The 45494-nt window shown below is 69.8% G+C and carries 40 protein-coding genes and 1 pseudogene; 22 read left to right on the forward strand and 19 right to left on the reverse strand.

The window, feature by feature from the left end:
- Positions 1-243: pseudogene (locus tag RMN86_RS02690) on the reverse strand (S4 domain-containing protein); the annotation flags it as partial.
- Positions 244-339: 96 nt separating this feature from the next.
- On the opposite strand from RMN86_RS02690, the gene tadA reads away from it, so the two are divergent.
- The 4 genes from tadA to RMN86_RS02710 all read left to right on the forward strand — a co-directional run bounded on the left by tadA (position 340) and on the right by RMN86_RS02710 (position 3448).
- The gene (gene tadA, locus RMN86_RS02695; RefSeq protein WP_309604282.1) at positions 340-780 is read left to right on the forward strand and encodes a tRNA adenosine(34) deaminase TadA; all 441 of its coding nucleotides are present in this window, start codon (positions 340-342) and stop codon (positions 778-780) included.
- A gap of 68 nt (positions 781-848) precedes the next feature.
- Positions 849-1724 (forward strand): SDR family NAD(P)-dependent oxidoreductase, encoded by an 876-nt coding sequence (locus RMN86_RS02700; protein ID WP_309604283.1) that lies wholly within the window; start codon positions 849-851, stop codon positions 1722-1724.
- Between the two features lie 60 nt (positions 1725-1784).
- Positions 1785-2684 carry an ABC transporter ATP-binding protein gene (locus RMN86_RS02705; protein ID WP_309604284.1) on the forward strand — a complete coding sequence of 300 codons (900 nt, stop codon included), beginning with the start codon at positions 1785-1787 and terminating at the stop codon, positions 2682-2684.
- Positions 2681-3448, forward strand: coding sequence for an ABC transporter permease (locus RMN86_RS02710; protein ID WP_309604285.1), 768 nt, complete (start codon positions 2681-2683; stop codon positions 3446-3448). The genes RMN86_RS02705 and RMN86_RS02710 overlap by 4 nt, the downstream gene beginning before the upstream one ends.
- Before the next feature lie 33 nt (positions 3449-3481).
- On the opposite strand, the gene RMN86_RS02715 is transcribed toward RMN86_RS02710, so the two are convergent.
- The 5 genes from RMN86_RS02715 to argE form a co-directional block, all read right to left on the reverse strand.
- The gene (locus tag RMN86_RS02715; protein WP_309604286.1) at positions 3482-4066 is read right to left on the reverse strand and encodes a GNAT family protein; all 585 of its coding nucleotides are present in this window, start codon (positions 4064-4066) and stop codon (positions 3482-3484) included.
- Positions 4067-4208: 142 nt separating this feature from the next.
- Positions 4209-4967, reverse strand: a complete 759-nt coding sequence (locus RMN86_RS02720; RefSeq protein WP_309604287.1) for a sulfite exporter TauE/SafE family protein — start codon at positions 4965-4967, stop codon at positions 4209-4211.
- Between the two features lie 156 nt (positions 4968-5123).
- Positions 5124-5651 (reverse strand): GNAT family N-acetyltransferase, encoded by a 528-nt coding sequence (locus tag RMN86_RS02725; RefSeq protein WP_309604288.1) that lies wholly within the window; start codon positions 5649-5651, stop codon positions 5124-5126.
- 59 nt (positions 5652-5710) lie between these two features.
- On the reverse strand, positions 5711-7219 hold the full coding sequence (locus RMN86_RS02730; protein ID WP_309604289.1) for a tannase/feruloyl esterase family alpha/beta hydrolase: 1509 nt from the start codon (positions 7217-7219) through the stop codon (positions 5711-5713).
- Between the two features lie 35 nt (positions 7220-7254).
- On the reverse strand, positions 7255-8475 hold the full coding sequence (gene argE, locus RMN86_RS02735; protein WP_309604290.1) for an acetylornithine deacetylase: 1221 nt from the start codon (positions 8473-8475) through the stop codon (positions 7255-7257).
- Positions 8476-8583: 108 nt separating this feature from the next.
- Between argE and RMN86_RS02740 the strand changes: the two genes are divergently transcribed.
- Positions 8584-9054: a GNAT family N-acetyltransferase gene (locus RMN86_RS02740; protein ID WP_309604291.1), complete on the forward strand. Its 471-nt coding sequence runs from the start codon at positions 8584-8586 to the stop codon at positions 9052-9054.
- Here the strand turns inward: RMN86_RS02740 and RMN86_RS02745 are convergent.
- The 4 genes from RMN86_RS02745 to RMN86_RS02760 form a co-directional block, all read right to left on the reverse strand.
- On the reverse strand, positions 9051-9545 hold the full coding sequence (locus tag RMN86_RS02745) for an FKBP-type peptidyl-prolyl cis-trans isomerase (protein ID WP_309604292.1): 495 nt from the start codon (positions 9543-9545) through the stop codon (positions 9051-9053). The two genes, RMN86_RS02740 and RMN86_RS02745, sit on opposite strands and share 4 nt — an antisense overlap.
- Positions 9546-9559: 14 nt before the next feature.
- Positions 9560-10768 (reverse strand): threonine ammonia-lyase, encoded by a 1209-nt coding sequence (locus RMN86_RS02750; protein ID WP_309604293.1) that lies wholly within the window; start codon positions 10766-10768, stop codon positions 9560-9562.
- 68 nt (positions 10769-10836) lie between these two features.
- Complete coding sequence (locus RMN86_RS02755; RefSeq protein WP_309604294.1) at positions 10837-11898, reverse strand: sugar phosphate nucleotidyltransferase; 1062 nt, start codon at positions 11896-11898, stop codon at positions 10837-10839.
- Positions 11899-11907: 9 nt separating this feature from the next.
- Positions 11908-13734: a dipeptide ABC transporter ATP-binding protein gene (locus RMN86_RS02760; RefSeq protein WP_309604295.1), complete on the reverse strand. Its 1827-nt coding sequence runs from the start codon at positions 13732-13734 to the stop codon at positions 11908-11910.
- Positions 13735-13845: 111 nt separating this feature from the next.
- On the opposite strand from RMN86_RS02760, the gene RMN86_RS02765 reads away from it, so the two are divergent.
- The 4 genes from RMN86_RS02765 to RMN86_RS02780 all read left to right on the forward strand — a co-directional run bounded on the left by RMN86_RS02765 (position 13846) and on the right by RMN86_RS02780 (position 18523).
- Complete coding sequence (locus RMN86_RS02765) at positions 13846-14391, forward strand: HAD family hydrolase (protein WP_309604296.1); 546 nt, start codon at positions 13846-13848, stop codon at positions 14389-14391.
- A gap of 91 nt (positions 14392-14482) precedes the next feature.
- Positions 14483-15028 (forward strand): RNA polymerase sigma factor, encoded by a 546-nt coding sequence (locus RMN86_RS02770; protein ID WP_309604297.1) that lies wholly within the window; start codon positions 14483-14485, stop codon positions 15026-15028.
- Positions 15029-15125: 97 nt separating this feature from the next.
- Entirely contained in the window at positions 15126-16130 is a 1005-nt protein-coding gene (locus RMN86_RS02775) for a FecR domain-containing protein (protein WP_309604298.1), read from the forward strand.
- A 68-nt stretch (positions 16131-16198) separates the two neighbouring features.
- Positions 16199-18523, forward strand: a complete 2325-nt coding sequence (locus RMN86_RS02780; RefSeq protein WP_309604299.1) for a TonB-dependent receptor — start codon at positions 16199-16201, stop codon at positions 18521-18523.
- A gap of 261 nt (positions 18524-18784) precedes the next feature.
- Here RMN86_RS02780 and RMN86_RS02785 read toward each other — a convergent pair whose 3' ends face one another.
- Together RMN86_RS02785 and RMN86_RS02790 are read right to left on the reverse strand one after the other, a co-directional pair.
- On the reverse strand, positions 18785-20404 hold the full coding sequence (locus RMN86_RS02785) for a cisplatin damage response ATP-dependent DNA ligase (protein WP_309604300.1): 1620 nt from the start codon (positions 20402-20404) through the stop codon (positions 18785-18787).
- A 30-nt stretch (positions 20405-20434) separates the two neighbouring features.
- Positions 20435-21445: a ligase-associated DNA damage response exonuclease gene (locus RMN86_RS02790; protein WP_309604301.1), complete on the reverse strand. Its 1011-nt coding sequence runs from the start codon at positions 21443-21445 to the stop codon at positions 20435-20437.
- Positions 21446-21528: 83 nt separating this feature from the next.
- Between RMN86_RS02790 and RMN86_RS02795 the strand changes: the two genes are divergently transcribed.
- Positions 21529-21969 carry a PaaI family thioesterase gene (locus tag RMN86_RS02795; RefSeq protein ID WP_309604302.1) on the forward strand — a complete coding sequence of 147 codons (441 nt, stop codon included), beginning with the start codon at positions 21529-21531 and terminating at the stop codon, positions 21967-21969.
- Entirely contained in the window at positions 21966-22388 is a 423-nt protein-coding gene (locus RMN86_RS02800; protein WP_309604303.1) for a PaaI family thioesterase, read from the forward strand. Before RMN86_RS02795 ends, RMN86_RS02800 begins: the two co-directional genes overlap by 4 nt.
- On the opposite strand, the gene phnD is transcribed toward RMN86_RS02800, so the two are convergent.
- The gene (phnD, locus tag RMN86_RS02805; RefSeq protein WP_309604304.1) at positions 22381-23388 is read right to left on the reverse strand and encodes a phosphate/phosphite/phosphonate ABC transporter substrate-binding protein; all 1008 of its coding nucleotides are present in this window, start codon (positions 23386-23388) and stop codon (positions 22381-22383) included. The two genes, RMN86_RS02800 and phnD, sit on opposite strands and share 8 nt — an antisense overlap.
- A gap of 93 nt (positions 23389-23481) precedes the next feature.
- Between phnD and RMN86_RS02810 the strand changes: the two genes are divergently transcribed.
- From RMN86_RS02810 to RMN86_RS02830, 5 genes are all read left to right on the forward strand, one after another.
- Positions 23482-25176 (forward strand): lysine--tRNA ligase, encoded by a 1695-nt coding sequence (locus tag RMN86_RS02810; protein WP_309604305.1) that lies wholly within the window; start codon positions 23482-23484, stop codon positions 25174-25176.
- Between the two features lie 171 nt (positions 25177-25347).
- Positions 25348-26331, forward strand: a complete 984-nt coding sequence (locus RMN86_RS02815) for a hypothetical protein (protein WP_309604306.1) — start codon at positions 25348-25350, stop codon at positions 26329-26331.
- A gap of 135 nt (positions 26332-26466) precedes the next feature.
- The gene (locus RMN86_RS02820; RefSeq protein ID WP_309604307.1) at positions 26467-26946 is read left to right on the forward strand and encodes a MerR family DNA-binding transcriptional regulator; all 480 of its coding nucleotides are present in this window, start codon (positions 26467-26469) and stop codon (positions 26944-26946) included.
- A gap of 33 nt (positions 26947-26979) precedes the next feature.
- Complete coding sequence (locus tag RMN86_RS02825; RefSeq protein ID WP_309604308.1) at positions 26980-28767, forward strand: acyl-CoA dehydrogenase C-terminal domain-containing protein; 1788 nt, start codon at positions 26980-26982, stop codon at positions 28765-28767.
- A gap of 12 nt (positions 28768-28779) precedes the next feature.
- Positions 28780-29247: an OsmC family protein gene (locus tag RMN86_RS02830; protein ID WP_309604309.1), complete on the forward strand. Its 468-nt coding sequence runs from the start codon at positions 28780-28782 to the stop codon at positions 29245-29247.
- Between the two features lie 86 nt (positions 29248-29333).
- Here RMN86_RS02830 and RMN86_RS02835 read toward each other — a convergent pair whose 3' ends face one another.
- The 4 genes from RMN86_RS02835 to RMN86_RS02850 all read right to left on the reverse strand — a co-directional run bounded on the left by RMN86_RS02835 (position 29334) and on the right by RMN86_RS02850 (position 32448).
- Complete coding sequence (locus RMN86_RS02835) at positions 29334-29783, reverse strand: DNA mismatch endonuclease Vsr (protein ID WP_309604310.1); 450 nt, start codon at positions 29781-29783, stop codon at positions 29334-29336.
- Between the two features lie 175 nt (positions 29784-29958).
- Positions 29959-30948 carry a cysteine synthase A gene (gene cysK / locus RMN86_RS02840; RefSeq protein ID WP_309604311.1) on the reverse strand — a complete coding sequence of 330 codons (990 nt, stop codon included), beginning with the start codon at positions 30946-30948 and terminating at the stop codon, positions 29959-29961.
- Positions 30949-31038: 90 nt separating this feature from the next.
- Positions 31039-32184, reverse strand: coding sequence for a DNA cytosine methyltransferase (locus RMN86_RS02845; protein WP_309604312.1), 1146 nt, complete (start codon positions 32182-32184; stop codon positions 31039-31041).
- Between the two features lie 132 nt (positions 32185-32316).
- A complete protein-coding gene (locus RMN86_RS02850; RefSeq protein WP_309604313.1) occupies positions 32317-32448 on the reverse strand; it encodes a hypothetical protein in 132 nt (43 codons plus the stop codon).
- Between the two features lie 203 nt (positions 32449-32651).
- On the opposite strand from RMN86_RS02850, the gene RMN86_RS02855 reads away from it, so the two are divergent.
- The 4 genes from RMN86_RS02855 to recQ all read left to right on the forward strand — a co-directional run bounded on the left by RMN86_RS02855 (position 32652) and on the right by recQ (position 37915).
- Complete coding sequence (locus RMN86_RS02855; RefSeq protein WP_309604314.1) at positions 32652-34415, forward strand: amidohydrolase family protein; 1764 nt, start codon at positions 32652-32654, stop codon at positions 34413-34415.
- Positions 34416-34426: 11 nt separating this feature from the next.
- Positions 34427-35359, forward strand: coding sequence for a TauD/TfdA family dioxygenase (locus tag RMN86_RS02860; protein WP_309604315.1), 933 nt, complete (start codon positions 34427-34429; stop codon positions 35357-35359).
- 171 nt (positions 35360-35530) lie between these two features.
- Complete coding sequence (locus tag RMN86_RS02865) at positions 35531-36022, forward strand: BLUF domain-containing protein (protein ID WP_309604316.1); 492 nt, start codon at positions 35531-35533, stop codon at positions 36020-36022.
- A 45-nt stretch (positions 36023-36067) separates the two neighbouring features.
- Positions 36068-37915, forward strand: a complete 1848-nt coding sequence (gene recQ, locus RMN86_RS02870; protein ID WP_309604317.1) for a DNA helicase RecQ — start codon at positions 36068-36070, stop codon at positions 37913-37915.
- A 137-nt stretch (positions 37916-38052) separates the two neighbouring features.
- Here the strand turns inward: recQ and gyrB are convergent, their stop codons facing one another.
- On the reverse strand, positions 38053-40524 hold the full coding sequence (gyrB, locus tag RMN86_RS02875; RefSeq protein WP_309604318.1) for a DNA topoisomerase (ATP-hydrolyzing) subunit B: 2472 nt from the start codon (positions 40522-40524) through the stop codon (positions 38053-38055).
- Positions 40525-41682 (reverse strand): DNA replication/repair protein RecF, encoded by a 1158-nt coding sequence (recF, locus tag RMN86_RS02880; RefSeq protein WP_309604319.1) that lies wholly within the window; start codon positions 41680-41682, stop codon positions 40525-40527.
- Positions 41683-41803: 121 nt separating this feature from the next.
- Between recF and RMN86_RS02885 the strand changes: the two genes are divergently transcribed.
- A complete protein-coding gene (locus tag RMN86_RS02885; protein ID WP_309604320.1) occupies positions 41804-42610 on the forward strand; it encodes an isocitrate lyase/phosphoenolpyruvate mutase family protein in 807 nt (268 codons plus the stop codon).
- Positions 42611-42653: 43 nt separating this feature from the next.
- Positions 42654-45494: DNA polymerase I (polA, locus tag RMN86_RS02890; protein ID WP_309604321.1), on the forward strand; the 2841-nt coding region annotated here is incomplete at its 3' end.

The following is a 45494-nucleotide window of genomic DNA, read 5'->3' on the forward strand; positions in this document are numbered from 1 at the left end:
GCCCTGCGGGTCGTTATGGCTGGTCACCAGATCGATCGGCTTGTGATAGCGAAACAGCCGTGCCGGCTCGGCCTCGGTGACCACGGCGCCGTCGACCGTCAGGATGTCGCCACGCTCGACCTTGACCGCCGGCGTGGTCAGGACCTTGCCGTTCAGCGCCACGCGGCCGGCCTCGATCAGCCGCTCGACCTCGCGGCGCGAGGCGACCCCGGCGCGGGCCAGCATCTTGGCCACGCGGTCGCCTCCCGCATCAGACGAAGCCTCGGCTTGCGGCGTGCGGGCTTGACCGGAAGGGCGGCCACCGGTTCGGTGCGGATCGTGGACCATGACCTTGCAACCATGCGCATCGCGCTCGAAGCCGCGCAAGCCGCCGCCGCACGCGGCGAGACGCCGGTGGGCGCCGTTGTCGTGGACCCCGCGTCAGGCGAGGTGATCGCCATCGGCGCCAACAGCCCCATCGGATCGCACGATCCCACCGCCCACGCCGAGATCGTCGCCTTGCGGGCCGCCGCCGCCAAGCTTGGCAACTATCGGCTGACCGGCCTGACCCTGGTGGTGACGCTGGAGCCCTGCGCCATGTGCGCGGGGGCGATCAGCCATGCCCGGATCGCGCGCCTGGTTTTCGGCGCGGAAGATGTGAAGGGCGGTGCGGTGGTCAACGGCGCGCGCTTCTTCGATCAACCCACCTGTCATTCACGGCCGCGGGTCGAAGGCGGCGTCCTGGCGCGGGAGAGCTCGGCCCTGCTCAAGGCGTTCTTCCGAGAGCGCCGGTCGCGCTGAGACCTTGCCAACCGGCCAACGGCGGTTGGAAGATGCGCGCACAAACTAGAACCAAGGGGAGGCAGGTCATGGCGGGATTGCTCGACGGCAAGGTGGCGATCATCACGGGGGCCGCCAACGGCCTGGGCGAGGCCTACGCCAAGCTGTTCGCCCGGGAGGGCGCGGCCGTGGTGGTCAATGACCTGGGCGGCGCGCGCGACGGCTCCGGCGCCGACGTCTCCGCGGCGCAGAAGGTGGTCGACGCCATCGCCGCCGCCGGCGGCCGCGCGGTGGCCAACGGCGACGATGTCTCCACCGTCCAGGGCGGCGAGAACATCCTGAAAGCCGCCATCGACGCCTTCGGCACGGTGGATATCCTGGTCTGCAACGCCGGCATCCTGCGCGACAAGACCTTCGCCAACACCTCCGAGGACGACTGGGACAAGGTGGTCAAGGTGCACCTGAAGGGCGCCTATTGCTGCGCGCTCCCGGTCTGGAAGTGGATGAAGGACCACGGCGGCGGCTCGATGGTGCTGACCTCGTCGACCTCGGGCCTCTACGGCAATTTCGGCCAGACCAACTACGGGGCGGCCAAGGCCGGCATCTATGGAATGGTCCGGGTGATGTCGATCGAGGGGCGCAAGTACAACATCCGGGTCATGGGCCTGGCGCCCGGCGCCTACACCCGCATGACGTCGGACCTGCCCGGCCGCAAGGGCAAGGAGCCCGACCCGCTGAGCCTGCCGGAGAACGTCGCGCCCGGCGTGCTGTTCATGGTGTCAGACCTCGCCGCGGAGCACTCGGGCAAGATCCTCGGCGTCTCCAGCCGCGGCGTCCGCGAGATCAAGATGCTGCAGACCGGCGGCTTCCAGCCCGGTCGGCCCTACACCGCCCAGGAGGTGGCCGAGCACGCCTCGGACGTGTTCTTCCCCAATGCCGAGGAGCGGACGGCGGCGACGGCCTGATCGCCCGCATCTGAACGCCGGTCCGGCGGCGACCAGGACCAGAGCAGCGTGGGGGCGGTCATGGCGATTGACGACGGGGCGATGGCCCGTCTTAGCGGCGCCTACAAGCGCTACGGCGTGGTCACGGCGCTCGACGGGCTGGACCTCGACGTTCGGAAGGGTGAGCTGTTGGCGGTGCTGGGCCCCAACGGCGCGGGCAAATCCACCGCCATCGCGCTCCTGCTCGGACTGCAGCAGCCCGACTCAGGCGAGGCCCTGTTGTTCGGCACGTCGCCGCATGACCTGACGGCGCGGCGCGGCGTCGGGGTGATGATGCAGGAGGTGGCCCTGGCCGACGCGCTGCGCGTCCACGACCACATCGCCATGACCCAGGCCTACTATCCGGACCCGCTGAGCCTGGACGAGGCCATCGCCCTGGCCGGAGTCGAGAAGATCGCCAGCCGGCCCTATGCCAAGCTTTCCGGCGGCCAGAAGCGCCAGGCCCAGTTCGCGCTGGCGATCTGCGGCCGGCCCCGACTGCTGTTTCTCGATGAGCCCACCACCGGCCTCGACCTGACCGCGCGCGAAACCATGTGGGCGACGCTCCGCAGACTGGTTGAGGGCGGAACCTCCATCGTGCTGACCACCCACTACATCGAGGAGGCCGAGGCCCTGGCCGACCGGGTCGTGGTGATGGCCAAGGGCCGCCGCGTCGCCGAGGGCACGGTGCAGGAGATGCGCGCCCTGGTGGTGCGCAAGCGCGTGGACTGCGTCACCCCCCTCAGCCTCGCCGCCATCGAGGCCTGGCCAGGCGTCACCGCCGCGGCGCGGGATGGGCCGAGAGTAACGATCACCACCACCGACGCGGAAGGCGCGGTGCGGCGCCTGCTGGACGCCGACCCGGCGCTGTCCGACCTAGAGGTCCGCCGGGCCGGCCTCTCGGAAGCCTTCGCCGAGCTGACCCAGGAGCCCGCGCCATGACCGACGCCCTCGTGCCCGCCATGCCGTTCGGCCGCCTGGTCCGGGCCTACCTCTCGGACGCAAAGTACGAATCCCTGCGCCTGCTGAGGACGCCGGCGTTCTCCGTACCGATCCTGGCCATGCCGGTCCTGTTCTACAGCTTCTTCGGCATCATGCTGGCGGGCCGCGCCGCCGGCGGGCAGCTGGCCAACAACCTGTTCGTCGGCTGGACGGTCTATGGGGTGATGGGTCCGGGCCTGTTCGGCTTCGGCATCCTGGTGGCCGTCGAACGCAATCAGGGTCTGCTCACCTTCAAGCGCGCGCTGCCCATGCCGGCCGGATCCTACCTGGCGTCCAAGCTGATGATGGCCTTCGTCTTCGCCGTCGTGGTCATGGCCATGCTGGTGACGATCGGAGTGACCATCGGCCACGTCACCTTGCCCGCCATAACCCTGCTGCGGGTGGCGGCGGTGATGTCGCTGGGGGTCATCCCGGCCTGCGCAGTGGGGCTGTTCATCGGCGCCTGGGCTCCGGCCTCCAGCGCGGCGGCCTTCGCCAACATCGTCTACCTGGGCATGGCCTTCCTCTCAGGCCTGTTCTTTCCACTGTCGGGAGTCATGGAAAGGATCCGTCCGATCTGGCCGACCTATCACCTCTCGCAGCTGGCCCGGGCCTCGGCCGGCCTGACGTCGGAGGGTTCGCCCCTGACCCACCTGGCGATCCTGGCGGCGATGAGCGCCGTCCTGACCTGGCTGGCGGCCCGCAAGCTCGCCCGTCGCGGCTAGACCCTGTAGGGACCACGTCAGCCTGGACGGGTTCTAGTCGAACCCGGCCAGGCGGGCGTCGAGTCCGCCGCGGACGGCGGGCCATTCGCCCGCCAGGACCGAGAAAATCACCGTGTCACGAACCCGCCCGGTCCAGGTCACCCGGTCGCTGCGCAGGACGCCTTCCTGCACCGCGCCCAGTTTCAGCACGGCGGCGCGGCTGCGGGCGTTGATGGCGTCGACTCGGAACACCACGCGGCGCGCGCCGCTTTCGAAGGCATGCGCCATCATCAGCCGCTTGGCCGCCGGGTTGACGGCCCCGCCGCGGCAGTCCGGCCGGTAATAGGTGCCGCCGATCTCGACCACGCCATTCCCCAGATCGATGGCATAGAAGGTGCTGATTCCGGCGACCTCGCCTTGCGAGATCACGGCGTAGGGTTGGGTGTCGCCCGCTGCCTGATCGCGCTGCAGCTTTGCCCAGGTCGGCGCGAACTGCTCCCCGGCCCAGGAGACCGGATAGAGGCTGGCCCAAACCTCCTGATCGGCCTCGCAGGCGGCGCTGAAGTCTTCGCGGTGGCGTCCGGCCATTGGCTCGAGCCGGACAAAGCGGCTCTCCAGAATCTTCGCTTCGAGGCGCATGTCCCCACCTGCCGTCAAAAAACCGCCGCGCGGCCCTTGCGCGGGCACGATCCGCTCATACCTGAAGAAGCGCCCGTTCCTGGGCGTTTCCTCCCAAAACTTCCACCCCGGGTCCGCAAGGTCCCGGGGTTTTTTCTGGCGGCTACGCCTGGCCCGTGAGGAACAGGTGCGCCGCCTGCGCCAGGTAGACCAGGCCGATCACCGTCAGGATCAGCCGCAGATAGCGCTTGAAGTCGATGTCGCTCAGCCGGTTCAGCAGCACCCCGCCGGCCGCGGTGCCGAGCATCGCGACCGGGATCGCCAGCGCGAACACCCACCACGGCGGCAGGCCCGCGCCATGCACGGCCAGCAGGGGCGCGCCATAGACGAGGATCTTCATCAGGTGGCTGAACACCTGGGTCGCGGCCTTGGTGGCGACGATCTGGTGGCGGGTCAGCGCCGTGCGGACGAAGAAGACGTCGAGGATCGGCCCCGCCACGCCGGCCGTCAGATTGATGCCGGTGACGACGAGGCCGCACACAAAGGCCTGGCCGGGGCGCGAGGCGTCGACCTTGACCCAGGTCTGCGGCAGCCAGACCAGGCCCGGCACCAGGCCCATCAGCAGGAAGAGCCCGGCCTTGGTGGGCTGCAGGGCGACGAAGACCATCAGCCCCGCGGCCACGAACGATCCAAGCGCGAAGCGCGCGACGATGCCCCAGGCCACGTGCTGGCGATGCAGGGCCGCGCGCCAGCCGTTAGCGACGAACTGCAGGACCCCGTGGGTGAAGAAGGTCGCCGAAACCGGCAGGACAAAGGCCAGCGCGCCCTTGAGCATCAGGCCGCCGGCCATGCCGAAGACACCGGAAATCGCCGCGGTGACGAACGACATCGCCACGATGAAGATAGCTGAGCCGAGACTCATGAGGATGGTCCTCCGGGGTTGCGATCCGCCTCGCGGAGGGGACACAGGCCCCTCCGTCCGCGGATCCGCGACGCGACGTGCGCCAGAAGTGGCCGGCCGTCCGGCGGGGGCCCTCGGCCATCGCTGGCCGGGCTCTTGGTGGGGAAGACTGGACGATCATTCGCCGAGCGCCTGCTTGTAGAAGACCGTGGTCGCGGCCATCGCCCCATCGGGCATCAGGGCGAAATCGGGGATCACCCCGACCCGGGTCCAGCCGAGCTTTTCATAGAGCTGGTCGGCCGCGCCGCCGGTCACCGTGTCCAGCACCATCACGGGGCGGTCCATGGCCGCGGCCGCGGCCTCGGCGGCCGACATCAGGGCCTGCGCCGCCCCGCGCCGGCGACCGCTCCGGTGGACCAGCAGCTTGGAGATGTCGCAGCGGTGCGGCTGGTTTGGCGGCCAGGCCGGGATCACCTGGACCACGCCAAAGATCGCCTCGTCGTCCTCGGCGACCAGGATGACCCGGCCATCGTCGGCGTTGGCCTGGGTGCGCCAGAAGGCCTCGGCGTCGGCCAGCGTCAGGTCGGCCATGAAGCTCACCGAGGCGCCGCCCGCCACGCAGTCGGCCAGGACGGCGCCGAGCGCGGGCGCCGCGCCCAACGCCTCGGCGGGGGCCAGGCGGCGTATGCGGAAGGACCCGCTCATCAACGGCGTTCGACTATACCCAAGGCTCCGCTTGCGCCAGTCCCGCGGCGGGGCGGGTATCAGCCCTTCGTCCTCCTGGTCGAACAGGCGTAGCCTTCGCCCGCCTTGCGCGCCACGCCCGGATAGGGGCAGAGCACCTGGCTCGGCGGCCCGCCGACACCCTGGCCGGGCCCGGCCACGGCGGTGATATCGCGCGGCGCCTTGCCGGCGACCACCCAGCTATCCAGCAGGGCCACCCAGTCGACGCCCGAGGGCCCCACGCCGCCGGCGCAGTGCAGCATGCCAGGGACCATGTACATCCGGTAGAACTCCGAGGGGTCGCCCATCGTCTTGCGGACATCCTCATAGTAGACGATCGACGCGCGGGGCGGGATCGCGGGATCGTTCCAGCCATGGTACTGGATCAGCTTGCCGCCGTGCTTCTTGAACGCCGCCAGGTTCGGGTCGGGCGAATCCAGCGCCGCAGCCATCCGCTTCAGCGCACCCTCGAACGGGGCGCCCATGTCCATCTTCAGATAGTCGAAGCTCGGATCCTCAAACCCGAAATATTTGAAGGCGTTGGACGAGAATGACGGGCCAGCGGCCTTCTGGTTGGTTTCCGGGCTCGACCCGGTGATCCAGGCGCTCCAGCTGCCGCTCAGGGACTCAGCGCCAGGGCTGTATCCCGGAAAGACGACCTTGCCGGCCCTGTCCCTGCGACCCTCGTAGAACGCCTTGGCCGAGACCACCTGCGCGGCGGTCAGGCAGGGCGCCGTTTCGGGCCCGGGGGTCTGGCCGGGCTTGCAGGTAAGCCTGCCCGGATCGAAGTGGCAGCGCATCGGGTCGCGGATGAACCCCTCGCCACCGCATTCGGCCAGGGCGGCCTTCTGCAAGAGCTCGCGTTGCGGCGCGCCGAGGTAGCCGCCGGGCCTGGCCATGGTCTGCTGCTGGAAGGCCGAGAGCCCGAACAGCTGGCTCATGTAGTTGGCCGGGGCGCCGGCGACGATGCCGTCGAAGTCCTTTGGGTAACGCTGGGCTTCCATCAGCGCCTCGCGGCCGCCGTCGGAGCAGCCGTAGAAATACGACCTCGCCGCCCGCGAGCCCTTCTGCGCGGTGATCAAGGCCTTGGAGATGTCGGTGGTCTCCTTCAGCGCGCGCCAGCCGAAGTCGGTGACCTTTTCGGGGTGACCCAGCGCCCAGGAGGCGTTGGTTCCGACCGGGTCCTGGTGGCCGTCATCGGTTCCCGCCACCGCATAGCCGGCCTTGATCGGGCCCATGAACGAGACCTTGGGCACCGTGCCGGCGAACCCGCCGTTGCCCACCTGGACGAACTTGCCGTTCCAGGCGCCGCCCACCGGGATCCAGACCTCCAGGCGGATGTCGCTATCCCGGGTCGGCCGGCTGGTGACCGCGACCTGGCAGACATCCATGCCGGCCACGCTGGCGGCCTTGGCCGAGGTGATCTCGGCGTGCGGCAGGCGGGTCTTGATCAGGTCGGCGCAGGCGGTCTCGGCATGCGCCGCGGCCGGCGCGGTCAGGCCCACCATCGTCAGCGCCAAGACCGACAGTCCCCATTGGACGGATTTCATCAGCGAGCCCTCCCAAGCGTTGTATTTCGCGCAGTCTAGGCACGGGTGGCGGCGGACGCCACCTCATCTCCCCCAAGCGGCGCAGGCGCGGGAGAGGGCAGGGTCGCCCAGTCCACCAGGCGGCGCATGAACGCCGCGCCGCGCTCCATCTGCGAGATCTCGACATATTCGTCCGGCTGGTGAGCCTGCTCGATGGAGCCGGGGCCGCAGAGGACGGTGGAGAACCCGGCGCGCTGGAACTGCCCGGCCTCGGTGGCGAAGGCCACGGCGCGCGGAGGGCCGTTGTCGCCGGCCAGGCGTCGGGCGAAGGACTCCGCCGGGCCGTCCGGCTCCGGCGCGAAAGGCGGCACGTTCGACTGCATCTCGATGGCGACGCCGGCCTCCGGCGCGCGGGCCTTGAGCGCCACATCGAGCGCGGCGACCTGGGCGAAAAACGACGCGAGGACCCCTTGCGGATCGAGGGTGTGGGGGCAGCGCAGATCGAACAGGAACGTGCACTCCCGCGCCAGGATATTGCCGGCCGTCCCGCCGTGGACGATGCCGATGGTCAGCGTCGCGCCCTTGGGCGTGAAGGGCGAGGCGGGGTCGGCCTCCCGCTCCAGCCGCGCGGAAAGCTCGGTCAGCGCGGACATCAGGGTCACCGCCTCCATGATCGCCGAGACGCCCTGCTGGGTCTGGCTGGAGTGCGCCTCGCGACCGGTGACCTTGACCTTGTAGTAGGTGATCCCCTTGTGAGCGTTGACCGCGACCATGTCGGTGGGTTCGCCCACCACCACGAAGGCGGGCGCCGGCAGCTCGCGCCGGATCAGATCGATCAGCAGGGGGGCGCCCAGGCAGCCGATCTCCTCGTCGTAGGAGAAGGCCAGATGCACGGGCCGCCGCACCTTGGCGGCGATGAGATCGGGGACCGCCGCCAGCGCCAGGGCCAGGAACCCTTTCATGTCGCAGGTCCCGCGGCCATAGAGCCGGCCGCCGCGCTCGGTCAGGGCAAAGGGATCTGAGGTCCACGGCTGGCCATCCACAGGCACCACGTCGGTGTGGCCCGACAGCACCGCGCCGCCCTCGATCGCCGGCCCGATGGTGGCCAGCAGGTTGGACTTGGTCCCCTCGGCGTTGGGCGCCCGGCGGTGCGGCACCCCGTGGCGGTCGAGATAGGTCTCGACCCATTCGATCAGCGCCAGGTTCGAGACCCGCGAGGTGGTGTCGAACCCCACCAGGGTCGCCAGGATGTCGTGGACGGGACCAAGTTCGCTCATGGGGCGCAGCCATAGACCCTCGGGCCAGCGCCTCAAAGTCCGGGGCCTCAAGCGAATGCCCAGCCTGTGGTAAGGACCTGCCTACCCTGGCCGGCTGGAGACCGCCCAATGCCCGATGAATCGCCGATCCAGATGCGTGAAGCCCGGCGCGAGGACGTGGCGGCGATCGTCCGCCTGCTGGCCGACGATCCGCTTGGCGCGGGCCGGGAACAGGTCTCCGATCCGCCGCCATCGAGCTATTTCGAAGCCTTCGAAAAGATCGCCGCCGATCCGCGCAACCTGCTGATGGTGGCGCGGGACGCTGCGGGCGCGGTGGTCGGCGCCCTGCAGCTCACCTTCATCCCGGGCCTGTCGAACCAGGGCGCGGAGCTGGCCCTGCTCGAGGCGGTGCGGGTCGACGCCCGCCTGCGGGGACAAGGGGTCGGCGCGGGGATGGTCACCTGGGCGATGGAAGAGGCGCGTCGCCGGGGGTGCCGCAACATGGAGCTGATGAGCCACGCCAGCCGCAGCGACGCCCAGCGGTTCTACACGCGCCTGGGGTTCGCCGGGAGCCACGTCGGCATGAAACGGGCGCTCTAACCCGCCTGGATCGTTCCCGGTCCCGGCAGGACGTCGATCAGCTCGATCTTGAAGATCAGCGCCGCGCCAGGCGGGATCTCGCCGCCGCCGGCCCCTTCCGCGCCATAGCCCAGCTCGGGCGGGACATAGAGAATCCATTCGTCGCCGGGACGCATCAGCTGCAGCGCCTCCTGCCAGGCCATGACCAGGCCTTTCAGCGGCATGGAGGCCGGCTGGCCGCGTTCGTAGGACGAATCGAACACCTTGCCGTTGATCAGCTTGCCCTCGTAGTGGACCTTGACCTCGTCGTTCAGCTTCGGCTTCAGGCCGCCGGCCGGACCGGAGTGGACGATCAGGTACTGCAGGCCGTCCGGCAGGGTCTGGACACCGGCCTTCCGGGCGTTCGCCGCCAGGAACACCTTGGCCGCGGCGCTCTGGTCGGCGCCCTGGGCCTTGGGATGGCAAGCCGTCAGCGACAGCGCCAGGGCGGCAATCGTCAGGATACGGAACATATCGGCAAAACCTCTCAGACTGCTCGGGGCGGATAGCCGTGCTCGCGCAGGGCATCCATGATTTCCTGGGTGTGCTGGGCGTCGCGCGTCTCGATCATGATGTCGAACTCCGCGCCCTTGGCCGGCACATCCAGCGCCAGCCGGTTGTGCGCCACCTCGATGATATTGGCGCCCATGTCGCCGATCACGCGGGACACCGTGGCCAGCAGGCCGGGCCGGTCGTCGCCAATGATCCGTAGACTGACGAGTCTTTGGTCGCGCACGAGTTCGCGGGTCAGCACGGAGGCGAGCAGGCGCGTGTCGATGTTGCCGCCGGTGATCACCAGGCCGCAGGTCTTGCCCCGGAACTTCTCCGGAAAGGCCAGCAGCGCGGCCAGCGAGGCCGCTCCGGCCCCCTCGGTGACGGTCTTCTCGACATTGCAGTAGAGCGCCACGGCGCGTTCGAAGAACGGCTCCTCGATCAGCAGCACCTCGTCCACCAGCGGGCGGGCCACGCCATAGCTCACGTCGCCCACCTGCTTGACGGCTATGCCCTCAGCGATGGTCGCCCCACCCGAGGCCGCGCCGGCGCTGACCCCGCGCATCCGGGCGGTGAACGAGGGGTACATGGCCGGCTCGACGCCGACGATATGGATCTGCGGCTTGACGTGCTTGGCGGCCGTGGCCATGCCGGCGATCAGCCCGCCGCCGCCGATCGGGATCGGCAGGACCTCGAGTTCGGGCACGTCCTCGAGCATCTCCAGCGCCACCGTGCCCTGGCCGGCCATGACGTCGAGGTCGTTGAACGGATGGACGAAGGTGAGCTCGCGCTCGTCGCACATCTGCATGGCCCGCGTGGACGCCTCGTCGTAGTTTTCGCCCTCGATCACCACCTCGGCGCCGAAGGCGCGGGTCTGCTGGACCTTCACGAACGGCGTCCCGCGCGGCATGACGATGGTCACCGGCACGCCAAGGCGCGAGCCGTGGTAGGCGAGGCCCTGGCTGTGATTGCCGGCGGAGGCCGCGATCACCCCGCGCCTGCGGACGTTCTCGCCAAGCAGCAGCAGCTTGTTGAGCGCCCCGCGCTCCTTGTAGGCGGCGGTGAACTGCAGGTTCTCGAACTTGACCCACACCTTCGCCCCGGTGATCTCCGACAGGGTGCGCGAGTGGCGGCAGGGCGTGCGCTCAATATGACCCTGCAGCCGGTCTCGGGCGGCGAGGATGTCATCGAATGAGAGGGTCATGTTCAGCCGGCGGGGTCCGAAAAAGGGGCGCAACCTAACGGCGGGTCTGCCGTGCCGCAATGCGCCGTCTAGAGAAGGTCGTCCCGCCCGGCCGCCTGGATCGCCGCGACCGCAGCGCGGACGGCGGCGGGGTGGTCGCGACGGGTGACCAGGACCACGCCGTTCTCAACGATCACCACCAGGTCCTCGACGCCCGACATCACCACCGTCGGCCCGTCGCTGATGACCAGGCATCCGGCGGTCCCCGCTGCGATCACCGGCCCCTGCAGGGCGTCCGCGGCGGCGGTCCTGTCGGCCGCGGCCCAGATCGCGTCATAGGTCCCCACGTCGCTCCAGCCGATGTCGGCTGTGACCACCATGGCCTTGTCGGTCTTCTCGAAGACCGCAGTGTCGATGGCCTGCGCCGGCGAACGCAGGAAAGCTGCGCCGAGGCGGACGGCATCGCGCTCTCGCGGCGCCTCGGCCAGGACCGTGTCTGCTGCGGCCGCCAGGGCCGGGGCGACCCGGCGCGCCTCGTCAAGAAAAACGGCCGGCCGGAACAGGAACATCCCGGCGTTCCAGCTGTAGTCCGGGTCGGCGATGTAGGTCCGGGCGGTGGCGAGGTCGGGTTTTTCCACGAAGGCCGCGACCTTGCGGACCCTGGTGTCGCCCGGCTCCGCGCGGATGTAGCCATAGCCGGTCTCGGGACCCGTCGGGGTGACGCCGAAGATCACCAGCGCGCCCGCCAGCGCGGCCGGGGTCCCGGCGCCGATGGCGCTGTGCAGGGCCGCCACGTCGGCCACCCGATTGTCGGCGTGCAGCAGCAGGATCAGCTCGCAGCCCTCCCTAGCGGCCAGCGCGGCGGCCACCAGCGAAGCCGGCCCGGTGTTGCGGCCCTCCGGCTCCAAGATCAGCAGCCGTGGCGTGACACCTACCGCCGCCAGCTGCTCACGCACGAGCGAGGCGTGGGCGGCGTTGCAGACCACCATCGGCGGCCCGAACATCTCGCCGGTGACCCGGAGCGCGGTCTCCTGGATCAGGGTCTTGTCGCCCCCCAACGCGTGGAACTGTTTCGGCTTGGCCTTGCGCGACAGAGGCCAGAGGCGCGTGCCGGCCCCGCCGGACATCAGCACGGGCGTGATCTTGGGCACGGCTCGCCTCTACGCGGCTTCGGCGGGTGGATCGAACTCGGCCACCAGGTGCCCGGGCGCGACCTCCTGCAGGGCGGGCGGCTGGATCGGCGCCTTCGGGTCGGCCGGCAGGCGCGATGGCAGGAAGCGGAAGGCGGCCCGCGGGTCCATCGGGCTGGGCGGTTCGCCGGCCAGCCGCACGCGCTGGCGGGTGCGCTCGATGGCGGGGTCGGGGATCGGGGCGGCCGACAGCAGGGCTTTTGTATAGGGGTGTCGGGGCGCCCGGTAGATCTGGTCTCGGCTCGCGGTCTCCACCACCCGGCCCATGTAGAGCACCAAGACCCGGTGGCTGATTTCGCGGACCACCGCCAGGTCGTGGCTGATGAAGATCATCGCCAGGCCCATCTCCTTTTGCAGGGCGATCAGGAGGTCGATGATCTGGGCGCGGATCGAGACATCCAGCGCCGAGACCGCCTCGTCACAGATCACCAGCCTGGGTTTCAGGATCATCGCGCGCGCGATCCCCACCCGCTGGTTCTGGCCGCCGCTGAGCTCGTGCGGATAGCGGTTGATCAGCGCCGGATCGAGCTCGACCTTGGCCATCATGGCGGCCACCTCGACGTCGCGCTCGGCGCGGGTCAGCTCGCGGCGGAACACCAGCAGCGGCTCGGCGATGGAGGCACCGACCGTCACCCTGGGATCGAGGCTGGCCAGCGGGTCCTGGAAGACGATCTGCAGGTCGCGGCGCGCGGCCCGCATCTCCTCGCGCTGCGCATGGGTGATGTCGCGGCCAAGGAGGGTGACCGTCCCCTGCGTCGCCGGAAGCAGGTTGAGCACGGCGCGCGCCAGGGTCGACTTGCCCGAGCCACTCTCGCCCACCACGCCAAGCGTCTCGCCCTGGCGCACCTGGAAAGAGACACCGTCCACCGCGCGCAGGGTCCTGCGGGGCGCGAGCAGCCCCGCCTGGACCGGGAACCAGACCTTCACGTCGTGGCCCTCGACCACCACGGGCGCGTCCGGCCCCGCCGGGCCCAGCACAGGCCGGCCGCCCCGCCCCTCGCGATCGAGCCGGGGAATCGCGTCCAGCAGGGCGCGGGTATAGGCGGTGGCGGGACTTCGGAAGATCTGCTCGGCGGTTCCCTCCTCGACATAGGCGCCGTCCTTCATCACGCAGACCCGGTCGGCCAGCCGGGCGATAACCCCCATGTCGTGGGTGATGAGCACCATGGCGGTTCCGGTTTCACGACTGAGTTCGGCCATCAGGTCGAGGATCTCGGCCTGCACCGTCACGTCCAGCGCCGTGGTCGGCTCGTCGGCAATCAGCAGCTCGGGGCCGCCCGCCATGGCCGCGGCGATCATCACCCGCTGGCGCATGCCGCCGGAAAGCTCGTGGGGGTATTGCCGCAGTCGACTGGCCGCGTCGGGGATGCGCACCTTCTCCAGCCAGAGCCGGGCGTGGGCGGTGGCGGCGCGGTCGGACAGGCCTGCGTGCAGCCGCAGCGGCTCGGCGATCTGTTCGCCGATCCGCACATGGGGGGTGAGCGCGGTCAGCGGGTCCTGGAAGATCATGGTCATCTTCGAGCCGCGGATGCGGTTGAGCGCCCGGGGCCGCAGCCCCAGCAGCTCAGTCCCCAGGAATTTCGCCGACCCTGACGCCCGGCCATTGCGCGCGAGCAGGCCCATCACCGCCATGAAGGTCTGGCTCTTGCCCGATCCGCTCTCGCCGACCACGCCCAGGGTCTCGCCGCGGGGGATAGACAGCGAGACGCCGCGCACGGCGGACACCACGCCGTCATGGGTGTCGAAGTCGACCTTCAGACTGTCGAGGGTCAGAACGGCGGAGGTGGCGTCGGGCAAGGGAACCCCTCTTGAAGCGGCCCGCGATCTTAGACGGCGATGGCGCGATCTAGGAACCTATTCGCCGCGGGCGCCGTCGCCCCCGCCGGTCTTGCCCGCTATACAAGCCGCGTGTCCGCGAGCTCGCCAGCCAAGCGCCTTCGCCCCGCGCTGTTCCTCGACCGCGACGGGGTGCTGAACGAGGACCGCGGCTATGTGTCCCGCTGGGAGGATTTCCGCTGGATCCCCGGCGCGCGCGAGGCGGTGGCGGCGTTCAACCGCGCCGGATGGCTGGTGATCGTGGTGACCAACCAGTCCGGCGTCGGGCGCGGCTTTTATACCGAGGCGGCGATGCACGACCTGCACGCCCGGATGCGCGGCGACCTCGCCACCGTCGGCGCCCGCATCGACGCCTTCTACCACGCGCCGCACCACCCGGACGCCGCGCTTGACGCCTACCGCCACCCGGACCCGCCGGACCGCAAGCCCAACCCGGGCATGATCCTGCGCGCGCTCAGCGACTGGCCCATCGACCGCGACGCCTCGCTGCTGGTCGGCGACAAGCCGTCGGACCTGGAAGCCGCCCTGCGGGCCGGGATCCGCGGCGTGCTGTTCGACGGTGGCGACCTGATGCGGTTCCTGGAGGATCAGGCGCTGGCGCCGCCACCTGGACCGTGACGGCGGCCCCGGCTTGGCTTAGACGGGCGCTAGAGCCCCTTTTCTGGGGTTCCGCGAGATTGTCGCCAGGCCCTAGTGCAGGATGCGGGACGTGACGTCCTCTGAGCCGCCAGAGTCACGCCCGCAAGAGAGCCCGCTGGTCGAGGCCTTCCTGGAAAAGCGCCAGACCCTGCTGCTGTTCCTGGCCGCGCGCACCCGCTCGATGCCCCGGGCCGAAGATCTGGCGCAGGACCTGTTCCTGAAGATCCGCCTGATGGATCCCGCCGCCGAGGTCAGGGCGCCGGTCGCGCTGCTCTACCGGATGGCCGCGAACCTGCTGGTCGATCAGGCGCGCAGCCTGCAGCGCACGGAGCGCCGGGACGATCAGTGGCGGCGCGACACCCGCCCGACGCTGGGCGGCGAGGACATTGTCGAGGGGCCCGCCGCCGACGAGGCGATCATCGGTCGCGAGCGCGTTCGCCAGCTGGCCGAGGCGGTCGCCGCCCTGCCGCCGCAGATGGGCCGCGCGTTCCGACTGCACAAGCTTGAGGGTCTGTCCCAGGCCCAGACCGCGCAGGCCATGGGCGTGTCGCGCAAGATGATCGAGCAGCATATCCAGGCCGCGGTCCGGCGACTGACGCAGAGCCTGCGGTCATGAGGACCGCTGAATTTCTCCGCTCACCTAGGGAAGCGCCACAGCGGCGCCGTCTCCACCGTTGTCCAGCGCGTCCGGCGCAGATTGGGCGATCGAGCCTATGACCCAGTTTTCAGCGCCGTCCGAACGCGTTCCAACCCCGTCCGACCAGGCCATGGACGAGGCCGCGGGCTGGATCGCGCGCCTGCAGCGCGACGACCTGAACGAGACCGACGGCGTGGCGTTTGACGCCTGGCTCACCGCCGCGCCCGACAATCGGGCGGCCTATCGCCATACCCTTGAGCTGTGGCAGGCCTTCGGGGCCAGCTCCGGCGAGGTGCTGGCCGAGCTGGAGACCCCGGCGCGGGCGCCCGGTCGCGGGCTGGTGGGCAGGGGCGCCCCGACCCGGCGCTGGCTGGTCGGGGCGGGAGGGTTCGCCGTGGTGGCCGGCCTGGCGGCCGTGGTGCTGCCGCCGATGGTGCGGAGAGCTCCCGCGCAGATCCTGGCCAGCGGGCGCGGCCAGCGCCGACGGTTCCAGCTAGCGGACGGCTCCAGCGTCGACCTGAACGCCGAGAGTCGCCTCCGCGTGGCGTTCAGCCGGTCCGAGCGGCGGGTCTCGCTGGACGACGGCGAGGCGATCTTCGATGTGGTTTCCGACAAGGCCCGCCCGTTCACCGTAGCCGCGGGCGATCACACCGTGCGCGTGGTCGGCACCCAGTTCGATGTCCGCAACCGCGACGGCGACCTGACGGTGACGGTCGCGCGCGGGCGCGTTGAAGTGCGCCCGTCCCTGGCGTCGGACCGCGTGTTCGTGCTGACGCCCGGCCAGCGGCTGGACATCGGCGCGGGCGGGGTGGAAACCCTGCAGGCGGTCAATCCGCAGGAGGCGTTCAGCTGGCGCTCCGGCCGCCTGGTCTATCGCAACCAGCCGCTGGCCAGGGTGGTCGCCGACCTCAACCGGCAGTTCGCCGATCAGGTGGTGATTGGCGACCCCGAGCTGGGCGCGATCCCGATCACCGGCGTCATCGTGCTGGACACCCCACAGGCGGTAATGTCGCGTCTGTCCTTGATGCTGCCGGTCAGAACGGTACCTTCCGAGCGGGGGCTATTGCTGCTTCGCAAGTAGCGCCGACTCGTAGGGCGGACCTGACCATCCTCTGGCGACGGGACCATGCGGCCGCGGCCGTGCTTGTGATGCTTGCGTTCGCGTGGAACGGCTCCGCCCGGGCTGCGGCGTTGCGCGTGCGGTTCCACATCTCGCCTCAGCCCTATTCCGAGGCGCTGATCGACCTCGCCCAACAGGCCAACATCACCCTCGTCGGGGCCGCGGCCTGCGGCGGCTATTCCCGCGAGGACATCGCCGGACCGTTGTCGGTGGCCCAGGCGCTGGACCGACTGCTGGCCGACGCCCCCTGTGGCTGGAAGGAAATCGCGCCCGGGACCGTGCAGATCTCCCCCGCCGCCCGTCCGCCGACGCCCGGGCCGGTCGCCGTCGATGTCTCCGAGGTGCTGGTGACCGCCACCAAGCGGGTCCGCGATCCACGCCAGCTGGCCGTGGCGGTCACCGTTGTCCGGGGCGCCGATCTGGCGGCCACCGGCGCCAGCGGCGCGGCCGAAGGGGTCGCCCAGCTGGGCATGCTGACCACCAACCTGGGACCCGCCCGCGACAAGCTGCTGCTGCGCGGGCTGTCCGACGGCGCCTATACCGGGCGCGCCCGCTCCACGGTGGCCACCTACCTCGACGATATCCCGCTGAACAACAACGCCCCGGACCCGGACCTGCGGCTCGCCGACATCGATCGGATCGAGATCGCCCGTGGCCCGCAGGGCGCGCTCTATGGCGCCGGGTTCGTCAGCGGCATCTATCGGATCGTCTCGCGCAAGCCGGAGCTCGACCGGCTGTCGGCCGAACTCCGCGTGACCGGGGCCCTCACCGACCGCGGCGCGCCAAGCGGCGCCATCGAAGGTCATGTGAACTGGCCGATCGTGCGCGACCGGATCGGCCTGCGCCTGACGGCCTATGACGAGATCGACGGCGGTTATCTGGACGACGTGCGGCTGAACCGGCGCAACGCCAACCGCACCGAACGGCGCGGCGAGCGGTTGTCGATGCTGTTCGAGCTTGGCGACGACTGGACCGTCTACCTGGCCAGCGCCGACCAGCACCTGCGGTCCGCCGACACCCAGTACACCACCGGCGGCAATGGCCTGAATCGCTACAACCGGATCGCCGAGCCGCACACCAACGACATCTCGCTGTGGTCGGCCAAGCTGAAGCGGTCCTGGGGCTGGGGCGAGCTGACCTCCTCTAGCGGCCTGGTCCACCACGCCTATGGAAGCCTCTACGACGCCACCGCGGCGCAGCAACTGTTCACCACGTCCGCAGACACCTCGGCCTACTCCGAGCGGACGAGCACGACCATGATCGTGGAGGACCTGTTCCTGACGTCGCGCGGCGCGGGGCCGCTGCAATGGCTTGTCGGCCTCTACGGCTCGCGCACCACACAGCGCTCGCCCAGCGCCTTCGTGGCGCAGTACGTCGCCGGCCCCGACGTTCGCGTCTACAGCGACGACCGGTCCGACGCGACCGACGAGGTCGCCGCCTATGGCGAGGTATCCTACGCCCTGGTTCCCAACTGGACGCTGGCGCTCGGCGGGCGGGTCTTCACGATTCACACGCGGACCCGCTCGCACGTGGAATCCGAGCAATCCGACCCGCGAGACATTGATCGCAGCGCCACCTTCGCCAGTTTTTCGCCGAAGATCTCCCTGCAGCATGAGTTCGCGGCGGGCGACCTGATCTATGCGGTCTATTCCGAAGGCTACCGCGCGGGCGGGTTCAACTCCGGCGGGGTCGTGCCGCTGTCGACCGCGCGCGAGACCTACGCGCCGGACCTCCTGCGCAACTATGAGCTGGGCCTCAAGCTGCAGAGCCGTGACCGGCGGCTGAGCTGGGATTCGGCGGTGTTCTACGACCAGTGGAACGACATTCAGACCGATCAGTACCGACCGTCCGGCATTCCGTTCACCACCAACGCCGGTGACGCGACGATCCTGGGGGTCGAGACGCAGCTGTCGGCCCGCGCCGCCAACGGCCTGTCGGCTGAGCTCAATGGCCGCTTCACGCAGACGCGGACGCGCAACGCCAATCCGAACTTCCTGTCGCTGCTGATCAACGGCCTGCCCAACGCGCCGCCCTTCTCCGGTGGCCTGCTGGTCAGCTATGAACGCGCAGCGCCGGGCGGCTGGCGGCTGCGCCTGTCGGGCGAGACCACCTATGTGGGCCGCTCGCGCGTCACCTTCGACACCCAGTTCCCGGAAATGGGCGGCTACGTCCGCACCAAGCTGCTGGTCGAGGCGCGGCGCGGGCGGCTGGGGGTGCAGGCGTTCCTGACCAATCCGACCAACGCCTTCAGCGACACCTTCGCCTTCGGCAATCAGTTCAACCCCACCCAGGCGCGGCAGATCACGCCGCAGCGACCGACCACGCTGGGGCTGACCTTTTTCGCCGCCTACTGACGGTTGCGGGCGAACCCGGGCGCGATGTGTTCGCGCGGCCGCGAGGCGGCTGAATTGCCAATTTGTCTGCGCTGGCGACCGATGGTACTATTGCAGAGCTCCGTGCGGTCGCCCCGGGCCGCATGTCGCCAATCTCCACGGAGATTTCGACAGGCCGGCTTCCAGTCGCCGGTCCAAGACGCGGCCCCGGCGCGAGAGGTCACACCTCGGCCGGGGCCAGACGTCGCGTTCGGCATTCTCCGGTCTACAGCTCGCTCCGGTCTACAGCTCGGGAAGTCTCTCCAGCATCCGCTCCAGGCCGGTCAGGTCGTCGGCCTCGCCGGGCGGTTTGTCCCATCGAATGCGGTGGATGCGCGGGAAGCGCATGGCGACGCCGGACTTGTGCCGGCTGGAGCGTTGCAGGCCCTCGAACGCCACCTCGAACACCAGCCCGGCGTGAGGCTCGGCGCGGACCGAGCGCACCGGGCCGAAGCGACCGACGGTGTTTTCGCGGACGAACTTGTCGATCCCCTTCAATTCCTCGTCGGTGAAGCCGAAATAGGCCTTGCCGACCGGGGTGAGGATCCGCAGGCCGCCCTCGTCGCGCGTCCATACCCCGAAGGTGTAGTCGGAATAGAAGCTTGAGCGCTTGCCGTGGCCGCGCTGGGCGTACATCAGCACCGCGTCGATCAGCATCGGGTCGCGCTTCCACTTGAACCACGGCCCCTTCGGCCGCCCGGCCTGGTAGATCGAATCCCACCGCTTGAGCATCAGCCCCTCGGCGACCCGCGGATCGCCTGCGGGCGGATCGGCGCGCAGAGCCGCCAGCGCCGCCCAGCTGTCGAACGGCTGCAGGGGCGACAGGTCGATGCGCGGGCTCGCCTGTCGCGCAACGAAGGCCACCAGCCGGGCGCGGCGTTCGGCGAAGCTCAAGGCCCGGGTGTCCCGCGCGCCCTCCGCCAGCAGGTCATAGGCGCGGATCGCCGCCGGGAAGGCGGCCAACAGCCTGGCGTCCACCGCCTTGCGGTTCAGCCGCTGCTGCAGGTCGCCGAAGCTCGCCACCTTGCCGTCGCGTATCACCAGCAGTTCGCCGTCGATCACGCCCTCGTCGCTCAGAGCCTCGACGATGTCGGGAAAGGTCCGCGAGATGTCGTCGCCGGTGCGGGTATAGAGCCGGCGCACGCCGCCCTCGTTGACCAGCTGGACGCGGATGCCGTCCCACTTCCATTCGGCGGCATGGTCGGCGGGATCGAGCTTGTCGAAATCGACCGCCGCGTCGATCGCCTGGGCCAGCATGGCGGGTCGGAAGCGACCGGGGTTGTCCGCCGACGGCCGCTCGCCGCGACCCTCCAGCCAGGCGAACAGGTCCTCATACGGCGCGTGCAGCGCGTGCCACAGCTCCTCGACCTCGGCCACCGGCGCCGGCCCTACGTCGGCCGCCGCCTGCTTGGCCAACCGCGCCGATAGACCCACGCGCAACCCCCCGGTCAGCAGCTTGAGCAGCGCCCATCGGCCGGTGGGCGCAAGCGCGTCGAGCCAGCCCTCGATCAGCTCTTGGACCTCCGCGCGCGTGGCGCCGCGCAGGGCGTCGACCACTTCGCTGAGCTCCGGCTCGCGATTGGCGCCGGGCTGGCCCGGCCAGACCAGGGCCACGGTCTCGGCCAGGTCGCCCACGTAGTCGTAGGACCAGCGGAACAGCTGCGGATCCATCCGCGCCTCCACCGCCCTGCGGATGAACCCCGGCTTGGCCGCGTCGAAGGCAAGGTCCCCGGTCAGGGCCGCCAGCGCCCAGCCGCGGTCAGGATCAGGGGCCTGGCGCAGATAGTCGCGCACCAGCACCAGCTTGGCGTTGCGCGACCCGGTCAGCGACAGTCGGTCGAGGAGCTCCGCGAACGCGCGCATCAGCGACTTCCTCCCGGATGGGGGGAAAACCTATCCATCGTCCTCGTCCTCATAGCCCACCAGGGCCAGCGCCCGGGCCGGGACGCCCTGCAGCTCGCACCATCGCGCCAGGGCCTCCTCGCGGCCGTGGGTGATCCACAGCTCGCCGGGCTTGAGCTCGGACACCGTGGCGGTCAGTTCGTCCCAGTCGGCGTGGTCGGAGATCACCAGCGGCAGCTCCACGCCGCGCTGGCGGGCGCGGGCCCGGACCTGCATCCAGCCGGAGGCGAATGCGATCACCGGGTCGGGGAACCGCCGGCTCCAGCGGTCCTGGGTGGCCGACGGCGGAGCGATGACGATCTGGCCGGCGAAGTCCTGTTTCGTCGCCGAGGTGGCAGGCGCCAGGGGGCCAAGATCGATGCCGTGGCGTTCGTAGAGTCCGTTCAGCCGCTCGAGCGCGCCATGGACGTGGATCGTCTTGTCCCAGCCGGCTTCGCGCAGCAGGCGAATGATCCGTTGCGCCTTGCCCAGCGCATAGGCGCCGACCAGGTGGCAGCGCTCAGGGAACTGGGCGACCGAGCGCAGCAGGCGGGCGATTTCCGCCCGGTCGTCCGGGTGGCGGAACACCGGCAGTCCGAAGGTCGCCTCGGTGATGAACACGTCGCAGGGCACGGGCTCGAAGGCCGCACAGGTCGGGTCTCGTCTTCGCTTGTAGTCGCCGGACACCACCAGGGTCAGGCCCTTCCAGCGCACCACCGCCTGGGCCGAGCCCAGCACGTGGCCGGCGGGAACCAGGGTCACCTCGACGCCGTCGCGGGCCACCGCCTCGCCGTAGGCGCCGGCCTGGCGGGCCGAAGCGAAGTCGGACCCATAGCGCTCGGCCATGATATCGAGGGTCGCGGCCGTCGCCAGCACGGCGCCGTGGCCCGCGCGGGCGTGGTCGGCGTGGCCGTGCGTGATCACCGCGCGCGCCACGGGGCGCACCGGATCGATGTAGAAGTCCCCGGGCGGACAGTAGAGCCCCTCGGGTCTGGGGCAGAGCAGGTCCTGGGGACGGATCATGCCCCTGCATCTAGGTCAGGGGGCCGGTTAAACAACCTTGCGCGGATTGACCTTGGGGCGGGTTCCGCCCTAGCGCTGGGCGGATGAGCGGCGGATCGAACATCCTCAACGAACTGGCCGAGCGCATGGCGAACGCCACGCCGCATTCCGAGGCGCTTGGCTTCCGGTTTATTTCCGTCTCCCCCGGCCGGGGCTCCATCGCCGTGGGCTGGCGGGAAGACCTTGTGGGCGACCCCGACACCCAGGTGATCGCCGGCGGCGTGGTCACCAGCCTGCTGGACCACACCTGCGGCCTGGCCATGGCCGCGGCGGCCGCTGACCAGCCCTTCTCCACCGCCACCCTGGACCTGCGGATCGACTATATGCGCCCGGCCGCACCGCGGGTCGGCGTCACCGCCGAGGCCCACTGCTACAAGCTGACCCGCACCATCGGCTTCGTCCGCGCCGAGGCCTGGGACGTGGAAAGATCCGACCTGATCGCCACCGCCCAGGCCGCCTTCGTGCTGAATCGGCCGCGAACATGAGCTCGCCCGGCGACCAGCTGCAGGCGTTCCTGGAGCGAACACCCTATGTGCGCTTCCTGGGGCTCAGAGCCGAGCTGTCAGGCGATGTGCTGACCGCCGTCCTGGCGTTCTCGCCGCACCTGGTGGGCAACACCTTCATCCCGGCTCTGCATGGCGGGGTGATCGGGGCGTTCCTGGAAATGACCGCGCTGGCGCAGCTGTTCATCGTCCAGCCGCCGGGACCCCGGCCGAAGACCATCGACGTGACGATCGAATATCTCAAACCCGGTCGCGCCCAGACTTCCTACGCCCGCGCCCAGGTGCGCAAGATCGGCCGGCGTATCGCCAACGTCCATGTGGACGCCTGGCAGGACGACCCGAACCAGCCGTTCGCGGCGCTCCGCGGCCACTTCCTGCTCAGCACCGACGAGCTCAGCTAGCCGGCCTGGGCGCCTGCTCCTGCTTCACCTGGGCGAGCTTGGCCTGGGCGGCGGCCAGGGCGGCGGCATCGCCCCTGGCCTTGGCCTGAACGACCTCGCCTGTGGCCTCCATCTCGCGCACCGGCAGCAGGTGGGAATTGTCGGCGAGCCTGAACGGGCCGGTCTGGATCCGCGCCAGGATCGCCCGCTGACGCAGAGCCTGCGGCGTGTCGCCGACGCCGTAGTCGAAGATGAATTTCGAAATCTTGGCCTTCACCCCCGGATCGAGGTCGGTGCGCCAGATCATCGGATCCTCGGGAATGGTTGGCGAACGCCAGATCACCTCAAGGTTCGCCAGGGCGGTCTTGGCCTGGTCCGTGCCGATCGCCGCCAACCGGTCCATGGAGCGGGTATTGTCGGTGGCGGCCGGCAGCACGCCCGAGGCCACCGCATAGAGGTTGGCCTCGGCGCTGGCCGAGCGGATGGTCTTGAAGCATCTGGCCGGATCGATGCCGCGCGGCCCGAACAGATAGGTGTCGGGCGCCAGCGTGCCGGAGGTGGACTTGGCGTCGCCCATGCCGAAGTCCAGCGTCCGCCCGCATTTCAGCAGCTGCCCCAGGGTGATCCCCGAGCCCTTGCGGACGATGATCACGCCCTGATAGCCGTCCGGACCGGTCGGATGGGTGGTGCGGGCAAAGACCGTCCCGCCAGCGCGGCGCACGGCCTCCAGGCCCGACTGGTTGGTGAACCAGCCCAGGTCGGTCTGCTTGAACCGCATGGCCTCGATCAGCGCCGAATAGTTGGAGCCGAAGAACGGCTTCACGCTGAGGCCGGTCGCGGCCGCCATGTCCTTGAGGAACGGCCCCCACTCCTGCATCTGGGTCTGGGTCGCCTCGGTGGAGACGATGGAGAAGGTCACCGTCCGCGGCGGGGTGACATTCGGCGCCGTGGGGCGCGAGCAGGCCGCCAGCGCGGCCGAGGCCCCGAGGACGGCAATGAGGCGGAGAAGGCGAGCGGTCATGGTGCCAGCATAGCGCAACTTGGCGCCGGCGCCGCAACCGACGAGGAAAACTCCGCTTGAGCCCGTCGAGCCGGGGCGTTACCGCGAGCCCCCATGTCGACCCCGCCCAACCTGCACGGTCTGTCCCCCGCCGCCCGCGAAGCCAAGAGCTGGCCGTTTGAGCAGGCCCGCCTGCTGCTGGCCCGGATCCTGCGGTTGCGTCTGTCGGACGCCGAGCGCGACCTGGCCGCGACGCTGTTCGCGCAGGGCGCCTTCGCGGAGGCCGTCCAGACCTTGCCGGCGCTGGCCCGGCCGGTGATCTTTCAGTGCGGCTATGGCGCGTCGGGCCTGCCGCACATGGGCACGTTCGGCGAGGCGGCGCGGCCAACCATGGTGCGCACGGCCTTTCGCGCGCTGACCGAGGACGCGCTGCCAACGGAGCTGATCGTCTTTTCCGACGACATGGACGGCTTTCGCAAGATCCCCGACAACCTGCCCAACCTGCAGATGCTGGAAGAGGACCGCGACAAGCCGGTCACCTCGGTCCGCGACCCCCATGGCGAACACGAGAGCTTCGGGGCGTACAACAACGCCCGCATGCGCGCCTTTCTCGACGGCTTCGGCTTCGACTACACCTTCATGTCGTCGACGGAGACCTATAGATCGGGACGGTTCGACGCGGTGCTGCTGCGCATCCTCGAACGCTTCGACGCCATCCAGGCGATCATGCTGCCGACGCTCGGCGAGGAGCGCCGCGCCACCTATTCGCCGTTCCTGCCGATCAGCCCCACGTCGGGCCGCGTACTGCAGACCCCGACCCTGGAGCGCAACGTCCAGAAGGGAACCATCACCTTCGCCGACGAGGACGGAACTCTGACCGAGGTTCCGGTGACCGGCGGCCACGTCAAGCTGCAGTGGCGCCCCGACTGGGCCGCGCGCTGGGTGGCGCTGGAGGTCGATTTCGAGGCGTCGGGCAAGGACCTGATCGATTCGGTGCGGGTCTCCAACAAGGTCGTCCAGGCGCTGGGCGGCGCGCCGCCGGAGGTGTTCCACTTCGAGCTGTTCATGGACGAGAACAACCAGAAGATCTCCAAATCCAAGGGCAACGGCCTGAGCATGGAGGACTGGCTGCGCTACGGCACGCCGGAGAGCCTCACCTATTACATGTACCAGTCGCCGAAGTCGGCCAAGCGGCTCTATTTCGACGTGATCCCCAAAGCGACGGACGAATATCTGCAGCAGCTCGACGCCTACAACCGGGCCCGAGCGGACGGCGGCAATGCGCCGGCCATCGACAATCCCGTCTGGCACGTCCACCGCGGGGCGCCGCCGCAGCGCGGCTCGCCGGTGAGCTTCTCGCTGCTGCTGAACCTGGTCTCCGCCGCCGACGCCTCGACCAAGGAGATCCTCTGGGGATTCCTCCAGCGCCACATCCCCGGCGCAACCCCGGCCACCGAGCCCCTGCTCGACCAGCTCGCCGGCTATGCGATCAACTACTATGAGGACTTCGTGAAGCCCGCCAAGCGGTTCCGGGCGCCCGACGAGCGCGAGCGCGCCGCGATGCTGGCCCTGGTCGCCAGGCTCAAGGCGTTGCCGGCCGGCGCCGACGCCGAGGCGATCCAGAACCTGGTCTTCGAGGTCGGCAAGGACGCCGGCTTTGAGCCGCTGCGCGCCTGGTTCTCGGCGCTCTACGAGGTGCTGCTGGGCCAGAGCCAGGGCCCCCGCTTCGGATCGTTCACGGCGATCTTCGGCGTCGCGCGCACCCTCGCCCTGATCGAGCGCGCGCTGGCCGGCGAGCTGATCGCTTAGGACCCTTCCCACTCAGGCTGGCTCAACCTGAGTGGAGAAGAACAGCTTCCGATACAGACGCCGACCCTGTTCGCAGGGCATTGGCCAGGACCGTCGGTATGTGAGAGGTTTCCCGGGAGGTGGAGCCAGACGCTCTGGTCTTCGTCCACTTGGCGCGTCTGAGGGGTGGCCATGAAAGTGTATCTCGCCGTCGCGGGCCTCATGGGCTGCGTCGTCTGCTACGCCCCTCTGGCCGCCGGTCAGCCCAAGGCGCAGGCCGCGCCGGTCTACGTCGCCAAGCGCACATCCTTTGGCCAGCCCAGCCTTGAGGGCGTGTGGGCGTCCAACTTCCTTCTGACGCTGGAGGCCACACCCAGAACGCCAAAGCTGATCGTGCCCGAGGCGGAGGCGAAAGCCCTGGCCGTGGCCACTTCCACAGCGATGGCCAACGCGTTCGACAGGGCCCTGGACCCCGAAGCTCCTGGGATGATCAGGTCGAGCGACGGGTTGCCGAGGGTCCGCGGCCAGCGGCGCACACGCGCCGTGGTCGAACCGGCCGACGGCATGCTACCCTACACGCCGGAAGCCCGCAGAGAATCCCGGACGCCACCCCACGAAAATCCCTATGACAATCCCGAGGACCGCCCGTCCCAGGAGCGCTGCCTCATGGGCTTGGGACCGCCGCCGCTCACCAGTCTGATCTATGCAAACAGGCTGCAGATCATCCAGACGCGCGACCAAATCGTCTTTCACACCGAATACGGCGACGAAGTTCGGATCATTTCCCTCACCGATGCGCATGAGCCGAAGATCTTCTACTCGCGACTGGGCGATTCCATCGGCCACTGGGAGGGCGACACCCTGATCATCGAGACCATAGGTTTGCCTGACCAGGATCGTGAGCGCAAATTCCCGACCCTGATCGTCCCCGGCGACGGCAGGGTGATCGAGCGGCTGACGCGGGTTTCGAAGACCGAACTTCTCTATCAGTTCACCATCGTCGATCCCAAGACCTACGCCGCGCCCTGGCTGGCGGAGTTCTCCTGGTTCCAGACCCGCCAGCCGATCTTCGAGCACGCCTGCCACGAGGGCAACTACTCGCTCCCCAATATCCTCGCCGGCGCCCGCCATGACGAGGCGTCGGCGAAAGCGGCCGTTGGAGCGGCGACGCGCTGAACGACCCCCGTGACTGAGCGCTTTGGCGAAGCGGCAGGCTTACGCTAAGTGATCCTCGGTCACCTTGACGTAAACGTAAGGTTGGTTCTACGGTGGCGCAACAACCAAGAACACTGTCGTCCCGGGAGAAAACCGATGCCCATGGACCTGCGCCGTCCCCACCGCAGTTTCACGATCCGCCAGCTGTGCCACGAATTCAAATGCACGCCGCGCGCCCTGCGCTTCTATGAGGACAAGGGTCTTCTGGCGCCGGCCCGCGACGGCCTCAACCGGGTCTATTCCTACAAGGACCGCGCCCGCCTGCAGCTGATCCTGCGCGGCAAGCGGGTCGGCCTGGCGCTGGCCGAGATCGGCGAGATCCTCGACCTCTATGAGCTGGATGACGGCGGGGCCCAGCAGGCGGCCAAGTCGCTGCGCAAGTTCCAGGACCGCATCGTCGCCCTGGAAAACCAGAAGATCGACATAGACGGCGCGATCCAGCAGCTGAAGGCCGGCTGCGAGGCGATGGAGATGCGGCTTTCCGAGACCCGCCCCGATCTGTTGCCGCGCGCCGCCGACTACGATCAGATGTTGCGCCGCCGGCTGGATGGCGTGGAACACAGCGAAGCCAAATAGCCGCCACTCGTCGCGGCCGGAGATCTCACCGCGATGCCCTATAAGCCGCCCGTGCGCGACTACGCCTTCCTGCTGCGCGATGTGCTGGAGCTGGAGCGCTACGCCAACCTGCCGGCCTTCGCCGACGCGGCGATGGACACCGTCGATCAGATCCTGGAAGAGGCGGGCCGCTTCACTGGTGAGGTGCTGGCCCCGCTGAACAGCGTCGGCGACAAGGAGGGCTGTCACTGGGCGGCTGACTTCACGGTCACCACGCCCAAGGGTTTCAAGGACGCCTATGCCCAGCTGGTAGCGGGCGGCTGGCCGGCGCTGGGCGCGGATCCCGCGTACGGCGGCCAGGGCCTGCCGCATGTGGTCAACCTGGCCTTCTCGGAGATGTCGTCTTCGGCCAACATGGCGTTCTCCATGTATCCGGGCCTGACCCACGGGGCCTATTCCGCGATCCTGGCCGGCGGCAGCCCGGCGCAGAAGGACCTCTATCTGCCCAAGCTGGCGTCGTTCCAGTGGGGCGGCACCATGAACCTGACCGAGCCGCACTGCGGCACGGATCTGGGTCTGCTGCGCACAAAGGCGGTTCCGCAAGCCGACGGCAGCTATCGGATCACCGGCCAGAAGATCTGGATTTCCGGCGGTGAGCAGGACCTCACCGAGAACATCGTCCACCTGGTCCTGGCTCGCATCGAGGGCGCGCCGCAGGGGACCCGGGGCATCAGCCTGTTCATCGTGCCGAAGTTCATCCCCGACAGGGACGGCAATCCCGGCGTGCGCAATTCGGTCAATTGCCTGGGCCTGGAAGAGAAGATGGGCATCCATGGCAACGCCACCTGCGTGATCGCCCACGAGGAGGCTGTCGGCTGGCTGATCGGCGAGGAAAACCGGGGCCTTTCGATCATGTTCGTGATGATGAACGAGGCCCGGCTGGGGGTCGGCATGCAGGGCATCGCCCAGGCCGAAGCGGCCTATCAGGCGGCGGCCGAGTTCGCCAAGGACCGGCTGCAGGGCCGTTCCCTGACCGGCCCGAAGAACCCCGACGGCCCCGCCGACCCGATCATCGTCCACCCCGACGTGCGGCGCATGCTGATGGATGCCAAGGCCATCGTTGAAGGGGGCCGGGCCTTCCTGTTCTGGACCGCGCTGCACGGCGATCTGGCCCATGCCAGTCCCGACGAGGCCGTGCGCCAGAGGGGCGGCGACTACATGGCGCTGATGACCCCGGTGCTCAAAGGATTCCTCACCGACCGCGGCTTTGCGGTCTGCTCCGACGCCATGCAGGTGCACGGCGGGTCGGGCTTCACCGAGCACTTCCCGGTCAGCCAGTACCTGCGCGATTGCCGCATCGCGCTGATCTACGAGGGCGCCAACGGGGTTCAGGCCCTGGACCTGGTGGGCCGCAAGCTGGCCGCCGAGGGCGGGCGCGGGGTGATGAGCTTCTTCGCCGAACTCGACGCCTTCATCGAGGCCAACGCCGCCGACGCGACCCTGAAGCCCTTCACAGAGGGCCTGGCGCGCGGCAAGGCCGAACTTCAGGAAGCGACCATGTGGCTGATGCAGAACGGCCTAGCCAACCCCGACAACGCCGGCGCCGCCGCCACCGACTACATGCACCTCTTCGGCCTGGTGGGGCTGGCCTATATGTGGAGCCTGATGGCCAAGGCCGCGCAGGGCAAGATCGCCGGCGGGTCCACCGACCCGATCTATGCGGAAAAGCTCACCATCGGCCGCTACTATATGGCCCGCGTCCTGCCGGAGACCACCGGCCATCTGGTCAAGCTGAAGACCGGCGCCGAGACCCTGATGGCCCTCCCGGCGGAGGCGTTTTAGGAGACACCAGACATGGCGACCTATCGCGCCACGACGGACTGGACGCTCGAGGACGGCGCCGATTTTCCGAAGGGCCGCTACAGCCGGGGCCACGCGATCGTGTTCGGCGGCGGCCACGCGGCGCCGGGCACCGCCTCGGCCCAGGTGATCGGCAACAGATGGTCGGTCCCTGGCGCCGTCGATCCCGAGGAGCTGCTGGTCGCCTCGATCAACGCCTGCCACATGCTAAGCTTCCTGCACGCCGCCCGCGAGGCCGGCTTCGTGGTCACCCGTTACCGCGATGAGGCGGAAGGCGTAATGACCCGGCGCGAGGACGGCGAGACCTGGGTGAGCCAGGTCACCCTGCGTCCGGAGATCACCTACCAGGGCCGCCAGCCGACGCGCGCCGAGCGCGACGCGATGCACGAGACCGCCCATCACATGTGCTTCATCGCCAATTCGGTGAAGACGCGGATCGTGGTGGAGGAGAAGGCGGATTGACCCCCACCGACGTCATCCCGGTTTCGCAACGCGAAGACCGGGACCCATACGCGCCGATGGCCGGCGGCTCGACGAGAACTTCGCGTCTATAGGTCCAGGACAAGCCGCTGGCGCGGCTTTCCGGGATGACCCTGGAGAAGGTGGGCCAGGCGTGCGCCGAGCCCCGCCACATCCTCGAGCTCGCATTCCCAGATCGTCTCGACCCGCCAGCCCAGCGCCGCGAGCGCCTCGCGGCTCGCCGCGTCCCGTGCCCGGTTCCGCCCGACCTTCCCGACCCAGTAGTCGCGGTTCTGCTTCGGGACGCGGGCGCCCCGCGCGCAGTCATGGCCGTGCCAGAAGCAGCCGTGGACGAACAGCGCCAGCCTGCGCCCCGGCAGCACGATGTCCGGCTTGCCCGGCAGGTCGGCCCGATGCAGCCGATAGCGCGCTCCCAGCTTCGTCAGCGCCTTGCGCACGGTAAGCTCCGGCGCGGTGTCCTTGCTCCTCACCCGGCGCATCACCGCCGAGCGCTTCTCCGGCGGATAGACGTCGGTCATGGCTCCGATCTTCCTGTCCCATTCATGGGAAGGGGGGACCGTACGCCGCGCGAAGCGAAGAGCGGATGGTGGAAAGGGCGAGCCGGAAGCGCGGCGCGGCTGCTCTCCCTCTCCACCACGCCCTCTTCGGGGCGCGGTCCCCCTCTCCCGCTGCGCGGGAAAGGCAGCCGCGGCGTCACAGCCCTTCGAACAGCGCCGTGGAGACGTAGCGTTCGGCGAAGCTGGGGATGATGGCGACGATCAGCTTTCCGGCCATGTCGTCGCGGCTGGCGACGTCGAAAGCCGCGGTCAGAGCCGCGCCGGAGGAGATGCCCACCGGGATGCCTTCCTCGGCCGCCACGCGCCGCGCCATGGTGAAGCTGTCGTCGTTCGACACCTGGACGATCTCGTCGATCACGCCCCGATCGAGGATCGAGGGCACGAAGCCCGCGCCGATCCCCTGGATCTTGTGCGGCCCGGGCGGGCCGCCGGACAGGATTGCCGAGGCTTCGGGTTCGACGGCGATCATCCGCACCGAGGGCTTGCGGGCCTTCAGCACCTGGCCGACACCCGTGATGGTGCCGCCGGTGCCCACGCCGGAAATGACGGCATCGACCCGGCCCTCGGTATCGTTCCAGATTTCCTCGGCGGTGGAGACTCGGTGAACCAGCGGGTTGGCGGCGTTGTCGAACTGCTGTGGCATCACCGCGCCGGGCGTCGCCTCGACGATTTCCTTGGCGCGGGCCACCGCGCCGGCCATGCCGCGCTCGGCCGGGGTCAACTCAAGCTTGGCGCCCAGGATCAGCAGCATCTTGCGCCGCTCCATGGACATGCTCTCGGGCATCACCAGGGTCAGCCGATAGCCCTTGGCCGCGGCGACGAAGGCCAGGGCGATGCCGGTGTTGCCGCTGGTCGGCTCGACGATCATGCCGCCGGGTTTCAGCACCCCCTTGGCCTCCAGATATTCAACCATGGCCACGCCGATGCGGTCCTTGACCGAGGCGATCGGGTTGAAGAACTCCAGCTTGGCGACCACCTCGCCCTTGGGCTTCAGCGCCGCGGTCAGCCTTGGCAGCCGGACCAGCGGGGTGTCGCCGATGGTGTCGAGGATGGAGTCGAAGATCCGGCCCCGCCCGGCGCGCCGGTAGCGCGCGGCGTCGTAGACCTTGTCGGGGGTGGCGTCCATGCATCGGACCTTTCGCGGGAAACAGCGCTTTGTGATCGAGAACCTAAGGCTTCCGGACCGGATTGGAAGAGGGGCGGCGGCGAACCGGCGCTACTCGGCCGCCATCGCGCGGGGTCGATCCAGGAGCGGCTCCAGCAGTTCGCGCGCCAGCCAGCGGACCGCCGGGACCGCCACCCCGTCCCCCGCCACCTGCAGCGCCGAGGTCGCGGCCTTGGGCAGGACATAGCTCTCCGGCAGGCCCATCAGCCTGGCGGCCTCGCGGGGGCTCAAGAGGCGGGTGCGCACCTGGCCCGCCTCCACCGCCACGATCACCTGGCGCGAGGATCCGCCGCGCGGCGTGCGCAGGCACCCGGCCAGGCCGTCGAACCGCACCTCCGCGCGCTGCACCTTGACGCCGGCCTCGACCCGCATCCGGCGATAGACCGCGCCGACCACCCGTTCGCCCCGGGCCCGGGCAGCCTCCAGCCGGGCCAGATGCAAGGGCGCCATCAAGGCCAGCCAGCGCAACGTGCGCTCCGGCGAATGCCAGTCTACGGCGGCGTCATCCTCCAGCAGGGCGGCAAGGTCGGTGTTGCGAGCCGGCGGCGCCGCCGTGCGCCACCAGATCCAGTGGGCGGCCAGGGCGGCGGGCAGTCGCGCGGCGGCGGCCTTCACCGCCCGGGTCTGGAACGGGCCTTCGCCGACCAGGGTCGCCGGCGGCGGATCGCGGGTGGCGATGACAAAGACCCGCGGCCGTGATTGCGGCAGGAACCGGGCGGCGTCGATCTCCAGCGCGCCGAAGCAGTAGCCCTGCGCCGCCAGCGCCGCGCCCAGCGCGTGGATGTCGCGGCCGCCGTTCGAGGTGAGCAGCCCGCTGACATTCTCGACCACCAGCGTGCGCGGCGCGCGCCCCTGCGCGGCCAGCCCCTCGATCAACCGCCAGAACCCGAAGAAGGCCGAGGAGCGGCCCCCGGCCAGCCCCGCCCGCGCGCCAGCCAGGCTGACATCCTGACAGGGGCTCGACGCCCAGGCGAGATCGGCGCGGCCCGGCAGGTCGTCCGGTCCAAGAGCCCAGACGTCGCCCTGATGGAAGTGGCCGGCCGCGTCTGGGGCATCGGCGAAGTTGGCGCGATAGGTGGCGGCCTTTCCCGGGTCGACGTCGTTGGCGAACAGGCAGGTCCAGCCCGCGCCGAGCCCCAGCCGCGCCATGCCGCCGCCCGCGAAGAATTCATAGAAGGTTGCAGGGGACCGACTCATCTGAGTTCGGAGTCTAGCCGGCCCGACGCGAAGCGAAAGGCGCGGCCACGCCCGGGCGCCGCGCCTTGCGCCGCCGAAAGACCAGGTCCCCGCGTTCAGCGATCCGTCCGGCGCGATCTCAGCGCGGCGCCGTCACCGCCGGCCGACGTCGATCTGCGGGATCTGGGATCGCGGGGAGGTCAGGGCCCCGTGCGGTCCGGGAAGCACGAAGCCCACGGCGATCGCGGCCGCGAGGACCGCGGCGATCAGCGTCTTCAACGCCATGACGACGGGTCCCTCAACCAATCCCACGCGAGGTCATAGTCTAGCTTGCCGGCGCTTAATCCCCAACCAACAAACAGGCTGAATCCTTCGTGACCTTGGCGCGATCAGGGGGTTCGGCCGCGACGGAGCTTGACCTGACCCCGGCGCCGGGCGGCAAAATGGGGAAGGGACAGCAAGACGCTGCGCCGACGCGGGAGCCTGCCATGGAAAAAGCCTACGACCTGGTGATCCGGGGCGGGACCGTGGTCGATGGATCGGGCGCGCCGGCGTTCGAGGCCGACGTGGCGGTGAGGGGCGGTTCGGTCGCCGCTGTCGGCAAGATCGCCGGCTCCGGCGCCGAGGAGATCGACGCGCGCGGCCAGGTGGTGACCCCGGGCTTCGTCGACATCCACACCCACTATGACGGCCAGGCCACCTGGGACGGGCGGATGCAGCCCTCGTCCTGGCACGGGGTGACCACCGTTGTGATGGGCAACTGCGGCGTCGGCTTCGCGCCTTGCCGGCCCGCCGATCACGACCGGCTGATCCGGTTGATGGAAGGCGTCGAGGATATCCCCTTCCCGGTGCTCACCGAGGGCCTGCCGTGGAACTGGGAGAGCTATCCCGACTACCTTGACGCACTGTCGAAACGCCGCTTCGATGTCGACATCGCCAGCCAGCTGCCGCACGCCGCGCTCAGGGTCTTCGTCATGGGCGAGCGCGGGGTCAATCGCGAGCCGGCCACGCCGGCCGACATCGCCGCCATGGCGGCGATCGCCCGCGCCGCCATGGACGCCGGGGCCATCGGCTTTGGCACCTCGCGGACCCTCAACCACCGCTCCTCAGACGGATCGCCGATCGCCACCCTGAACGCCGGCGAGGATGAGCTGACCGGCATCGCGCTGGGCATGGCGGCCGCCGGCGGCGGGGCCGGCAAGGGTGTGCTGCAGGTGGTTTCCGATTTCAACGACCCGGCCGAGGAGTTCGCCATGCTGCGGCGGATCGTCGAGCGGTCGGGTCGGCCGCTGTCGTTCTCGCTGCTGCAGAGTCCGCGCGATCCTGAGCAATGGCGCGACATGCTGCGCTACATGAGCGACGCCAAGGCCGCCGGCTTGCAGATGCGGGCCCAGGTGGCGACCCGACCGGTGGGCGTGCTGTTCGGCCTGGAGCTGACCGCCAATCCCTTCAGCACCTACCCCAGCTATCGCGAGATCTCGACGCTGCCCTTTGGCGAGCGTGTCGCGCGCCTGCGCGATCCCGGCTTCCGCGCCCGCCTGCTGGCCGAGGAACCCGACAGCGGCCGCGCGCCCGGCCTGTCGCCGGCGCGGGCCTGGGAGCGCATCTATCCCATGGGGCTCGACAGCCCGGACTATGAACCCACGAGCGAGACCTCCATCGCCGCGATCGCGCAGGCGCGGGGCGCCGATCCCCGCGCCGTGGCGCTCGACCACATGCTGGACGGCGGCGAAGGCGGCGGGCGAGGCATGCTCTACCTGCCACTGCTGAACTACGCCCAGAACACGCTCGATCCGGCCTACCAGATGCTGCAGCACGACTGCGTCGTCCCCGGCCTCTCCGACGGCGGGGCGCATGTGGGGATGATCTGCGACGGATCGTTCCCGACCACCAACATCGTCCACTGGACGCGCGACCGCACGCGCGGGCCGAAACTCAGCCTCGAGAAGATGGTCAGGGCCCAGTGCCGCGACACCGCCGAGACGGTCGGGCTGTTTGATCGCGGCCTGGTCCGGCCGGGCTACCGGGCCGACCTGAATGTCATCGACTACGACCACCTGAAACTGCGGGCGCCCAGCGTGGCCTATGACCTGCCGACCGGCGGGCGCCGGCTGATCCAGCGGGCCGACGGCTATACGGCGACGATCGTCGCCGGCCAGGTCACCTATCGCGGCGGGGAGCCCACCGACGCCCTGCCCGGCCGCCTGCTGCGCGGAGCCCAGGCCGCGCCCATCGCGCTCGCCGCCGAATAGGACGCCGCACCATGAACATCGCCCGCTTCGATCCTATGGCCCTGGAGACCGCCTGCGAATGGACGGCCGCCGACGTGGCCGACCCGAAGACCTGGACCGAACATCTGTCTCCCACCGAGATCGATGAGCTGGAGGCCGCCGTCGCCCATGCGTTCGCCCTGTCCGACGACTTCCTGGCGATCGGCAAGGCGGAGTTTCCCCTGCCGACGCTCGGTCCCCGGCTGAAGGCCATCGAGCGCGAGCTGATGGACGGGCGCGGCTTCGTGCGGCTGCGCGGCCTGCCACGAGAGCGGTGGTCGAACGATCAGATGAACATGGCCTACTGGGGGATCGGCGCGCACCTGGGCAAGCCCTGGCCGCAGAACGCCAAGGGCCACCTGCTGGGCGACGTCACCGACCACGGCAAGGCGGCGGGTGATCCGACGTCGCGCGGCAACGAGATCGGGCTCGTCGGCCTGGATTTTCACTGCGACGGCTCCGACCTGGTCGGCCTGATGTGCCTGCAGACCGGCGTGTCCGGCGGGCTGTCGGCGGTGTGCAATTCAGTGGCCTTGCACAACCGGCTGGTGACCGAACGCCCCGACCTGGCGGCCGAGCTCTACAAGCCCCAGCCCTTCGACTACCGGGGCGAACAGGCGCCCGGCAAGCCCGGCTGGTATCTGATGCCGGTGTTCACGCGGCACGGCGGGCGGCTGTTCACGCGGCTGATCCGCCCCTACATCCTGGCCTCGCAGCGCCACCCCGACGCCCCGCGCCTGACCGAAAAAGCCGTCGAGGCCCTGACCTGGATGCAGGACCAGGCCGAGGGCGGGGCCTGGTCGGTGATCATGGATTTCCGGCCCGGCGACATGCAGTTCATCAACAACTACCACGTGCTGCATGGGCGAAGCGCCTACGAGGACGACCCCGCCGCCGGCAAGGTGCGCCACCTGAAGCGCCTGTAGCTGGAGACCGAGGCGCTGGCCGAGCGGCCCGAGGTTTTCGTCAATCGCATGGGCGCCCACTGGGCTCGCAAGCTGACCATCAGCCGGATGGACGCGAGCGCCTGAGGCGCCTGGCGTTAGCCGCCGGGCAACCTCTGAAGGCGCAAGGGTATTCCGAAAGGCGACCCCGACATGAGCCTCATCTCCGGCAGCCGGACACTGCACCGACTGGTCTATGCCAGCCGCCAGGCTCTCGACCTGCGGGCCAGCGCTGCCGCGCTCGATGCCGCCGGGGTCGACGAGATCATCGGCGACATCATCCGCGCCTCGATCCGCAACAACCGCGCGGTGGACGTCACCGGCCTGCTGCTGGTCCACGAAGGCTATTTCCTGCAGACGCTGGAGGGGCCGGCGCAGGCCGTGCTGACCACCTATGGGCGGATCTGCAATGATCCGCGCCACAGCGACGCAAAGGTGCTGCAGGCCGGCCCGGCGGAGCGGCGCATGTTCGCCGACTGGAACATGTGCGCCCGACGCACAAACCCGGGGGACGACGCGATCCTCGATACGCTATCGCTGCGGGAGGACTTCGATCCCGAGCGGCTTTCCGGCCGCGCGGCCCTGCGGCTGCTCTGGGCTGTGCGCGGCATCCAGGACCGCACCCAGCTCAAGGCCATGGCCTGAGATCACCCGCTGGCCTGACGGGCGAGTCGGCTCCATAAGACGTCGATGCCGTCCGCTGTCGCTGCGCCCGACCTCGACCCCCTGTCGCAAGCCCGCGACATCCTGCGCCATACCTTCGGTTACCCAGAGTTCAAGGGTCTGCAGGCCGACGTGATCGCCGAGGTGCTGGCCGGGCGCAGCGCCATGGCCGTGCTGCCCACCGGCGGCGGCAAGAGCGCCTGCTACCAGATCCCCAGCCTGATCCGTCCAGGCCTGGGGCTGGTGGTCTCGCCGCTGATCGCCCTGATGACCGATCAGGTGGCTGCCCTGCGGCAGCTGGGGGTCGCCGCCGCCCGGCTGGATTCCAACATCGACCCCGCCGAGAAGGGCGAGATCTGGCGGCGCGTCGAGGCCGGCGACCTCGACCTGCTCTATGTCTCGCCGGAAGGGCTGATGCAGCCGTCCATGCTGGAGCGACTGGCGCGCGTTCCCCTGGCGCTGATCGCCATCGACGAGGCCCATTGCGTCAGCCAGTGGGGCCACGATTTCCGCCCCGACTACCGGATGCTGGGCCGGTTGGCGGACATCTTCCCCGGCGTCCCGCGCCTGGCGGTGACCGCCACCGCCGACGCCAGGACCCGCGAGGACATCCGCGCGGAGCTCAAGCTGGAGCAATCGGCCGAGTTCGTCGCCAGCTTCGCCCGGCCCGAGCTGATCCTCTCGGCCGAACGCAAGCGCGGGGCGGGCCACGCCCGGGTGGTGGAGCTGGTCACCGCCCGGCCCGACCGTTCCGGGGTGGTCTACGCCGGCTCCCGCGACGGGGTCGACAAGCTCGCCCAGACCCTGCGCGACGCGGGCGTCCCGGCGCTGGCCTATCACGCCGGCCTGGAGCGCCAGCTGCGCATCGACCGGCTGGAGCAGTTCCTGCAGGCCGACACCGCCGTGATGGTGGCGACGATCGCCTTCGGCATGGGCGTCGACAAGCCCGACGTCCGCTTCGTGATTCACGCCGACCCGCCGTCGTCCATCGAGGCCTACTGGCAGGAGATCGGCCGCGCCGGGCGCGATGGCGATCCGGCCGAGGGCATCACTCTCTATGGCGCGGCCGACATGAGCTGGGCGCTGCGCCGCATCGCCGAGCGCGAGATGGAACCCGCCGTCAAGCAGGTGCAGGTGGGCAAGGTCCGCCAGCTCTACGCCCTCCTGGACGGGACCGGCTGCCGGGCCGCCACCGTGCGGCGGTACTTTGGCGAAGAGGGGGTGGAGGTCTGCGGTCAATGCGACCTCTGCACCGGCCAGGTGGAGATGAGCGACGCCACCGAGGCCGCCCAGAAGGCGCTCTCGGCCGCCCACCGGTTGGCCGGGCGCTATGGCCGAGGTCGGCTGGTGGACCATCTGCTGGGCAAGACCAAGGACGTCAGCGACCACGAGGCGGCGCTCTCCACCTGGGGCATCGGCCAGGACCGGCCGCTGGCCGCCTGGCGCGATCTGGTCGAACAGCTGTTGTTCGAGGGCCTGCTGCGCGAGGATCCCAACGATGGCCGCCCGCTGGTCGGAGTCGGCGACGCCGAGGCGGTCCGCCGCGTGTTTCGCGGCGAACGCAAGGTGATGATCCAGACCCGCGCCGAGGCCCCGGCCAAGGCGGCCCGCCGCGCGCGCACGGGCCGCGAGGCGCTGGAGATGGCGCCTGGCGACGCCGCCCTGTTCGAGGCGCTCAGGGCCTGGCGCTCGGCCCAGGCCAAGGCCCAGCACGTCCCGCCCTACGTCATCTTCCACGACCGCACCCTGGCCGAGATCGCCGCCGTGAAGCCGGCCAGCCGCGCCGCCCTGGAACGGATCACCGGCGTCGGCGAAGGCAAACTCGCCCGCTATGGCGACGCGGTGCTGGAAGTGGTCGGCGGGTTCGATGCCTGAGATCCTGCCCCACAGGGGGAGGGGGACCGCGAAGCGGTGGAGGGGGTTTCATCCGCCGATGCTTGTGGGCTTGAATCCCTTCAGTCAGCTTCGCTGACAGGTCCCCCTGCGGGGGAGAGCATCTCTAGGCGCCCCCTCTAGACGTCCACCTCGGCGTCCAGCGCGTTGGTCTGGATGAACTCGCGGCGGGGCTCGACCAGGTCGCCCATCAGGCGGGTGAACATGTCGTCGGCGTCGTCGGCGTGGTTGACCTTGACCTGCAGGAGGGTGCGGGCGTCGGCGTCCAGCGTGGTCTCCCACAGCTGGTCGGCGTTCATCTCGCCCAGGCCCTTGTAGCGCTGCACCGACAGGCCGCGCCGGCCATTGTCCATCACCGCATTGACCAGGTCGATCGGCCCGCGCACCACCGTGGCGCGGTCGCGGCGGGTGAAGGTCGCCCGGCCCTCGAAGATCACCGCCAGCTCCCGCGAGCGTTCGGCCAGCCGCCGTGCGTCGGCGGCCTGCAGCAGCAGTTCGTCCAGCACGATGCGTTCGGAGACGCCGCGCTTCACCCGTGCGAACACGAAGCTCCCCGCCTCGCCGGCCGCGCCGGTCCAGTCGCCGTCGCCTTCCTCGGCGTAGAGGTCGAGCCGCCGGGCCGCCGCGGCCGGATCGCCGCCGGGCGCCAGCAGGCCGGCCAGCGCTGCCTGCTCGATGGCGAAGGCCGGGGCGCGGGCGGCCAGCCGCTCGACATTGGCCTTGGCGCCGCGCGCGGTCTGGACCATCGCCAAGAGGTCGGCGCCGGTGATCCGCTCGCCGTTGGAGAGGTCCAGCGTGGCCCCGTCGACGCCCTCGTCGATCAGGTAGATCTCCAGCTCCGGGTCGTCCTTCAGATAACGCACCGACTTGCCCTTGGACGCCTTATAGAGCGGCGGCTGGGCGATATAGAGATAGCCGCGTTCGATCACCTGCGGCATCTGCCGGTAGAAGAAGGTGAGCAGCAGGGTGCGGATGTGCGCTCCGTCGACGTCGGCGTCGGTCATCAGCACGATCTTGTGGTAGCGGATCTTGTCGATATCGAAGTCGTCGCGGCCGATCCCGGCGCCCAGCGCGGTGATCAGGGTGCCGATCTGCTCGGACCCCAGCATCTTGTCGAAGCGCGCGCGCTCGACGTTGAGGATCTTGCCGCGCAGGGGCAGGATCGCCTGGTTGTCGCGGTTGCGGGCCTGCTTGGCCGAGCCGCCGGCGGAGTCGCCCTCGACGATGAAGATCTCGGACTTGGCGGGGTCCTTCTCGGCGCAGTCGGCGAGCTTGCCGGGCAGGGACGAGATATCCAGCGCCGACTTGCGCCGGGTCAGCTCGCGGGCCTTGCGCGCGGCTTCGCGGGCGGCGGCGGCCTCGGCGATCTTCTGGACGATCAGCCGCGCCTCGGCGGGATGTTCCTCGAACCACGACCCCAGCCCCTCGCCGACCAGGCCCTCGACCGCCGGGCGCACCTCGGAGGAGACCAGCTTGTCCTTGGTCTGGGAGGAGAACTTCGGGTCCGGCACCTTGACCGACAGCACGCAGGTCAGGCCCTCGCGCGCGTCCTCGCCGCCGACGGAGACCTTCTCGCGTTTGGCCGCGCCGGAGCTTTCCGCATAGCCGGTGATGATCCGCGTCAGCGCCGAGCGGAACGCCGCCAGGTGGGTGCCGCCATCCCGCTGGGGGATGTTGTTGGTGAAGCACAGGACGTTCTCGTGGTAGCCGTCGTTCCACCAGAGCGACAGGTCGATCTCGACGTTCTCGCGCTTGCCGCGAATGACGATCGGCTCCTTGAGCAGCGGCGTCTTGGCCTTGTCCAGGTGGCGCACGAACGCTTCGACGCCGCCCTCGTAGTGCATGACCTCCTCGGTGGGCTCGGGTCCGCGATGGTCCTTCAGCCAGATGGTCACGCCGGAATTGAGGAAGGCCAGCTCGCGCAGCCGGTGCTCCAGGGTCTTTAAGTCAAAATCGATGAAGGCGAAGGTCTGCAGCGACGGCAGGAAGGTGACTTCCGTGCCCGACAGCGGCTGGCCGGTCTCGCGCATCGGCGCGGCGCCGGTCTCCTTAAGCGGGGCCACCGAATCCCCGTGCCGGAACGCCATCTCGTAGGACTTGCCGCCGCGATAGATCTTCAGCTCCAGGCGTTCGGAGAGCGCGTTCACCACCGAGACCCCGACCCCGTGCAGGCCGCCGGAGACCTTGTAGGAGTTCTGGTCGAACTTTCCGCCGGCGTGCAGCTGGGTCATGATCACCTCGGCGGCCGAGATGCCCTCGCCCTCGTGGATGTCCACCGGGATGCCGCGCCCGTCGTCGGTGACGGTCACCGAGCCGTCGGCGTTGAGGATCACCTCCACCCGGCTGGCCCAGCCGGCCAGGGTCTCGTCGATGGCGTTGTCGACCACCTCATAGACCATGTGGTGCAGGCCCGAGCCGTCGTCGGTGTCGCCGATATACATCCCCGGACGCTTGCGCACCGCGTCCAGGCCCTTGAGAACCTTGATGCTTTCCGCGCCATAGTCGTCCTGCCCATTGTTTTCGGGCGTCGGACCATCCCCGGAAACCTGCGGGCCGTTGGTGGCTTCGGGGGTGTCGTTCTCTTCGCTCATTTAAGTGTCCAGCTGAGTCAGGCCGCCTGCGTCCACGCGAACGCCCTGGGCCCGTCCTTTCAGGTCTTCGAAGAGGTGCTCGTCGGCTCCGGTCAGGAAGGCCTGGAGCCCGAGCGCCTCGATTTCGTCGAACAGCGCGCCTCTTCGGATGCGGTCCAGATGCGCTGCGACTTCGTCCAGCAACAATATAGGGCTTGGCGCTGATTCTGCACGTGAAAGCCGCGCCGACTGGGCCAGGACCAGGTTGAGGATCAGGGCTTTCTGCTCGCCGGTGGAGCATTCCGCCGCCGGACGGTCCCTTTCGGCGTGGATCACCGCCAGATCGCCACGGTGCGGGCCGGTCAGCGCCCGGCCGGCGGCGGCGTCGCGGGGCCGGGCTTCGGCCAGCGCGCGGGCCAGCTTGACCTCGATGTCGGCGATCTCGGCGCCGGCGGCGGATAACCTCTCCCATTCGCCGGTCAGCGACAACCGGGCCCGCGGGAAGGGCCGCATCCCCCGCTCGTCGATCTCGACCTGCAGGGCCGCCAGGGTGAGTGCGCGGGCCTCGGCCATCAGGGCGCCGGCCTCGGCCAGCCGGGCCTCGAGCGCGTCGAGCCAGGCCGGGTCGGGCGCGCCCCCGGCGTCGCGGGCGTCGATCAGCAGGCGCATCCGCTCGCGGCTGGATTTTTCATAGGCCTGCGCGTGGGCGGCGTGGCGCGGGATGGCGGCGAACACCAGCCGATCAAAAAACCGCCTGCGGTCAGAGGCCCCCTCCAGGAACAGCCGGTCCTGCGCCGGCGTCAGCCAGACCTGGCGCAGATGTTCGGCCAGCCGACCAGGCGGTACGGTCTCGCCTTCGATCCTGACCGTGCGCCGCGCCGCGCCGGGCGCCTCGACCCCCGTGCCGAGCCGGGTCGCGCCACCGTCCGTAGCGACAATGGCCGACACCGCCCAGGCACGGCCGACCGCCTCGCCCGGCATCCGCCGGCCCACCTCGGCCAGGCTGGAACCGCGCAGACCCCGGCCCGGCGTGAACAGGCTGACCGCTTCCAAAAGGTTGGTCTTGCCCGCCCCGTTCGGCCCGACCAGATAGACCGGCCGCCCATCCAGCCTCAGGTCCGTCCGCGCATAGGAGCGGAAGTCGGTCAGGGTCAGACGGGAGAGAGCCGTGGCGGTCACGGCGGCGTTCTACAGGGTTTCGCGGCGCGGCGAAGCGGGTCGGGGTCCGGAAGCCGCCAGCGCTTGCCATGGCCGCGGGGGTATCTACGTCTAGTCAGCCAGACACAGGGACTTGAGAACCATGGACCAGAAGACCCAGGCCGAGACCTTCGCCGGCCTGCACGGCGGCGGGAAGATCCTGATCCTGCCCAACGCCTGGGACGCGGCCAGCGCCGCGGTGATGGCCGACGCCGGCGCACGCGCCGTGGCCACCTCTTCGGCGGCGGTGGCCTGGGCGCATGGCTATCCGGACGGCGACGCCCTGCCGATCCCCCAGCTGCTGGCCACCATCGAGGCGGTGGCCCGCGTGGTCGCCGTGCCGGTCACCGCCGACATCGAGGGCGGCTATACCGACGACCTCGGCAGGCTGGCGGAGACCATCCGGGCGGTGATCGGCGCTGGCGCCGTAGGCGTCAATCTGGAGGACGGCCGGCGCGACCCGGATCTGCACGCCCGCAAGGTCGCCGCCGCGCGGCAGGCCGCCGACGCCACCGGCGTGCCGCTGTTCATCAACGCCCGCACGGACGTCTATCTGAAGGGGCTGGCCGAGGGCGAGGCGGCCTTCGCAGAGGCGGTACGCCGCGCCGAGCTCTATCGCGCCGCCGGCGCCGACGGGATCTTCGCGCCCGGTCCCGCCGACCCGGGGCTGATCGGCCGGCTGGCGGCTCACATCGCCCTGCCGCTCAATATCATGCTGCTGCCGGCGCTCGGCGACGCCGCCAGCCTGCAGGCTTTGGGCGTGCGCCGGGTGAGCTCCGCCACCGCCCCCTTCCGCTGCGCCTACGCCACCGTGGCCAAGGCGGTGGCGGCCTTCCTGGCGGACGGCGATCCGGCCGCCTTCGCCGCCGGCGCCGAGGGCCTGGGCAACCTCAACACGCGGTTCGCGTAGCGACGCAGGTGACCTTGCGGCCCGGCGGTCCTATCGTTGCCCCATGATCGACACCCCCGACGAGACCCCCGACGAGACCCCGCGCGCCATGAGCCAGGACGGACCCCGCGTGCGGCTCTATCTGGTGGATGGCTCGGGGTTCATCTTTCGCGCTTTCCACGCCCTGCCGCCGCTGACGCGAAAGTCCGACGGCCTGCCAGTGGGGGCGGTGCAGGGCTTCTGCAACATGCTGTGGAAGCTGCTCGTCGACATGCGGGCCTCGGCCGAGGCGCCGACCCACCTGGCGGTGGTGTTCGACCACTCGGAGAAGACCTTTCGCAACGCCCTCTACGATCAGTACAAAGCCCACCGGCCGCCGGCGCCGGAGGACCTGGTCCCGCAGTTCCCGCTGGTGCGCGACGCCACCCGGGCGTTCGGCGTGCCCTGCCTGGAGCTCCCCGGCTATGAGGCCGATGACCTGATCGCGGCCTATGCCTGCAAGGTGCGCGACGCCGGCGGCGAGGTGGTGATCGTCTCGTCCGACAAGGACCTGATGCAGCTGGTCGGACCTAGCGTCTCGATGCTGGATACGATGAAGACCCCCAACCTGGTGATCCGGGCCGAGCAGGTGTTCGACAAGTTCGGGGTGACCCCGGACAAGGTGGTGGACGTCCAGGCCCTGTGCGGGGATTCGGTGGATAACGTCCCCGGCGCGCCGGGCATCGGCGTCAAGACCGCCTCGGCCCTGATCAACGAATACGGCGACCTCGACACGCTGCTGGCCCGTGCCTCAGAGATCAAGCAGGACAAGCGCCGCCAGACCCTGATCGACTTCGCCGACCAGATCCGCCTGTCGCGCCAGCTGGTGCAGCTCGACTGCGACACCCCGCTGCCGACCCCGGTGGAGGCGCTGGGCGTCGAGGAGCCCGACGCCGCCACCCTGGCCGCCTTCCTTGAGCTGATGGAGTTCCGCACCCTGGGTCGGCGCGTCGCCGAGGCCCAGTCCGGCGGCCTGCCCGCCGCGCCCCCCGCCGCCGAAAGCCGGGCGCCCGCCCCGCCCAGCCACGGCGCCATCGACGTCAACGCCTACGCCTGCGTCCGCGACCTGGCGACGCTGGACGACTGGATCGCGCGCGCCTTCGCGCACGGCCTCGTCGCCTTCGACACCGAGACCGACGCCCTGTCGGCCTCGGCCGCCAACCTCTGCGGCGTCTCGCTGGCGATCACGCCGGGCGACGCCTGCTACATCCCCGTGGGCCATGAGCAGGAGCACGAAGGCGGCCTGCAGCTCGACGCGCCGGTGGAGCTCGCGCAGATCCCGCTGGCCGACGCCATCGCCCGGCTGAAACCGCTGCTGGAATCCCCAGCCGTCCTCAAGGTCGCCCAGAACGGCAAGTACGATCTAGCCGTCCTTCAACGCTATGGCGTCAGCGTCGGCCCCATGGACGACACCATGCTGATCGCCTTCGCCCTCGAGGGCGGGCTGCACAAGAGCTACGGCATGGACGAGCTCTCCAAGCGCCTGCTCGGCCACGAGCCGATCACCTTCAAGACCGTGGCCGGCGCCGGCAAGGCGCAGAAGAGCTTCAAGCACGTGGAACTGCAGGCAGCCACTTGCTACGCGGCCGAGGACGCCGACGTCACCTTGCGGATCTATGAGCACCTGCGCCCGAGGCTGGCGCACGAAAAGCTGATGACCGTCTATGAGACCCTGGAACGGCCGATGCCCAAGGTGCTGGTCGAAATGGAGTTGGCGGGCGTCAAGGTCGATCCCGATCGCCTGCGCCAGCTTTCCAACGACTTCGCCGTGCGCATGGGCGAGCTGGAGCTTGAGGCCCACCGGGTCGCCGGCCGGCCGTTCAACCTGGGCTCGCCCAAGCAGATCGGCGACCTGCTGTTCGGCGAGATGGGCCTGGCGTCCGGCCGCACCACCGCCACCGGGGCCAATTCCACCGACGCCTCGATGCTCGAGGACCTGGCCGCCCAGGGCCATGAGCTGCCGCGCATCCTGCTGGACTGGCGCCAGCTGTCGAAGCTGAAGGGCACCTACACCGACAACCTGGTGGCCGCCATCGATCCCCGGACAAACCGCGTCCACACCTCCTATTCGCTGGCCGCGGCGACCACCGGGCGGCTCGCCTCATCCGACCCCAACCTGCAGAACATCCCGGTGCGCACCGAAGAGGGCCGCAAGATCCGCAAATGCTTCATCGCCGAGCCGGGCCATGTGCTGATCAGCGCCGACTACAGCCAGATCGAACTGCGCCTTTTGGCCCACATCGGCGACATCCCGCAGCTGAAGGCGGCCTTCGCCCAAGGGTTGGACATCCACGCCATGACGGCGTCGGAGATGTTCGGCGTGCCGGTCGAGGGCATGCCCGCCGAGACGCGCCGGCGCGCCAAGGCGATCAACTTCGGCATCGTCTACGGCATCTCGGCGTTCGGCCTGGCCAACCAGCTGTCGATCCCGCGCGAGGAGGCCGGCGCCTATATCAAGACCTATTTCGAACGCTTCCCCGGCATCCGCACCTATATGGACCGCATGCAGCGCCAGGTCCGCGCCGAGGGCTTCGTCACCACCATCTTCGGCCGCAAGATCTTCATCCCCGCCGCGCAAGGCAAGTCGCCGGCTGAGCGCGCCTTCGGCGACCGCGCCGCCATCAACGCCCCGATCCAGGGCGCCGCGGCCGACGTGATCCGCCGCGCGATGATCCGCATGCCCCAGGCCCTGCGTGACGCCGGGCTGACGGCCAGGATGCTGCTGCAGGTCCACGACGAACTGATCTTCGAGGCGCCGGAGGTCGAGGCCGACGCTGTCATCGCCGTCGCCCGCCGCATCATGGAAGCCGCCCCCGACCCCGCCGTGACGCTGAGCGTCCCGCTGATCGTCGACGCCCGCGCCGCC

This window comes from Phenylobacterium sp. (assembly GCF_031360265.1).
Classification (GTDB): Bacteria; Pseudomonadota; Alphaproteobacteria; order Caulobacterales; family Caulobacteraceae; genus Phenylobacterium.

Excerpts from the sequence above, each read along its gene's own strand:
- RMN86_RS02785 (WP_309604300.1), bottom strand. The coding sequence starts at position 20,404 with ATGCGCGCGTTCGCGGAGCTCCTCGACCGACTGTCGCTGACCGGGTCG.
- RMN86_RS02825 (WP_309604308.1), top strand. The coding sequence starts at position 26,980 with ATGCCCTATAAGCCGCCCGTGCGCGACTACGCCTTCCTGCTGCGCGAT.
- RMN86_RS02750 (WP_309604293.1), bottom strand. The coding sequence starts at position 10,768 with ATGACCCTCTCATTCGATGACATCCTCGCCGCCCGAGACCGGCTGCAG.
- tadA (WP_309604282.1), top strand. The coding sequence starts at position 340 with ATGCGCATCGCGCTCGAAGCCGCGCAAGCCGCCGCCGCACGCGGCGAG.
- RMN86_RS02815 (WP_309604306.1), top strand. The coding sequence starts at position 25,348 with ATGAAAGTGTATCTCGCCGTCGCGGGCCTCATGGGCTGCGTCGTCTGC.
- RMN86_RS02800 (WP_309604303.1), top strand. The coding sequence starts at position 21,966 with ATGAGCTCGCCCGGCGACCAGCTGCAGGCGTTCCTGGAGCGAACACCC.
- RMN86_RS02780 (WP_309604299.1), top strand. The coding sequence starts at position 16,199 with ATGCTTGCGTTCGCGTGGAACGGCTCCGCCCGGGCTGCGGCGTTGCGC.
- RMN86_RS02720 (WP_309604287.1), bottom strand. The coding sequence starts at position 4,967 with ATGAGTCTCGGCTCAGCTATCTTCATCGTGGCGATGTCGTTCGTCACC.
- RMN86_RS02795 (WP_309604302.1), top strand. The coding sequence starts at position 21,529 with ATGAGCGGCGGATCGAACATCCTCAACGAACTGGCCGAGCGCATGGCG.
- RMN86_RS02865 (WP_309604316.1), top strand. The coding sequence starts at position 35,531 with ATGAGCCTCATCTCCGGCAGCCGGACACTGCACCGACTGGTCTATGCC.
- RMN86_RS02850 (WP_309604313.1), bottom strand. The coding sequence starts at position 32,448 with ATGGCGTTGAAGACGCTGATCGCCGCGGTCCTCGCGGCCGCGATCGCC.
- RMN86_RS02700 (WP_309604283.1), top strand. The coding sequence starts at position 849 with ATGGCGGGATTGCTCGACGGCAAGGTGGCGATCATCACGGGGGCCGCC.
- RMN86_RS02830 (WP_309604309.1), top strand. The coding sequence starts at position 28,780 with ATGGCGACCTATCGCGCCACGACGGACTGGACGCTCGAGGACGGCGCC.
- RMN86_RS02730 (WP_309604289.1), bottom strand. The coding sequence starts at position 7,219 with ATGAAATCCGTCCAATGGGGACTGTCGGTCTTGGCGCTGACGATGGTG.
- argE (WP_309604290.1), bottom strand. The coding sequence starts at position 8,475 with ATGAGCGAACTTGGTCCCGTCCACGACATCCTGGCGACCCTGGTGGGG.
- RMN86_RS02715 (WP_309604286.1), bottom strand. The coding sequence starts at position 4,066 with ATGCGCCTCGAAGCGAAGATTCTGGAGAGCCGCTTTGTCCGGCTCGAG.
- RMN86_RS02845 (WP_309604312.1), bottom strand. The coding sequence starts at position 32,184 with ATGAGTCGGTCCCCTGCAACCTTCTATGAATTCTTCGCGGGCGGCGGC.
- RMN86_RS02705 (WP_309604284.1), top strand. The coding sequence starts at position 1,785 with ATGGCGATTGACGACGGGGCGATGGCCCGTCTTAGCGGCGCCTACAAG.
- RMN86_RS02745 (WP_309604292.1), bottom strand. The coding sequence starts at position 9,545 with ATGTTCCGTATCCTGACGATTGCCGCCCTGGCGCTGTCGCTGACGGCT.
- cysK (WP_309604311.1), bottom strand. The coding sequence starts at position 30,948 with ATGGACGCCACCCCCGACAAGGTCTACGACGCCGCGCGCTACCGGCGC.
- RMN86_RS02860 (WP_309604315.1), top strand. The coding sequence starts at position 34,427 with ATGAACATCGCCCGCTTCGATCCTATGGCCCTGGAGACCGCCTGCGAA.
- RMN86_RS02725 (WP_309604288.1), bottom strand. The coding sequence starts at position 5,651 with ATGAGCGGGTCCTTCCGCATACGCCGCCTGGCCCCCGCCGAGGCGTTG.
- RMN86_RS02775 (WP_309604298.1), top strand. The coding sequence starts at position 15,126 with ATGACCCAGTTTTCAGCGCCGTCCGAACGCGTTCCAACCCCGTCCGAC.
- RMN86_RS02710 (WP_309604285.1), top strand. The coding sequence starts at position 2,681 with ATGACCGACGCCCTCGTGCCCGCCATGCCGTTCGGCCGCCTGGTCCGG.
- RMN86_RS02855 (WP_309604314.1), top strand. The coding sequence starts at position 32,652 with ATGGAAAAAGCCTACGACCTGGTGATCCGGGGCGGGACCGTGGTCGAT.
- RMN86_RS02820 (WP_309604307.1), top strand. The coding sequence starts at position 26,467 with ATGCCCATGGACCTGCGCCGTCCCCACCGCAGTTTCACGATCCGCCAG.
- recQ (WP_309604317.1), top strand. The coding sequence starts at position 36,068 with ATGCCGTCCGCTGTCGCTGCGCCCGACCTCGACCCCCTGTCGCAAGCC.
- RMN86_RS02885 (WP_309604320.1), top strand. The coding sequence starts at position 41,804 with ATGGACCAGAAGACCCAGGCCGAGACCTTCGCCGGCCTGCACGGCGGC.
- phnD (WP_309604304.1), bottom strand. The coding sequence starts at position 23,388 with ATGACCGCTCGCCTTCTCCGCCTCATTGCCGTCCTCGGGGCCTCGGCC.
- RMN86_RS02790 (WP_309604301.1), bottom strand. The coding sequence starts at position 21,445 with ATGATCCGTCCCCAGGACCTGCTCTGCCCCAGACCCGAGGGGCTCTAC.
- gyrB (WP_309604318.1), bottom strand. The coding sequence starts at position 40,524 with ATGAGCGAAGAGAACGACACCCCCGAAGCCACCAACGGCCCGCAGGTT.
- RMN86_RS02835 (WP_309604310.1), bottom strand. The coding sequence starts at position 29,783 with ATGACCGACGTCTATCCGCCGGAGAAGCGCTCGGCGGTGATGCGCCGG.
- RMN86_RS02810 (WP_309604305.1), top strand. The coding sequence starts at position 23,482 with ATGTCGACCCCGCCCAACCTGCACGGTCTGTCCCCCGCCGCCCGCGAA.
- RMN86_RS02740 (WP_309604291.1), top strand. The coding sequence starts at position 8,584 with ATGCCCGATGAATCGCCGATCCAGATGCGTGAAGCCCGGCGCGAGGAC.